Genomic DNA, 54345 nt, shown 5'->3' on the forward strand with positions numbered 1-54345 from the left:
GCATCAGACAGGATGTCTGACTAAGGGACGGGGCACTCCCCGCCCCTGCGGACGACGCCGCTCCGAAGGCGGAAGCCCGAGGAGGCCACAGCAACGTCAAGATGGATCCCGGCGTGCGCCGGGATGACGTGATGGAGCGGGTGCGGGCCTGGATCCCGGCGTTCGCCGGGATGACGGTGACAGAGCGGACGGCGTGTCGGCCTGGGTCCCGGCGTTCGCCGGGATGACGGTGACAGGGCATTCGCCGTGATGGCGGAAACTTCAGCGCGGATAGAAATCCCGCGTGAACTGCATCGTCGACGTCGCTCCGTTCTCGCGCACGACCGTGACGTCGAAACGCAGCGTGTCCGGCGGCGTTGCCTCGGCCGTGCCGATGTAATCGAGCAGGTCGCCGCTACGCAGTTCGCGCATCTCGATGGTCTGGCGACGGCCGCGCAGGTCGGTGGCGGTGGCGGTGATGCGCGCCGGCAACGCGACTTCCTGCGCCTCCGGGCCCTGGCGCACCGCGACCAGCAGCATCACCGTGTTGTCCGCGCGGCTGATGCCGTACTGGCTGGCCACCGCCGGCGACAGCGCCGAGGTCTGCATGGCGTTGGCGCGGATGCTGACGTCGCCGACACGGCTGACCGCTTCACCCTGGCCGGCATGAGCAGCAGGCGTGGCCGCCGGCGGTGTGCTGTTGCCGCCACAACCGGTCAGGCCGACAGCCAGCAACACGAAGAGGGGGGCGATGCGCATGCGAGGTCTCCTCGGCAAATGTCTTTTAGTGGTTGGCCGCCGACAACTGCCGGCCGCGCTCGGTGGCAGCGGCAATCGCGCGAGCGACCAGCTCGCGGAAGCCACCGGCCTCGAAGGTTTCGATCGCGGCCTGGGTGGTGCCGCCGGGCGATGTCACCCGGGCGCGCAACACATCGGCCGGCTCGTCGAGCCGCGTCAGCATCGTCGCCGCGCCGAGCAGTGTCTGCTGGACCAATGCCCGCGCCGCTTCCGGCGCCAGCCCCTGCTCGACACCGGCTGCCTGCATCGCTTCGGCAAGCAGGAACACGTAAGCCGGGCCACTGCCGGACACGGCAGTGACCGCATCCATCCGGGTCTCATCGTCGATCCAGACCGTCGGCCCGACCGCGTCGAGCAGGCCCGCGGCGTGATCGCGCTGGTGGCCATCGGTGGCGTCGTTCGCGAACAGGCCCGTAATGCCGACGCCAAGCAGGGCGGGCGTGTTGGGCATGGCCCGGACCACCGCCAGGCCGCCACCGAGCCAGCCGTCGAGCTGGTCGGCGGTGATGCCGGCCGCGATCGAGATCACCAGCGGCCGTTGCGCCTGTGCGATTCCGGCAAGTTCGGTGCAGACGCTGGCCATCACCTGCGGCTTGACCGCCAGCAGCCAAACGTCGGCGCCCGCCGCGGCTTCGGCGGCGTTGTCGAACCCCTGGACATGGAAGTCGCGTTCGAGTGCCTGGCGCAAGGCATCGGCGGGCTCGGCGACGTGGATGCCGTCGGCCGGCTGGCCTCGTGCGATCAGGCCGCCGATCAGGCTGCGCGCCATGTTGCCGCCGCCAATGAAGGCAATGGCGCCGGTGAAGGACGAGGGGTAAGGGGTCTGGGACATGTAAGGGGAGGTGGTCGACTGACGGGCAGGGCCGGTCATCGAGGATAGCAAGGCCTCAGGCCGGCCTCGGCCGTGCGCCGAACAGCGCGGTGCCGATGCGCACCATCGTCGCCCCCTCGGCAATGGCGATGGCATGGTCGTCGCTCATGCCCATCGACAGCGTGTCGACCCGTGGATGGGTCGCGCGCAGGGCGTCGAACAACTCGCGGCTGCGCCGGAACGCGCCGCGCCGCTGCCCGGGGTCCGGGTGGGGCGTGGGGATCACCATCAATCCGCGCAGACACAGGCGCGGCTGGGCGGCAATGGCGTCGGCCAGGGCGGGCACGTCGCCGGGCTCGCAGCCATGCTTGCTGGCTTCGTCATCGATATTGACCTGGATCAGCACGTTCAATGGCGGCCGATCCGCTGCCCTGTGCTGGGCCAGGGCGGTCACCAGCTTGATCCGGTCGACGGTCTGGACCCAGTCGAACAGGGTCGCCGCCTCCCTGGCCTTGTTGGACTGCAAATGGCCAATCAAGTGCCATTCCAGGCCCAGTCCGGCCAGCGCCGGTTGCTTGGCAGCGGTCTCCTGCACATAGTTCTCGCCGAAGGCGCGCTGGCCGGCGGCCGCCAATTCCGCGACGGCCGTCGCATCCTGGGTCTTGCTGACGGCAAGCAGCCGCGGCACTGGCCGTCCAGCCGCCGCCGCCGCGTTCTCAAGCTTGAGTTGCATGTCCTGCAGGGCGCTGGCGCGCACGTCTCAATTCCTGTCTAAAGTGCTGGAAAGATGGCGAGGTTAGGGGGCTATACTGCGGCGCAGGGGTAGTTTGGATCCACTTCGGGGCACTTCAAGGCCCCGTGTTCAAAGTACTGATCTTCAAGTCTGTTTTTCCAGTGGCAGTGCAGGGGAGCACGCATGGATATCGCCGAACTTCTGGCGTTTTCGGTAAAGAACAAAGCATCCGACCTGCACCTGTCGGCGGGCTTGCCGCCGATGATCCGGGTCGACGGCGACGTCCGCCGCATCAACATCCCGGCCCTGGACCACAAGCAGGTGCACGCGCTCGTCTACGACATCATGTCGGACAAGCAGCGTCGCGACTTCGAAGAGTTCCTCGAGGTCGACTTCTCCTTCGAGATCCCCGGCCTGGCGCGTTTCCGCGTCAACGCCTTCAACCAGAACCGCGGTGCCGGTGCGGTGTTCCGTACCATTCCCTCGGAAGTACTGACCCTGGACGACCTGGGTTGCCCGCCGATCTTCCGTGAGCTCATCGACCAGCCGCAGGGCCTGATCCTGGTGACCGGCCCGACCGGTTCGGGCAAGTCGACCACGCTGGCGGCGATGATCGACCACATCAACAAGAACGAATACGGCCACATCCTCTCCGTCGAGGACCCGATCGAATTCGTCCACACCTCGCAGAAGTGCCTGATCAACCAGCGCGAGGTGCACCGCGACACGCACGGCTTCAACGAGGCGCTGCGTTCGGCCCTTCGTGAAGACCCCGACTACATCCTCGTCGGCGAGTTGCGCGACCTGGAAACCATCCGCCTGGCGCTGACCGCAGCGGAAACCGGCCACCTTGTGTTCGGCACCCTGCACACCTCCTCGGCGGCCAAGACGGTCGACCGAATCATCGACGTGTTCCCCGCCGGCGAAAAGCCGATGGTGCGCTCGATGTTGTCGGAGTCGCTGCGCGCGGTGATCTCGCAGGCGCTGCTGAAGAAGGTCGGCGGCGGTCGTACCGCGGCCTGGGAAATCATGGTCGGCATCCCGGCGATCCGTAACCTGATCCGCGAGGACAAGGTCGCGCAGATGTACTCCTCGATCCAGACCGGTCAGCAGTACGGAATGATGACGCTCGACCAGCACCTCCAGGACCTGGTCAAGCGCGGCCTGATCCTGCGTCCGCAGGCGCGCGAGTACGCCAAGGACAAGCGTCTTTTCGAATGACCGGACACCGGCCTCTCCCGGCAGCGGGAGAGGGAGGTGAAGGCAGTTTCGTCAGTCACACGCCGCACCGGCTGGGGAGCCTGGCGGCACTGGAGTAAGCATGAGCAGCACTACCGGCGGCAGCATCGATTTCACCTCGTTCCTCAAACTGATGGCGCACCAGAAGGCGTCGGACCTGTTCATCACCGCCGGCATGCCGCCGTCGATGAAGGTCCACGGCAAGATCTCGCCGATCACCCAGAACCCGCTGACGCCCCAGCAAAGCCGCGACCTCGTCCTCAACGTGATGACGCCGCAGCAGCGCGAGGAGTTCGAAAAGACCCACGAGTGCAACTTCGCCATCGGCGTGGCCGGCGTCGGCCGCTTCCGCGTCAGCTGCTTCTACCAGCGCAACCAGGTCGGCATGGTGCTGCGCCGCATCGAGACCAAGATCCCGACGGTCGAGGAGCTCAACCTGCCGCCGGTGATCAAGACGCTGGCGATGACCAAGCGCGGCATCATCATCTTCGTCGGTGCGACCGGTACCGGTAAGTCGACCTCGCTGGCGGCCATGATCGGCTACCGCAACCTCAACTCGACCGGTCACATCATCACCATCGAGGACCCCATCGAGTTCGTGCACAAGCACGAGGGCTGCATCATCACCCAGCGCGAAGTCGGCATCGACACCGACAGCTGGGACGCGGCGCTGAAGAACACGCTGCGCCAGGCGCCGGACGTGATCATGATCGGCGAGGTGCGTACCCGCGAGGGCATGGACCACGCGATCGCCTTCGCCGAAACCGGTCACCTGGTGCTGTGCACGCTGCACGCCAACAACGCCAACCAGGCGATGGACCGCATCATCAACTTCTTCCCGGAAGACCGCCGCCAGCAGTTGCTGATGGACCTGTCGCTGAACCTCAAGGGCGTGGTCGCGCAGCAGCTGATCCCGACCCCGGACGGCAAGGGTCGGCGCGTGGCGATGGAGATCATGCTGGGCACGCCGCTGGTGCAGGACTACATCCGCGACGGCGAGATCCACAAGCTCAAGGAAGTTATGAAGGAGTCCGTGCAGCTGGGCATGAAGACCTTCGACCAGAGCCTGTTCGAGCTGTACCAGGCCGGCGAGATCAGCTACGAGGACGCGCTGCGTTACGCCGACTCGCAGAATGAAGTGCGCCTGCGCATCAAGCTGGCCCAGGGCGGCGACGCCAAGACGCTGGCGGCTGGCATGGACGGCATCGAGGTCGCGGAAATCCGCTGATTTCCGTCCTTGGTGCTCCACGGAAAAGCCGGGCAATACCCGGCTTTTTTGTGCGCGTCGTTATTGGTTGGTGGTTGGTGGTTGGGTGGGTGGAGGAGGTGGGGTGTATTCCGCGAACCTCCGCTTCGCTCCGTTTACTGTTCGCGAAATACGCGCAAGGAAGTGGTTGTTCCAGGAACCAAGCCAGAATCTTGACCCCGTCATCCCCGCGAAGGCGGGGACCCAGCGTCGTTGCCCTTGGCCTGTCATTCCCGCGAAGGCGGGAATCCAAGGACGTTGCGACGAAGACGGGGAAATGAATTGCCGAAGCGTCGTTCGCCGGGCCGGGGATTGCGGAGCAGTGGGCCATGGATGGCCCACGCCCCGCCTCCGGACAGGACGTCCGGCGAAGGGGCGGAGCAATCCCCGGCCCGGCGGACGACGCCGTGCCGCAGACGCAAGCCAAGCACTACAAGCCGACGCTCAGAGCTTCCGCCGCCACGGCGGATCCAGCGGCGGCTTCAACTTGAGGATCCGCGCCTGCACCGGGCAACTGTCGCGGTGCGCACCCGGCAGATAGCCCAGGCTCATCAGGAACTCGCCGGTGATCTCGCCGCCGGTGAAGCGGAACGTCTTCTTGAACAGCTTCACCCAGTCGGCCTTGTCGCGACGCTTGCCGTCCACCTGCATGTTCGCGTCGAGCCACTGCGCGAAGCTGCCGTGCGATGCGCGCAGGCCCTGGATGACCTGGGCGTTGTGGATCGCCGCGTCCACCTTGAGGCGGTTGCGGATGATGCCGGCGTCCTCGAGCAGCCGCGCGCGATCGGCCTGACCGTAGGCGGCGACCTTGTCGATGTCGAAGCCGTCATAGGCGCGGTGGAATCCCTCGCGCTTGCGCAGCATCGTTTCCCAGCTCAGCCCGGCCTGGTTGATCTCCAGCACCAGCCGCTCGAACAGCACCGCGTCGTCGCGTTGCGGGAAGCCGTACTCGCGGTCGTGGTACGGGCCGTGCAGCGGGTGGCCGGGGGCGTAGTCGCAGTAACCGGACATCGCTTACGGCTTGCCCGCTGCGTACTGCTCCAGGCCCAGCACGCCCAGGCCCTGCTCGAAGCGGATGTCGACCGGGATCTTCGCGTCCTTCAGTCGCCCCAGGTCGGCCGCGAGCTCCGGCTTGATCATGCCCAGCGTCTCGGTCATGCGCTTGGCCTCGGCGTAATCACCGTCGCCCTGCACCTTGAGCAGCTTGGCGCTGAGGGCGTTCATCGCCGCGCGCATCTTCTCGAAGTCGACGCGATAACGGCCGTCCGGGTCGCGGCTGAAAGCGCCCTGCTCAGCGAAGAAGTTGAAGCGAACCATGTTCGCCTTGCCATGCGCATCGCTGGCGCCGAAGCGCACCGAGCGCAGGATGCCGGCGAGGAAGGTCACGTAGCCATCCATCAGCTTGCTCTCTTCCAGCTCGCCCTTGCGGCTGAGCGCGTCGATCATGTACAGGCCCAGGATGTCGGCCTTGCCTTCCTCGAAGCTGGACGAGTATTCCTTCAGCGCCTCGTCGACCGTGCCCTTGCCGTCGAGCGTCTTCTTGATGCCCAGGCCGTGCGCGACCTCATGGAACATCACGTCCTCGAAGAACGCGTCGAAGGTCACGTGCTTGAGCTGGTCGGACGCAATCAGTTGCTGCGCGATCGGCGTGAGGATGGTGTCGAACTTCGCCTTCATCACGTTCTCAAGCTGCAGCCGGCGCGTGCCCTTGGCCAGCTGCACTTCCTCGTCGTTGGGCAGGTTGATGGCGATGGTCTTGGCGCCGACGTTGGCGTTGCCGCCGTAATAGACGACCTGGTACGCGTTGAGGTCGGCCGCCGAGCCGGGCACTTCGGCCTTGTACTTGTCGTCGACCGGCAGGCCCTTCTGCAGCGCCGGCAGGAAGCTGGCGAAGCGGGCGAGCTTCTTGCTCCACTCCACGTCCTTGACCAGCACCAGCCCCTCGTACGCGGCCTTGTAGCCGAACAGCTGATCCTCGTAGGTCTCGATCGGGCCGATGACGATGTCGACCGGATTGGTCTTCATGTCCATCCAGGCCATGTCGCTGCGCCTGAAGTCGTCGTCGAGCAGGGCCTTGGCGCGCATGGTCAGGTAGTTGGCGAAGGACTTGTCCGCGCTCAGCGCGGCGGCTTCGCGCAGCAGCGCGGCGGCGCGTTCCAGGTCGGCCTTGTAGGCCTCGTGGTACGGCACGGTCACCAGCTTGCCGCTGTCGCGGCGCAGCAGGGTGTAGTTGGAGGTCTTGTCGGGCAGCGCGGCCCCTTCGAATTCGGCCTTGCTCATGTCGGCCGGATAGAACGGCCCGCCTGGCGGACGCGCTCCGACGCCGTCGATGATCGGCGTGTCCTCGTTGAGGCGGTCCCACGGGCCGAAGTTGACCTCGACCAGTTCACGCGTGGCCGCATCGGGCGCACGCGCGAGCAGGGCGGCGCGATCGCCGTCCCAGGACTGCTTCCAGTAGATGTCGTTCATGACCTCGCTGGCCTGAACGAGCTTGGCGATCATGCGCTTGCCGGCATCGTCGAAACCCGACAGGTCGGCCTTGAGCGGCACCACGGCGTAGTCGCCGGCATGGGCGGTGGCGTAGCTGGCTGCGGCGGTGGTTGCCTGCGCCGCCGGCTTGGCCGGCTCCTGCGGGGTTTGCGGCTTGCATGCGCTCAGGGCCAGGCCGGCGAGGCAGGCCACGGCAAGGGCACGAAATCGGCGAGAGTTCAGGCGAGAGTTCAGGAGCGAGGCGGTCAGGATCGGAGCTGTCATGGCGGCGGCACGGCGTGGACAGGGAAAGTCGTCATCCTACGCCCGCACCGGTGCGGCACGCATCGCAAAACGCGGGCTAGAATGTTGGCCATGTCAGTGACTCCCACGCCACTTGCCAACCAGCTGCTGATCGCGTTGCCGGCCCTGGCCGATTCCAACTTCGCCCGCAGCGTCGCCCTGATCTGCCAGCACGACGCCGATGGCGCGATGGGCCTGGTCGTCAATCGCCCGTCCGAGTACACGCTGGGCGAGGTCTTCGGCCAGATGGGCCTGGAAGGCGGCGACCCGTCGCTGCTGTCGCAGATCGTCCTTGCCGGCGGCCCGGTCCATCCCGAGCGCGGTTTCGTCCTGCACGACGGCGGCTCGCAGTGGGATTCGACGCTGGCCATCACCGAACGGCTGTTCCTGACCACCTCGCGCGACATCCTCGAAGCGATGGCGCGGGGCGATGGCCCCGACAACGCGATCGTCGCGCTCGGGTGCGCCGGCTGGGGCTCCGGGCAGCTCGAGCAGGAACTGACCGAGAACGACTGGCTGACCGCGCCGGCCGATGCCGAACTGCTGTTCGAACTGCCGCTGGACGCGCGCTGGCAGGCGGCGGCCGGACGCATCGGCGTCGATTTCGCGTACCTGGCCGACTACTCCGGGCACGCCTGATGGCGGGCACCGCGGACAAGGCGTCATCGATCCGGCGCGACGGCACCGTGCTCGGCTTCGACGTCGGCGCACGCCGGATAGGCGTAGCCGTCGCCAGCGCCTTCGGCCATGGCGCGCGCGCACTGGCGGTGATCGACGTCCACGGCCACGGCCCGGACTGGGCCGCGATCGACCGGCTGCGCAGCGAGTGGCGCCCCGACGGCCTGATCGTCGGCGATCCGATGAGCCTTGACGGCGGCGACCAGCCGATCCGCGTACGCGCCCATGCATTCGCACGTGAACTGCACGCACGCTACGGGCTGCCGGTGGTGCTGGTCGACGAGCGCATGAGTTCGATCGAGGCCGCGCAGCGCTTCGCCTCCGATCGCGCCGAGGGCCGCAAGCGCCGCCGCGATGCCGAGGCGCTGGACGCGGTGGCGGCAGCGGTGATCATCGAACGCTGGCTGGCCGCGCCGGATGATGCCCTGGACCTTTCCGAACTTCCTCATCCCACTCCATGAACGCACCGCACACGCACCTGCCGCGCCACCTGCTGACCCTGCAAGACCTCGAACGCGGCACGCTCGATGCGTTGCTGGTGCGTGCGCAGGCGTTCGCCGAAGGGCACTACGACCGCCGCGCGCTCGACGGCATCGCCGTGTGCACGCTGTTCTTCGAACCGTCCACGCGCACGCGCATGAGTTTCACCCTCGCGGCGCAGCGGCTGGGCGCGGACGTGATCAACTTCGACGCCTCGACGTCGTCGACGCGCAAGGGCGAGACCGCGCTGGACACGCTCAAGAACCTCGAGGCGATGGGCGTGCGCGGGTTCGTCGTGCGCCACCACGAGGATGGTGCCGTGGCGGCGCTGTCACGCCATGCCGAAGACGGCACGGTGCTGGTGAACGCCGGCGACGGACGCAGCGCGCACCCGACCCAGGGCCTGCTCGACATGCTGACCCTGCGCCAGGCCAAGGGCGCCGACTTCTCGAAGCTGAAGGTGCTGGTCGTCGGCGACGTCAAGCATTCGCGCGTCGCACGCTCCGATCTGCAGGCGCTGCGCACGCTCGGCACCGGCGACATCCGCGTCTGCGGCCCGGCCTCGCTGCTGCCGGACGACGGCACGCTGCAGGGCTGCAACGTCTCGCACGACCTGGATGCCGCGCTCGAAGGCGTCGACGCGGTGATGATGCTGCGCCTGCAGCGCGAGCGCATGGAAGAAGGCCTGATCGCATCGCTCGACGATTACCACCGCGATTTCGGCCTGACCAGCACGCGCGTCAAGCGCGCCGCGGCCGATGCCGTGGTGATGCACCCGGGCCCGATCAACCGCGGCGTGGAGATCACCGACGAAGTCGCCGACGGTCCGCAGTCGCTGATCCTGCGCCAGGTCAGCAACGGCGTGGCGGTGCGGATGGCGGTGCTGGAAGCGCTGCTGCGCGGCTAGGCATCCTTCGACTTCGCTGCGCTACGCCCAGGACGAACGGTGCCAGGAAGAAGTTGACCGTTCGTCCTGAGCGTAGGCGCAAAGCGCCGAAGTCGAAGGACTCAGCGCCTCTGCGCCCACACCCACTCCCACAACTCCGGCATCGCATACGCCGGGTCCCAGACGTCGTGCCCCACGCCAGCCAGTTCGCTGTAGCGCACATCGGCGCCGACCTTGCGCAGCGCCTCGTCCATATGCCGTGACTGGTCCGGCGTGACCGCCTCGTCGTTGGCGCCATGGAACAGCCACATCGGGATGTGCTGCAGCCTTTGTGCCGCGGCCGCGAAAGGGTCCGGTGCCTGCGCCACGCCCTCGACCTGCAGGCGCTCGGGTACTCCCGGCGGCTGCGTGAGGCCGCCGCAGACCGGCACCAGCGCGGCAAAACGCAGCGGCTCCATCAACGCCAGTTCGTACGCGCCGTAGCCGCCACGCGACAACCCGGTCAGGACGATGCGGTGCTGGTCGCCGTCGAATTCGCGCACGCTCGCCTCGAGTGCGGCCAATGCCATGCGTGCGGTGACGCCGTCCCAAGAACGGCCTTCGGGCGACTGCGGCATCACCACGATCGCCGGGAAGTCGGGCAGGTGCTTGCGCAGGTAGGGACCCAGGCCGACCTCGGTCTGCTTGCGGTTGTCGCTGCCGCGCTCACCTGAGCCGTGCAGGAACAGGATCACCGGCGGATGGCGACCGGCGGCCCGTGCCGATGGCACGAACACCTGGTAGCGATACGTGGCGCCTTCCACCTGCAGCTGGCGCTCGACGAAACGGCCGCTGGCTTCGCGTGCCGGCCGATGCGCGCAGGCGGCAGTCAATGCAACGAGCATCAGGACGAGCAGGCGGGAAACGTTCGACATCGACAAGCCTCCGGAATGCGGAGCGAGGAATGCCGCGGACGCTATCGCAGCAGGATCAGCGTCGCCAGGCCGAGGAAGGTGAAGAAGCCCATGACGTCGGTGACGGTGGTCAGGAAAATGCCGCTGGCCAATGCCGGATCGAAACCCGCGCGCCGCAACGTCACCGGCACCAGCACCCCCGCCACGGCCGCGAACAGCAGGTTCAGGGTCAGGGCGATGCCGATCACGATCGAAAGCCCGACGCTGTGGAACCACAGCAGCACGATCAGCGCCAGCAGCGTGCCCAGCACCAGGCCGTTGAGCAGCGCCACGCGCGCTTCCTTCCACAGCAGCGTGCGCACGTTGGCCGCGCCGACCTGGCCCAAGGCCAGGCCGCGCACCATCAGCGCCAGCACCTGCGTGCCGGCGTTGCCGCCCATGCCGGCGACGATCGGCATCAGCACCGCCAGCGCCACCAGCTTGTCGATGGTGTCGGCGAATTCGCCGACCACGCTGGCCGCAAGGAACGCCGTGCCCAGGTTGATCGACAGCCAGATCAGGCGCCGCCGCATCGCGCGCCAGACCGGGCTGAAGAGGTCTTCGTCCTCGTCCAGGCCGGCCGCGCTCAGGGCCTGGTGTTCGGCCTGGTTGCGGATGATGTCGACGACGTCGTCGATGGTGATGCGGCCGAGCAGGATGTTGTTCTCGTCGACCACCGGCGCGCTGAGCCAGTCATGGTCGGAGAACTTGCGTGCGACCTCGTTCGCCGATTCCTCGACGTCGATGGCGGCCTGCTCGTCGTCGATCAGCTTGTTGATCGGCGTGCCCGGGTCGTGCGTCAACAGCGCGGCCAGCGCGAGGCGACCCAGGTACTGGTGGCGGCGGCTGACCACGTACAGGTGATCGGTGTGCTCGGGCAGTTCGCCGCGCAGGCGCAGGTAGCGCAGCACGACGTCGACGGTGGTGTCGGTTCGCACCGTCACCACGTCGGGGTTCATCAGGCGGCCGGCGGTGTCCTCCGGGTACGACAGCACCTGCTCGAGGCGCTCGCGGTTCTCGCGGTCCATCGACTTGAGGACTTCGTCGATGACCGTGTCGGGCAGGTCTTCGACCAGGTCGGCAAGGTCATCGATTTCCAGTTCGGAGGCCGCGGCGATGATCTCGTCCGGGTCCATCTCCGCCAGCAGGCTCTCGCGCACTTCGTCGCCGACGTGGACCAGCACCTCGCCGTCGTCCTCGGCATCGACCAGGCCCCACACGATCGTGCGCTTGGCCGGCGGCAGCGATTCGAGCAGGTTGCCGATCTCGGCAGGGGAGAGGGTGTTGACCAGCCGGCGCACCGGACCCAGACGACCGCTGTCGAGCGCATCGGAAAGCAGGCGCAGCTGTCGTGCGGTCTTGTCGTGGCGGACGGCTTCGGCCATGCGGGGCTTCCGGTGGCGCATCGCACCACGATGGCGCGACAGGGCTAGGTGTTCATGGCGCGCATTATCGCCCCTGGGGCCGATAAAGCCCAGCCCGGAGAGGCTGCGTCATCCGTGGTGCACCTGTGGTCAGGTGCGATGCGCCGGCGCGTTGCCGTGGATCCACTCTTCGATCGCCATCCGATCACGAGCGCGCAGCAGTGCCGGTGCGTTGGCCTTCAACTGCGCCAGGTTGCAATGACGGATGGTCCGGCGCAGTTCCAGCAGCGTCGCCGGGTGCAGGCTGAACTCCGTCAGGCCCAGGGCCAGCAGCATCGGCGCGAAATGCGGATCGCCGGCCATCTCGCCGCAGACCGCAACCGGCTTGCCGCGCTTCTCGCCCAGGCGGATCACGTCGCGGACCAGGCGGATCACCGCCGGATGGAGCGGCGTGTAGAGGTTGGTCAGCGCTTCGTTGTTGCGGTCGGCGGCGAGCAGGTACTGGACCAGGTCGTTGGTGCCGATCGACAGGAAGTCGACCGAGCCGATGAAGGTCGGCAGTGCAATCGCGGCGGCCGGCACTTCGATCATCGCGCCCAGCGGCACCTGCTCGGCCACTTCGTGGCCTTCCTCGCGCAGCTGCGTGGTGACGCGCTTGAGCATGCTGCGCACCGCGCGCACTTCCTCGCGGCTGCTGACCATCGGCAGCAGGATGCGCAACGGGCCATAGCCGGAGGCGCGCACGAGCGCACGCAGCTGCGACTCGAGCAGCCCGGATCGCGCCAGCGACAGGCGCACGCCGCGCAGTCCGAGCGCCGGATTGGGCTCGTCGCGCAGGGCCAGTCCGGTGCGGTCGGCCTTGTCGGCGCCCAGGTCGAGCGTGCGGATGGTGACCGTGCGCCCGGTCATGCCAAGCACGACGTCGCGGTAGACGCGGAACTGCTCATCCTCGTCGGGCAGTTCGTTGCGCTGCAGGAACAGGAACTCGGTGCGATACAGGCCGACGCCGGCCGCGCCCAGCGCATGCGCCTCGGCGACGTCGTCGCGCGATTCGGCGTTGGCAAACAGTTTGACGTCGACGCCGTCGATGGTTCGGGTCGGCTCGCGGCGCAGGCGGTGCAGTTGCTTGCGCTCGCGGGCCAGTTCGCGCACGCGACCGCGATGCCCGCGCAGGTCGTTGGCGTCAGGCTCAAGCACCACCCGGCCGGTGGCGCCGTCGACGGCGAGCACGTCGCCATCGTTGATCTTCTGCATCGCCTGCGCCGCGCCGACGACGTAGGGCAGGTGCAGGCTGCGCGCAAGGATCGCGCTGTGCGACAGGATGCTGCCGCTGGTGGTGACGATCGCCATCACCCCCTGCGCCTGCAGTTGCGCAAGTTCGGCGGGGGCGACGTTGTCGGTGACCAGGATCTCGCCGGCGACACCGGAGATGCCGTTGTCGTGGCGGTGCAGGGCGGCGTGGACGCGACCGATGACCTGGTCGATGTCGTCGACGCGGCTGCGGAAGTAGGCATCGTCCATGGCCTGGAAGACCGAGGCGATGCGGTCGCGCTGCAGGCGCAGTGCATAGTCGGCGGAATAGCGGCCGGTGCGGATCAGTTCGTCCAGGCCGCTGAGCAGTTCAGGGTCGTCGAGCAGCAGGCTGTGCAGGTCGAGGAACTCGCCGACTTCATGCACCAGTGCGCCGTGCAGTCGCTCGCGCAGCGCGAACATCTCGTTGCGGACGGTGGCGATGGCGGCGTGCAGTCGCGCGACTTCGGCTTCGACCGCCTTGGCCGGGATGTGCTCCTCCAGCACTTCGAGCACGTGCGGCAGGCGGACACGGGCGCGGCCAAGGGCGCTTCCGCGCGATGCACCGTGTCCGTTGAACTCCTGCCTCATTCCTTTCCCCGGTGTGTGGTGGAGCGTCAGCTATCTTCGTCGAAGCGACGCTCGAACAGCGATATCACTGCCTGCGCCGCATTGGCCTCGTCTTCACCCTCGACCCGCAGCTTGACCTGCGTGCCCTGTCCGGCGGCCAGCAACATCACGCCCATGATGCTCTTGGCATTGACCTCGCGGCCCTTGGCCGTAAGCGTGGCGCTGCTGCGGAAACCCGACAGCGCCTGCACCAGCTTTGCGGTTGCGCGCGCGTGCAGGCCGAGGCGATTGGTGACGGTCAGTTCGTGTTCGATCATCGCCGATTCCTCGCTCCCGCTACGCGCCCGTTGCCGCACCGGCAGTCCAGGTCACGCTTGCATTGCCAACGGCATTCCATTTCGTCGTGCTCCAGAGGTTCTCTCACGCTTGATCCACTCACGCTTCATCCACGATCACGCCATTGCGCGCACCGGCGGCGGCCACGGCGGGCAGCTCGTCCAGGGTCAGGTCGGCGTAATTCATTACCCGCAGCAGCATCGGCAGGCTCAGCGCCGACACGCGCCGTACCGGCGTGCCCAGGCGGGCAACCTTGGCCGCGAGGTTGCTGGGCGTGGCGCCATACAGATCGGTCAGCACCAGTACGCCATCGCCGCCGTCGACCCGGCGCAGGGCGGCGCTAGCCAGCGGCAGCAGGGCATCGGGGTCGCCGTCGAACGGCACCTCCAGTGCTTCGATGCGCAGCGGCAGCGGACGCAACAGGCGCCCGGCCACCGCGATCAACGCGCTGCCAATGCCTTCATGGGTGATCAGGAGGATGCCGACGGCCATGCCGCCAAATTAGCAGAGCCGGGTGACGAGCCGGAAGCGCCGTGACGTCGATGGCGCGATCGAGGGCCAAAACCGGGGTCAGAGTACCTTTTGCTTAAAAGGTACTCTGACCCCGGTTTTGGGGTGTCGTCGCTCCATGCGAAAGAAGCGGCCCGCATCGCTGCGGGCCGCGGTTGGCGATCGCCGGAGCGACCGCGTGGGTCGCCGCCGATGACAGGGGCATTACTTCGACGGCGGGGTGGTGTCGTCCTGCGGTGGCGTCTGCTCGCCTTCCACCGGTGGCGGTGTCGGTGCGCCTGACTCCGGTGCCGTCGCTGGCGGCGTGGTGGTGTCGGCCGGCGGCGCGGTCGTGTCAGGCGGTGGGGTCTCGGCCGGCGGCGGCGTCGTCTCCACGGGGACAGGTGTCGTGGTCTCGGTCTTCTGGCAGCCGCCCAAGGCCAGCGCCGCGGAAGTGACCACCAGGGCGAGGGCACCGATCATCGGATGGGACTGGGTCGCTCTCATGGCTTGCCTCCTCACTAGTACTGGCTCGTGCCACCCTGGCTGGCGGCGTATTCGGTTTCGGAAAGCTGGCCGTCGCCGTCGCGATCGGCCTTGGCGAACTGGCTGGTCAGCCTGGCGTCGGCGGCTGCTTCGTCCTTGCTGACCTTGCCGTCGGCATTCACGTCCATGTCGCTGAAGCTCATCGTCTTCGGCGTCGTGTCCATGGTCTTGTCGGGCGGCGGGGGCGTCGTCGGTGGTTCGGTGCGCTGGGCCAATGCCGGCGGTGCGGCAAGCGCGGCGAACAAGACGAGCGACGTCATCGATGGAAGCGTCGTTGATGGAAACGTGCGGATTCGCATGGGCATCTCCGTGGTGGAGTCGCGCTGCCTTGCAACGCAACCCGACCCTATCCGCTTCCACGCAAGGCAAACGCAAGCAAGCCGCAAAAATTTCGTGATATCGCCGAATGCGGCGCCGCGAAGTCAGGAAGGATTCACTGCATCGGCCCGCGATGCCGCGCTCGCGGAGACGCGCAAGTGGTGTGTCAGTCCAGCTCGCGGTGATGCACCGCGACTTCTTCCCAACCCTTCTCACGCGCGTGCGCGGCAAGGCGTTCGGCGAGGTAGACCGAGCGATGGCGGCCGCCGGTGCAGCCGAATGCGATCGTGGCATAGCTGCGGGTACTGTCGACATGCAGGCGCGGCAACCACGTGTCGAGGAACTGGCTGATCTGGTCGGCGAACAGGTTCACGTCCGGCTGCGCTTCCAGGTATTGGCGGATCGCGGCATCGCGACCCGACAGCGGGCGCAGCACCGGGTCCCAATGCGGATTGGGCAGGGCGCGCGCATCGAACACGAAGTCGGCATCGGCCGGCACGCCGCGTCGATAGGCGAAGGACTCGAACAGTAGCGACATACCGGTATCGCCACCGATGCCGAACTCGGTGATGACCTGTCGACGCAACTGGTGGACGTTGAGGTCACTGGTGTCGACAACCGCATCGGCGATCGTGCGCAGCGGCTTGAGTACCTGGCGCTCCAGCGAGATCGCATCGGCCAGCGAAAGGCCAAGATGGCTCAGGGGATGGCGACGGCGGGTGTCGGCATAGCGCTTGAGCACGGTGGCGTCGCTGGCATCGAAGAACACCAGCTTCGGATCCAGGCCCAGTGCGCCCACCGCCGACAACCAGTCGGGGATGTTGCTCAGGTCGCTGTGGCGGTTGCGCACGTCGATGCTGACGGCGAGCTTCGCCGGCGCGCCGTCATCGGCGCGCTGCACGCTGGCGACGAACTGCGGCAGCAGGTCGGCCGGCAGGTTGTCGACGCAGAAGTAACCCAGGTCCTCGAACGTCTTCAGCGCCACCGACTTGCCCGAACCGGACATGCCGCTGACGATCACGAGGGAGGAGGTCGGGGTTTCGCTCATGGGACGGGGTCTTTGCGCTGGCGTGGAGCGGCGTCAGGAATCGCCGCGTTCAAGGAAATTGCTGTGGCGGGCGATGAATGCCGCCGCCGGGTCGAGACCCTTCATGCGCAGACTGTGCAGCCGCGTCGCCGCCTCGGTCAGCACGGCCAGGTTGCGGCCGGGCATGACGGGCAGGGTGATCATCGGCACGTCGAGGTCGAGCACGCGGCGCACGCCACTGTCGCCGGTAAGCCGTTCCATTCCCATCGGCTTGGGCTCGGTCATCGGCTTTGCCAGGTGCACGATCAGGCGCAGGTACTTGTTGTTCTTGACCGCGGTGTCGCCGAACATCTGGCGGATGTTGAGCACGCCCAGGCCGCGCACTTCCAGCAGGTCCTGCAGCATTTCAGGGCAGGTGCCGTCGAGTACGTCGGGTGCTATCTGGGTGAATTCCGGTGCGTCGTCGGCGACCAGGCGATGGCCGCGCGTCACCAGCTCAAGCGCCAGCTCGCTCTTGCCCGAGCCTGATTCACCGGTGATCAGCACGCCGATGGAATAGATCTCCATGAACACACCGTGCAGCGTCACCCTCGGCGCCAGCGTGCGCGCCAGGTGGTACTGCAGGTGGTTGAGCAGTTCATGCCCGCGCCGCGGCGAGATCCACAGCGGCGTCTGGCTTTCCTGCGCGGCGATGCGCAGGTCTTCGGGGCAGGGCTGGTCCTTGCTGATCACCAGCGCCAGCGGTCGGAACTGGATGATCTTCTCGATCGTCTCCCAGCGCAGCCGCGAGTCGAGTGCGTCGAGCCAGGCCAGCTCCTCGGTGCCAAGGATCTGCACCTTGTTGGGATAGATGGCGTTGAGGTAGCCGGCCAGCGATGGCCGCCGCGCCACGGTGTTGACCGCTTCGAGCACGCGCCGGCCGCCCTGTTCGCCGGCAAGCCAGCGCAGGCTGAGGCGATCGCGTTGTTGTTCGAACAGTTCCCCCGCACTGATGCTCGTGCTCATTCGGGCCTCAGGCGCGATTGCCCGGCGGGCGACGGGCGCCCGCGCGGACAGGTGTTCTGGACAAGATGCGCGACCGCAGCCGCGCTCAACGATTCATCCAGGGGCATGGAGTTCGGAGGGGGTCAGCCGAAGCTGTCGCTGCGTGCGGCGCTTTCGCCGCGGTGGTGGTCGACGACCTTGCTGCGGTGTTCCTTGAGCAGTCGGTCGAGCTTGTCGGAAAGCAGGTCGATCGCGGCGTACATGTCGATTGCAGCGGCGTCGGCGTGGAGCGTGCGGCCGGCGATGTTGACGGTGGCCTTGGCGCGGTGGTTGGGCTTGTCGAGGCTGAGCTGTGTGCGGACGTCGAAAGCCTGTTCGCAATGCCGTTCCAGTCGGGCCAGCTTGCTTTCGACGTAGTCACGCAGTGCCGGTGTGACTTCGATTTGCTGGCCGTAGGTTTCGATACGCATCGGAGACCTCCTTTACGTCGCAACGGGAAGACAGGATGGCACGACCGGTGCGATGTGCAAGTGGCCACCGTTCGCAGTTTGGCCAAAGAGGCGTGGAAAGCCTTGATCCGTAGATGATTTTGGCCAGTTTCATCAACTCCTTAACGCGTATGTGACACGTTCAGCTGATGCGGACGCGATCCTGCGACGAGGGGATGCTCATGGCCTCGCGGTACTTGGCCACGGTGCGCCGCGCCACTGGCACGCCTGTTGCCTTGAGGGTCTCGGCCAGGCGCGCGTCGGACAGCGGCTTGCGCGGGTTCTCGGCTTCGATCAGGCGGCGGATCATCGACTGGATCGCGGTGCTGGAGGCTTCGCCGCCGGCGCCGGTGTCGATGCCCGAGGCGAAGAATGCGCGTAGCGGTATGGTCCCGCGCGGCGTGCGCGCGTACTTGCGCGCGATCGCGCGCGACACGGTGGATTCGTGCAGGCCGACCTCGGCCGCGACTTCGCGCAGCGTCAGCGGCCGCAGCGCGCTGTCGCCGAACTCGAGGAAGGCCGCCTGTTGCTTGAGCAGGCAGCGGGCGACCTTGATCAGGGTCTCGCCGCGGGCCTCCAGGCTCTTGAGCAGCCAGCGCGCTTCCTGCAGGTGGCCGCGCAGGTAACTGGCATCGGTGCCGCTGGCGTGGCGCACCATGCTCTCGTAGCCGCGATGGATCGCGATGCGCGGGCGCATTCCGTCGGCCAGCGCGACCCGCCACAGGCCGTGCTGGCGCCAGATGACCAGGTCCGGGGCGATGTAGGTGTCGCTGGCGATCGCGCCGATCTGCGCGCCGGGCCGAGGATCGAGTGAGCGCAGCAGGTGGACCGCGGTCTCGACTTCGCCCAGGTCGAGCCGCATCTCGCTGGCCAGGCCGGCGACGCCGATCTTGGGAAGGCGCTCGAGCGGGCCATTGGCCAACTGGTGGGCCAATGCCTTGCCAGGCGTCTCGTTGGCGAACTGCGCCAGCTGCAGGCGCAGGCATTCGCCCAGATTGCGCGCGCCGACGCCGACCGGATCGAACTGCTGCACCTGGTGCAGCACGGTGGTGATCTCTTCTTCGCCGGCCTCCACCGCCGGTGCCAGCGAGGCGGCGATCGACTCCAGCGGCTCTCGCAGGTAGCCGTCATCGTCGATGGCTTCGATCAGGGCGACACCGATCAGGCGGTCACGCGGCGACAGCGGGCTCAGGTGCAGCTGCCACAGCAGATGGTCGTGCAGCGTGTCCGACTCTGCGACCTGCTCGGCGACCGGCGAATCGTCGTCGTTGTCGGCCGGGCCGATGCGCTCGTACCACGGCTCGCCGTCGTTGCTGCCCCATTCGGCTTCGGGCGGCAGGTGCTCGCTGCTGTCTTCATGCGACGACGAATCGCTTGCGCCGTTGCCATTGGTGACGCTGATCGCGACTTCGGTCCAGTCCAGCAGCGGATTGCTTTCCACTGCGGCCGCCAGTTCAGCTTCAAGCTCGACTGCCGACAACTGCAGCAGGCGGATCGCCTGACGCAGCTGCGGTGTCATCACCAGCTGTTGTCCTAGTGCGGCTTGGAGGCGGGGCTTCATTGTCTGAGACTAACGCGACCGGGGGAGGTCGACGGCCGTGCCGCGTTCGTCGCGATGCGCACTCCGCGCACCGCATCCTTCATTGACTGCACATCACTGGAAAGGATGTCACAGTCTGAAGGTTTCACCCAGATAAACGCGTCGGACGTCGGGATTTGCAAGCAGCGCATCGGGTGCTCCCTGCGCGAGCACGCCACCTTCGTTGAGAATATACGCCCGATCGCAAATACCCAAGGTTTCGCGCACGTTGTGGTCGGTGATCAGCACGCCGATGCCCCGATTCTTGAGGTGGCGCACGATTCTCTGGATCTCGCCGACCGAGATCGGGTCGACACCGGCGAAGGGCTCGTCGAGCAGCATCAGCCTGGGCTTGGCCGCGAGCGCGCGGGCGATCTCGACGCGTCGTCGCTCGCCGCCGGAGAGGCTGGCGCCGATCTGGTCGGCGACGTGGTTGACCTGCAGCTCGTCCAGCAGGCTGGCCAGCTCGCGCTCGCGCCCGGCCTTGTCGAGGTCCTCGCGCAGCTCCAGCACGAGGCGGATGTTGTCGGCCACGCTGAGCTTGCGGAACACCGACGGCTCCTGCGGCAGGTAGCCGACGCCGTACTTGGCGCGGGCATACATGGGCTCGGAGGTGATGTCCTTGCCGTCGAGGACGATCTGGCCGGCATCGGCCGGGACCAGGCCGACGATCATGTAGAAGCAGGTGGTCTTGCCGGCGCCGTTGGGCCCGAGCAGGCCGACGACCTCGCCTGCATCCAGGGTCAGGGCGAAATCCTTGACGACTTCACGGGAACGATAGGCCTTGCGCAACCCCTGGGCGACCAGCATCAGCCGCCTCCCTGCGCGTTCTTGGGCAGGATCCGGATCTTGACCCGTCCGGCATCCTGGCCGCCGCCCTGAACCTGGCCGGTCTTCATGTTGTAGATCACGCGTTCGCCGGCGATCGAGCCGCTGGGCTGGCGGATGTTGACGCCGCCGGTGAAGACCACGATTTCGGACTTCAGGTCGTAATCGACCTTGCGGGCGACCGCGTCCATGGCCTTGCCGTCGTCGAGCTCCTGCTTGAGCGTGACCGGCGAGCCGGTCAGCACCGCGCGCACGGGTTCGCCGCCGCTGGAGGAGATCACGGCCTGGGTGGAGCGGATGTCGAGCGTGCCCTGGGTGATGATGACGCCGCCACTGAGCGTGGTCGGGCGGCTGTCGTCCATCGAGTAGTCGCTGCTGCCAGCGTCGATGTCCATCGGCTTGTTGCGGTCGCTGGTGCGGGCCAGCGCGGCGGCCGGGGCCAGCGCCATCACTGTCGCCAGGCAGAGCGTCGACAGGCTAGCGAACAGATCGGTCATAGCGGGCCTTGACGTCGGATTTGAGAATGATGCGCTTGGCATCGAGGTCGGCTTCCAGCCCTTGGCCGTTCAGTATAAAGCCCGGCTGGGTGACCGTTACCTTCGCGGTCGAGGTGGCGCGCTTGTCGTCCGGGAAAACGTTCAGGTGGTCGGCCGTGATCTTGACCGGCTTGCCGTCGGCGTTGGTGCTGTGCGCGTCGACGCCGCCGCGCAGGCGCACTTCCTCGCCCTTTTCGCTGACCCAGCCGGTCTTCGAGCGCACTTCCCACGGGGTCGCCTTGCTGCCGGCCTTGGGCGGGATCACGAACAGCGGCGTGGCGATGTCGAGCGTCTTCACCTTCGGATCGCGCTCCATCTTGGGCGCGATCAGGGTAAACGCTTCCGCGCCCTGCTCGTCGAGCACGGTCAGTTCGAAGTCGTGCAGGGTGTAGTCGGGTCGATTGGCGTCGCCGCCAGCGAGGGAGTCGCGGTCGCGCTGGGACCACAGGGCCCAGGTGCTGAGCACCGCGCCGACGAGCAGCAACAGGAAGATCACGACGCCGCGTCGGGTCATGCGTTGCCCTCGATGCGGGTGCCCTGAAGCTGGCTGACTTCGGCCAGCAGCGTCTCGGCGTGGCCCTGCGCGGCCAGCAGCAGGTCGCACAGTTCGCGCGCCGCGCCATGGCCGGCGCGCAGGCTGGTGCGCCAGTGGACGCGGCCGGCGACCCAGGGATGGGCGTTGGCGGGGGCGACGGCGAGTCCGGTCTGCAGCATCACCCGCAGGTCGGGCAGGTCGTCGCCCATGAATGAGACCTGGTCCATGGCGATGCCCATGCGCGAGGCGATGTCGCGCACGCAGGCGAGTTTGTCGGCCACCGCCGTGTGCGCCTCGGTGATGCCCAGGTCGGCGGCGCGGCGCAGCGCCACTTCGCTGGCACGGGCGGTGACGAAGGCGACCGTGATACCGGACTTGCGCAGCAGCACCAGGCCCTGGCCGTCGTGGACGTGGAAGGCCTTGAGCTCGCGACCCTCGCTGTCGAAGAACAGGCGCCCATCGGTCAGCGTGCCGTCGACATCGAAGCAGGCCAGGCGGATGCGCGCCGCGCGTTCGCGGATGTCGGCCGGATAGTCGTTGAGGTGGCTGTAGGTCATGGGGCTCGAAGGCATGCGTCTTTAGACCACCCGTGCGCGCAACAGGTCATGAATATTGAGCGCACCGACCACGCGCCGCGCCTCGTCGACCACCAGCAGGCCGCTGATCTTGTGCGCCTCCATCAGCTGCGCGGCCTCGACCGCGAGCGAGTCGGAACCGATCGTCTTGGGCGAGCGCGTCATCACCTCGGCGATGCGGGTATGGCGCAGGTCGACACCGGCATCGTCGAGCGTGCGGCGCAGGTCGCCGTCGGTGTAGAGGCCGAGCAGGCGGCCGTCGTCATCGACCACCGCGGTCATGCCCAGGCGCTTGCGGCTCATCTCGATCAGCGCCTCGCTGATGCTGGCATCGGCACTGATCCGCGGCACGTCGTCGCCGGCATGCATGATGTCGGAGATGTGCAGCAGCAGACGACGGCCAAGCGCACCGGCGGGGTGCGAGCGGGCGAAGTCGTCGGCGGTGAAGCCGCGCGCGTCCAGCAGGGCCACGGCGAGTGCATCGCCCAGCGCCAGCGAGGCGGTGGTGCTGGAGGTCGGCGCCAGCGCCAGCGGGCAGGCTTCGGCCGGGACGCTGACGTCCAGGTGCACGTCGGCCTCGCGTGCCAGCGAGGAGTTCGGGCGGCCGGTCATGCTGATCAGCTTGTTGCCCTGGCGCTTGAGCACCGGCAGCAGCATCAGCACTTCGTCGCTCTCGCCCGAGTAGGACAGCGCCAGCACCACGTCGACGTCGGTGATCATGCCCAGGTCGCCGTGACCGGCCTCACCGGGGTGGACGTAGAACGCCGGGGTGCCGGTCGAGGCCAGGGTCGCGGCGATCTTGCGGGCGATATGGCCGGACTTGCCCATGCCGGTGCAGACCACGCGGCCGCTGGAGGCCAGGATCAGCTTGCAGGCGTCGCTGAAGTCGCCGTCGATGCGCTCGGCCACGGCGGCCAGCGCCTGCCCCTCGATCTCGAACACGCGGCGGCCGCTGGCGGCGAGCTGCGCCGGGTCGTCGGCGTAAGGCTGGATGGGGTGGGGCTGGGCAGGGGTTGGGACGCTTGCCATTTCGGACCGGGGGCCTTTCCGCTAGGCTAATCCATCAATTCTATGCGGTTCATCCGCCAAAAGCCCGTCAAGCCCGGGCTCCCGCCCACCGCGAGACCGTGCGCAGCCCCGCTGCCGCAGGCCGCATTGCACTCCGAGGCCCCGTCCAGTGAATCCCGAGACCATCCGCCAGCTGATCGAACAGGGCCTGCCCGGCTCGCGCGCCGACGTGCGCGGCGACGACGGCGTCCATTTCGAGGCCACCGTGGTGGCCGAGGCATTCCGCGGCAAGCTGCCGCTGGCCCGTCATCGCCTGGTCTACGCGACCCTGGGCGAGCGCATGGGCGGCGAGATCCACGCCCTGGCGCTGAAGACGATCACGCCTGAAGAAGCAACAGCGGGAATGGGGAATCGGGAATAGGGAACACGATGCGCCGCTGCGGTGTACCGCGCCGTAAGTTGCCGTCCACACCGTTCCCGCTCTTCATTCCCCATTCCCCATACCCGCTCCTCACCACTCCCGCACTCACCCAAGACCAGCCATGCAAAAGATCGTAGTAGAAGGCGGCGCCGCGCTGAACGGCGAGGTGCAGATCTCCGGTGCCAAGAACGCAGTGCTGCCGATCCTGTGCGCGACGCTGCTGGCCGACGGCCCGGTCTCGATCAGCAACGTGCCGCACCTGCACGACGTGGTCACCACGGCCAAGCTGCTGGCTGAACTCGGCGCCGGCATCACCGTCGACGAAGGCACCATCAGCGTCAACGGCAAGCCCGGCCGCGGCCGCGGCATCGTCGTCGACCCGACCACCGTGCACAGCCACGTCGCTCCCTACGAGCTGGTCAAGACCATGCGAGCTTCGGTGCTGGTGCTCGGCCCGCTGCTGGCCAAGTTCGGCGCCGCCGAAGTCTCGCTGCCCGGTGGCTGCGCGATCGGTTCGCGTCCGGTCGACCAGCACATCAAGGGCCTGCAGGCGCTGGGTGCCGAGATCACGGTCGAGAACGGCTACATCAAGGCGCACCGCAACGGCCGCCTGAAGGGTGCGCGCTTCGTCTTCGACGTGGTCACCGTCACCGGCACCGAGAACGTGCTCATGGCCGCCGTCCTCGCCGAAGGCACCAGCGTGCTCGAGAACGCGGCGATGGAACCGGAGATCGTCGACCTGGCCGACTGCCTCAATGCACTGGGCGCGAACATCGAGCACGCCGGCAGCGGCCGCATCGTCGTCCATGGCGTCGAGCGCCTGCACGGCGGCAGCCACGACGTGCTGCCCGATCGCATCGAGACCGGCACGTTCCTGGTTGCCGCAGCGATGACCGGCGGCCGCGTCACCGTGCGACGCGCGCGTCCGGACACGCTCGATGCCGTCATCGACAAGCTCAAGCAGGCCGGCGCGCAGATCGAGATCGAAGGCGACCGCATCACCCTGGACATGCAGGGCAAGCGTCCGCGCGCGGTCGACCTGACCACCGCGCCGCACCCGGCGTTCCCGACCGACATGCAGGCGCAGTTCATGGCTATGAACTGCATCGCCGACGGCGTCGGCGTGATCAACGAGACGATCTTCGAGAACCGCTTCATGCACGTCTCGGAACTGCAGCGCCTGGGCGCCGACATCCGCGTCGAAGGCCACACCGCGATCATCCGCGGCGTCGAGCGGCTCACTGCAGCGCCGGTGATGGCGACCGACCTGCGCGCATCGGCGTCGCTGGTGCTGGCCGGCCTGGTTGCCGAGGGCGCCACCACCATCGACCGCATCTACCATCTCGACCGCGGCTACGAGAACCTCGAAGAGAAGTTCTCGGGCCTGGGCGCGAGCGTGCGCCGCATCGCCGGTTGAGGGGCGCCGTGATCCTCGCGCGCGGCAAGTTCACGATCCGACGCAAGGCCCTGCTGGGCCTGGTGCTGGTGCTGCTGGCCATCGTGGCCTGGTTGCACTTCACCGGCTCGGCGGCCACGCGCGGGCTCGAGCGCAAGCAGATGGACTGGGACAACAACGGCCAGGTCACGATGAGCGAGATGCTGCAATCGCTCTATGCGGTGAAGGTGGAGATCACCCACGAAGGCGCGCGCGAGTGCCGTGCCTACTCGTGGCGCGGTTCGACGGAAACCCTGCGGGTGGATTGCCGCACTACGATGCAGCCGGCGGCGCCGAAACCCTGACAAGGACCCGTGCCGCATTGCACATGCATTCGGTTCGCGGTGTGGTAAGAATCGCGCCGACCCGCCAGGAATCCTTGCATGACCACCACCCGTCGTGACCTGCTCAAGTTCGGCGCACTCGCCGCTGCCTCCGCCGCTCTTCCGAACTGGGCCTGGGCGAAATCGTCGAAACCGGTTGAGCGCGCGGCCAAGCCGCTGAACATCCTCATCCTCGGCGGCACCGGTTTCACCGGTCCGTTCCAGGTGAACTACGCGCTGGCACGCGGGCACAAGGTGACCCTGTTCAATCGAGGCAAGCGTCCGTCGCCGGAATGGCCGGGCGAAGTCGAGCAGCTCTTCGGCGACCGCAACACCGGCGACCTCAAGTCGCTGCAGGGGCGCAAGTGGGATGTGTGCATCGACAACCCCACCAGCCTGCCGTTCTGGGTGCGCGATGCCGGCAACGTGCTCAAGGGCAACGTCGGCCATTACCTCTTCATTTCCACCATCTCGGTCTACGCCGATGGCAGCAAGCCGGGCATCACCGAGGACGCGCCGCTGGCGGTGTACGAAGGCAAGGATGCGATGGCCGAAACGCAGGAGTCGCTGCGTGCCGACATCGAGCATCTGTACGGCCCGCTGAAGGCGTTGAGCGAGGCCGAGGCGCACAAGCAGTTCGGTGAGCGGGTGACAATCGTGCGTCCCGGCTACATCGTCGGTCCGCGCGATGAAACCGATCGCTTCACCTATTGGCCGCATCGCGTAGCCCAGGGTGGCGAGATGCTGGTGCCTGGGGACGGTTCCGATCCGGTGCAGATCATCGATGGTCGCGATCTTGGCGAGTGGATGATCCGCCTCGCCGAGGCGGGCACGCTGGGCACGTTCAATGCGGTTGGCCCGGCCAAGCCGCTCAGCACGACCGCCATGCTCAAGGGTTGCGAGCGCGTCACCGGCAAGGAGCCGACCTACACGCATGTGTCGCCGGAATTCCTCGAGGAGCAGAAGGTCGAGCTGCCGATCTGGGTTTCGTCGAAGAGCGGTCCGTACGCGGGCTATGGCGCTGTCAGCAATGCGCGCGCGATCGGTGCCGGTCTCACCTACCGCCCGTTCGATACCACCGTGACCGATCTGCTTGCCTGGTTCCGCAGCCAGCCGGCCGAGCGTCAGGCGACCCTGCGTGCGGGCATCACGCGCGAGCAGGAAACGACGCTGCTGAAGGCGTGGCACGCCAAGGGCGCAAAGGCGTGAGGTAGCAGACGTCGGTCTGGCGTCATCCCCGCGAAGGCGGGGACCCGGTGACGTTGCCCGCGGTGCGGTGATTCGTTATCAGCGCACCGACTGCACGCGCAGGTCGATCGCGTCCTGGCCCTTGTCGCGCTGCAGGATCCGCGCCGGCACCGGCATGTTGTCGACGATCCAGGCGATGGTCTGCTTCTCGCCATGGCTGGCCATGACCTTGGTCGCCTGCACCGGCTTGCCGTCGACGGTGATCTGTTCCTTGCCGGCGACGGTGTAGTTGAGCTGCTTGACGCGCCCGTCCTCGACCATGCGGTAGCTCATCGGCTTGCCGGCGGCCAGGTCGCGCACGACCGCCAGGTTGATCAGCAGCGCATCGAGGTCGCCGCTCTGCAGCTTGATCGGGCCGGCGCGTTCGGGCTTGACGTCGCCGGTCCAGCTGGCGACTCCGCGACCCCAGTCGTAGGTGGCGTTCTTGGTCTTGCCCTTGCCCAGTACCTTGGTGCTGTCGGTGCCCGACAGCGGTCGCCATTGCCCGCCGTTCTCCTCGAACACGGTGGTCTGGCGCACATCGGCGAGCGGCGCGGTGACCGCCAGGCTGTACTTCCAGCGGTTGGCGCCGTCGGCGGCGAGGGTCATGCGGCCGGTGCCGACCACGCCCATGTAGCTGGCCTGGTAGTCGGCGGTGAAGGGCTTGATCGCCAGCGCGGGCATGCTCGCGGTCGCCAGGAGCGCGGCGACGAACATGCCCTGCAAACGCGGACGGGTAAAAGTGGTGGTCTGCTTGGCGGCCATCACTGGGCTCCTCTGTAGTCGACCAGGCGCAGGTCGAAGGTGTCTTCGCCGTTCTCACGCTGCAGGATGCGCACCGGCGTGGGGACGCCATCGACGACCCACACCACGGTTTCCTCGTTGCCCTGCACGCGCGCGACGCGCATCGCATTGAAACTCATGCCATCGACGGAGACGCTCTCCAGATCGTTGGCGACTGCATAGCGGTGGTCGCGGGCGCGGCCGTTGTCGACGAAGCGGTAGTCGAGCGTGCGTCCGGGCTGCGCATCGCGAATGATGGCCAGGTTGATCAGCAGGCCACTCATGTCGCCATCGCGCAGCGGCACGGGCGCCTGCCGGGTTTTCTTGACGTCACCTGTCCAGCGCGCCGAGTGGTTGCCCCAGTCGTAGCTGCCGGTGATCTGCTTGCCGACGAAAAGCGCCTTGCGCACCGTGCTCTGGCTGAGCGGGCGATAGGTATCGCCGACCGTATCGAACACCGTGCTCTGCTGCGCGTTGACCCCGGCCAGGCCCATCAGGCCGCGGGTGCCGCGCATGTTCAGATCGATGCGCCAACGCCCGGCATCCGGCACGACCTGCATCGTCGCCTCTCCCAACGCCTTGCCGGCGTTGAAGACCTGATAGTCGGCAACGAACGATTCCAGTGCCAGCGCGGGTGCGGAAACCGCCATGCAGGGCAACAGGATCAGGACACGCAGGAGTGGCTTCATCAAACCTTCGATGGGGGGCGGACCGGAATTCTCAGACTGCCACGGAATCCGGGTCGTCGGGAACATGCAAAACACCGGCGGAATCTAAGCGTAGTGCCGTAAACAGCGGATGACCGTCGAGGGTAATGGTTGTCCCGTGTTCAGCCAGCCGGCCCGCCGCGGCCAGGCGCAGCACCGCCACCAGCAGCGGGTGTTCGACCGCCAGCACGCGCGTGGCCAGGGCCTCGGCATCGTCGTCGGCGCGCACCGGGACCACCGCCTGCGCGATCACCGCGCCTGCATCGAGTTCCGGGATGACGAAGTGGACGCTGGCACCGTGCTCGCGCTGGCCGTCTGCAATGGCGCGCGCATGCGTTCGCAGGCCCGGGTAGCGGGGCAGCAGCGAGGGGTGGATGTTGAGCAGGCGGCCGCGGAAGCGGCTGACGAAAGCGTCGCCGAGGATGCGCATGTAGCCCGCGCAGACCACCCAGTCCGGCTGGCACGCCGCGACGGCGTCGGCGAGGTCGGCGTCGAAGGCTTCCCGGCTGGGGAAGGTCCTGGCGTCGGCGCTCCAGCGAAGCGCAGGGGCGACGCGTTGCAGCGCCGTCGCCGAAGGTTTGTCGGAGAACACGCCGACGATCTCGGCCGGCAGTTCTCCGGCCGAGATCGCATCGATGATGGCCTGCAGGTTGCTGCCCCGGCCCGAGGCCAGCACCGCGATGCGTTGCATGGGTGGCTCAGCCGATGTGCACGCGCTCGCCGTCGCCGGCCTTGACCACTTCGCCGATCGGGCGATGGCTCAGGCCCAGACGGTCGAGGTCGGCGCTGACTGCGGCGACATCGCCCGGGGCGACCACCAGCACGAAGCCGACGCCACAGTTGAACGTGCGCCACATGTCGTCGTTGGGCACCGCGCCTTCGCGCTGCAGCCACTCGAACACCGGCGGCAGGACAATGCTGGAGGCCTCGATCTGCAGGCCCAGGCCATCGGGGATCACGCGGATGATGTTCTCGGTCAGGCCGCCACCGGTGATGTGCGCCATCGCATGCAGGTCGTGCTTGCCGAGCAGTTCCAGGATCGGCTTGACGTACAGCGCGGTCGGCGCCATCAGCGCGTCGATCAGCTTGACCCCGCCCAGGTCGAGGTCGGCCGGGCGACCGGCGCGGTCATAGATCTTGCGCACCAGCGAGTAGCCGTTGGAATGCGGGCCGCTGGAGGCGATGCCGAGCAGCACGTCGCCCTGGCGCACCTTGGCGCCATCGAGCAGCTTGGACTTCTCGACCGCGGCGACGCAGAAACCGGCCAGGTCGTATTCGCCCGGCGGGTACATGTCAGGCATCTCGGCCGTTTCACCGCCGATCAGCGCGCAACCGGACATTTCGCAGCCCTTGGCGATACCGCCGACCACGGCCACGGTGGTGTCGACGTCGAGCTTGCCGGTGGCGAAGTAATCGAGGAAGAACAGCGGTTCCGCACCTTGCACCAGCACGTCGTTGACGCACATGCCGACCAGGTCGATGCCGATGGTGTCGTGGCGGTTCAGCTGCTGGGCCAGCTTGAGCTTGGTGCCGACGCCGTCGGTGCCCGAGACCAGCACTGGCTCCTTGTACTTGCCCGACAGGTCGAACAGGGCGCCGAAGCCGCCCAGGCCACCCATCACCTCGGGACGGAAGCTGCGCTTGACCAGCGGCTTGATGCGTTCGACGACCTCGTTGCCCGCGTCGATGTCGACGCCGGCATCGCGGTAAGTGATCGTGGTGGGGCTGGGGGGAGTGCTGGACACGGGCGGCCTCGGCGGTCGCGGGATATGAAGCGGCGATTTTACCAGCCGTGACGCCTTCGAATGGACGTCAAGACGCCACTGCGGCACCATTTCCGCTCAATACGCACCACCAGGGATTGCGATGGTTCGGGTAATTGGCACGGAAACACGCTCTACAAGCGGCGCAACAGGCATGCTGGGCCGCATGACGATCCATACGAATGTCCCCTCCAGGGCCCTGGGCCTCGCATTTGCGCTGCTGCTGGCACTGCTGACCAGCTTTGGCGCCGCTGCGCAGCGCGTGGAAGGCGATCGCGCCCGCGCCGAAGGCATCTATGCCACCGAAGTGCAGGTCAATGGCCAGGGCGAGGGCGAGCGCAACTCAGCCTTTGCCCGCGGGCTGGCCTCGGTGCTGGGCAAGCTGTCCGGCGATCGCGGCGCGGCCTCGCGCCCCGGCGTGGGCCAGGAGCTGCGCCAGGCCAAGACCTACGTCGAGAGCTACGACTACCGCCAGGACGAGGGCCTGGGCCCGACCGGCGCACCGAGCTTCCGCACCACCCTGGTGATCAAGTACGACGAGGAAGCGGTCAACGAGCTGGCCGCCACGCTGGGCATCCCGGTCTGGCCGCAGCCGCGCCCCAAGCCGGTGCTGTGGCTGGCGATCGACGACGGCAGCGGCCCGCGCCTGGTCGGCCTGCCGCAGGTGAACGCGGCCCGGCCTGCCCTGAATCGCGCCACCGAGCGCGGTTACAAGCTCGGCCTGCCGACGGGCAACGCCGCCGAGCAGGCCGCCGTGGGCGCGATCTGGCGCGGTGACAGCGCCGCGGTCGCGCGCGCTTCGGCCCGCTACAGCCCGCCGATGCAGCTGATCGGCAAGCTTTACCGCGACACCACCGCCGGCTGGAAGGCCGACTGGACCTTCGTCGACGGCGGCAAGGTGCTGTCGAACTGGTCGCAGACCGGCACCGACCCGCGCCAGCTGATGGCCAACGGCGCCGACGGCGCCGCCGATGCGTTGATGAAGCGCTATGCCAAGCGCGTGACCGCCGGCCAGCCCGGCAGCTACCGCGTGACCTTCACCGGCATCGACAGCAGCGACGACTTCATCCGCCTGGCCGGTTACCTGCAGAAGCTGTCGGTCGTGCGCCGCATCACGCCGACGCGGGCGACGCCGCTGGGCCTGGAATACGACCTGGAACTGGTCAGTGGCCTGCCGGGCTTCAACCGCATGCTGGTGCGCGATGACGTGGTCGAGGTGATGGAAGGCCTCGAAGGACAGCCGCCGGTTTACCGGCTGCGTTGATTACGACAAGGGACACCATGCAAACGCAATCACTGGACGAGATCGCGCTGTTCCTGCGCCGGCTGCAATGGACCGCGCTAGGCCTGGGCGCGTGCTGGCTGGTGTGGTTGCTGGCGCCGATCCTGTCGCCATTCGCCTTTGCCCTGATCCTGGCCTGGCTGGGCGATCCGCTGGTCGACCGGATCGAGCGTTCCGGCCGCTCGCGCAACACCGCCGTCGCGCTGGTGTTCACGATGATGGCGCTGCTGGTGCTGGCCGGGCTGCTGATCCTGGTGCCATTGCTCGAGCGCCAGATCACCACCCTGGTTGCCTCGCTGCCGAAGTATCGCGACTGGCTGATGGTGACGGCGCTGCCGTGGGTCGAGCGCCGCACCGGTTTCGAGATCACCGACTCGCTCGACTTCACCCACTTCGCCCAGCTGGTCCGCGAGAACTGGGACCAGGCCGGCGGAGTCGCGACCACGATGCTGGGTTACCTGTCGCGCTCGGGTTCGGCGGTGCTGGCGATGGTCGCCAACATCGCGCTGCTGCCGGTGATCGCGTTCTTCTTCCTGCGCGACTGGGACCTGCTGGTCGACCGCGTCGCTTCGCTGGTTCCGCGCAACCACCTGCCCACGGTGGCGCGACTGGCGCGCGAGTCGAGCGACGTGCTCGGCGCATTCCTGCGCGGCCAGTTCCTGGTGATGCTGGTGCTCGGCGTGATGTATGGCCTGGGCCTGTGGGCGGTCGGACTGGACCTGGGAATCCTGATCGGCCTGATCGCCGGCCTGCTGACCTTCGTGCCTTACCTGGGCCCTGCCAGCGGCATCATCCTGGGCGTGATCGCGGCGCTGGTGCAGTACGGCGACTGGCAGCACGTGGCCGGCGTGCTGGTCGTGTTCGGCATCGGCCAGGTGATCGAGAGCTACGTGCTGACGCCCAAGCTCGTCGGCGACCGCATCGGGCTGCACCCGGTCGCGGTGATCTTCGCCGTGCTCGCCGGCGGCCAGTTGTTCGGTTTCCTCGGCATGCTGCTGGCATTGCCGGTGGCCGCGGTGGTCAACGTGCTGCTGCGCTACGCGCAGGAGCGCTATCGGCACAGCAAGCTGTATGTCGGTGAAAGCGCGCCCGACCCATTGGCCGATCCGCACCTGGCGCCGACGCTGGAAGACAGGCAAGAGTGATTGGAAATCCAGTTGTGAGAGGCCCGCAGTGAGCGTTCCGCAGTTGCCGCTGACGTTGCGTTATCCGCCCGACCAGCGACTCGACACGTTCGTGCATGCGCCCGCGGGCACCGTGGAGCAGTTGCATGCGCTGGCGACGGGCGCGGCTGCCGTGCGCACCGACAATGTCTATCTCGCCGGTCCGTCGGGCGTCGGCAAGACTCATCTGTTGCTGGCGACGTGCGCGGCGACCGAAGCAGCGGGGCGCCGTGCCGCCTACCTGCCGCTGGTTGCCGCGGCCGGCCGCCTGCGCGACGCGCTGGAGGCGCTGGAAGGCAACGACCTGATAGCGATCGACGGTCTGGAAGTCATCGCCGGCAACCGTGACGATGAAGTCGCCCTGTTCGACGCGCACAACCGTGCGCGCGCTGCCGGCGTGGCGCTGGTCTATGCCGCGCGCGACATTCCCGATGCGATCGGGCTGGGCCTGCCGGACCTGCGCTCGCGCCTGGGTCAGTGCACCCGTATCACGCTGGCACCGCTGGATGACGAAGGCCGGCGCGAAGTACTGCGCCAGCGTGCGCAGCGGCGCGGGCTGGTGCTGGAAGAGGCTGCGCTGGACTGGTTGCTCAAGCGCGTCGGTCGCGACCTGGGCGGCCTGACCGCATTGCTCGATCGCCTCGATCGCGCATCACTGGCGGCGCAGCGGCGGATCACCGTGCCGTTCCTGCGGCAGACGCTCGGAAGCTGAAACCCTCTCCCCTTGCGGGAGAGGGACAGGCCGCCATAGGCGGCCAGGGAGAGGGCGCTCCTAGCCGCCCAGCTGCGCGTCCAGCGCAGCCAACCGCTCCGGCGTACCCACATCGGTCCAGCGATCACGGTGATGTTCACCGCTGATCAGGCCGTCGGGCATCGCCTTCTTCAGGATGGGCGCAAGCCGGAAGCGAGGCGGTTGCTCACCGACGCCCGGTTCGGCTGCAACCGCATCGCGCCAGTTCGCGAGCAATGCAGGCCGATAGATTCCCAGTCCTGCATACGTAAGCAGATTCGGACCATCGGCGCGGACGTGGCCGCTGTCATCGAGCGCGAAGTCACCGTTGGTGGCATGGCGGGGACGGTCGACCATCACCAGGTGGGCGAGGCCTGCCGGTTCGCGCGGCAGGCGGGCGAAGTCGTAGTCAGTCCAGATGTCGCCGTTGACCAGCAGGAAGGGTTCGTCGCCCAGCAATGGCAGCGCATGCAGCATGCCGCCGCCAGTCTCCAGCGGCGTGGTGCCTTCGTAGGAATAGTGCAGGCGCAAACCCCAGCGGCTTCCGTCGCCCAGCGCCTGCGGGAACTGGTCCGCCAGCCAGCTGGTATTGATCACCACGTCGCGCACACCCATCGCGGCGAGCTTCTCGAGATGCCAGACGATCAGCGGCTTGCCACCGGCGACCAGCAACGGCTTGGGCGTGTGATTGGTCAACGGACGCATGCGTTCGCCAAGACCGGCGGCGAATATCAATGCCTTCATGCGCCCACTCCCGCCATGGCCGGACGGATGCGCGAATCGAGCAGGTCACGCAAGGGCGACAACTCCGGATAACGCGGCAGCACTTCGTCGAGATAGGCGATGAAGCGCGGCGCGTCGTCGATGTAGTGCGACTTGCCATCGCGATGGTGCAGGCGGGCGAAGATGCCGAGGATCTTGAGATGGCGCTGGATGCCGAGCCAGTCGGCGTCGCGGCGGAACTGCTCCAGCGGCGGCACCGGTACCCCGGCCGCGAGCGCACGCGCGTGGTACTGCGCCAGCCATTCGTCGACGCGCGCCAGCGGCCAGCTCAGGAAGGCATCCTTGAACAGACTGACGGCGTCGTACGCGACCGGGCCGCTGACGCAATCCTGGAAGTCGAGCACCGCGGGGCCATCCGGTACCGGCATCAGGTTGCGCGGCATGTAGTCGCGATGCGTCAGCACGCGCGCCTGCGACAGTGCGTTGTCCATCAGCCGGCGCTGCACCAGTTGCAGGCGCTCGGCGTCGCCGCAGTCGAGCTCGATGCCCAGGTGCCGGCGCAGGAACCATTCCTCGAACAAGCCGGCATCGCGCTGCAGCAGTGCCTCGCCGAATTCGCCCATGCCCGGCGGCGGCGCGATCGCCTGCAGCTTCAGCAGCTGCGAGATGGCCGCCGCGAAGTGCGCATCGGCGCTGTCGTCGTCGATGACCTTGGCGAGCGTCGGGCCGCCGAGGTCTTCCATCAGCAGGAAGCCGGCCTCGACGTCTTCGACCAGCACCTTCGGTACGCGCACGCCGCCGCCTTCGAGCAGGGTGCGCATGCGCAGCCACGGACGGACGTCTTCGAGGTCCGGCGGAGAATCCATGACGATGCGCGTGCCGGCGGCGGTGCTGGCGCGCCAATAACTGCGGAAGCCGGCATCGACCGAGGCGCGTTGCAGCAACAGATTGGGGTCGCCACTCGCGGCGCGCGCCCAGGCCAGGCGCGCGGATTCGCGATCGGATGAATCGGGTACTACGGCCATGCATTCTCCGGGCGGCGAAAGCCGCATGCGCACAGCGTAACGGGCCGCTGCGCGCGGGGGAATGCAGCTTCAAATCCCTCCCCCCTCGCGGGGGAGGGACAGGCCGCCAAAGGCGGCCAGGGAGAGGGGGGCCTCAGGCCGCGACAGCCTCCTTGCCTTCCAGCTCGTCCAGCCACTCGTCATCCGAGCCTTCGGCCACGCCCTCGAACAGGAACGTCGAGAGGTAGCGCTCACCGGTGTCGGGCAACACCGCCAGCAGGACCGAGCCTTCAGGCGCGCGCTCGGCGACCTTCAATGCCGCCGCGACCGTGGCACCGGCGGAGATGCCGACGAACACGCCTTCCTCGGCGGCCAGGCGCCTGGCGGTGTCGCGCGCCAGCACGTCGTCGACCGGGAGCACCTCGTCGGCGATCGTGCGACTGAGCACCTGCGGCAGGAAGTCCGGCGTCCAGCCCTGGATCTTGTGCGGCTGCCAGGTGTCGCCCGACAGCAATGCCGCGCCCGCCGGTTCGCTGGCGATGACCTTCAGGTCCGGGCGCGCGAGCTTGAGGACTTCGCCGGCGCCGGTGATCGTGCCACCGGTGCCCCAGCCACTGACGAAGTAGTCCAGGCGCTTGCCGGCGAAGTCGCGAAGGATCTCCGGGCCGGTCGTGCTGCGGTGGTAGGCCGGGTTGGCTTCGTTCTCGAACTGGCGGGCGAGGAACCAGCCATGCTTCTGCGCCAGTTCGGCCGCTCGGCGCACCATGCCGCTGCCGCGCTCGGCGGCGGGAGTGAGGATGACCTTGGCGCCATACGCGCGCATCAGCTTGCGCCGTTCCACCGAGAACGTTTCGGTCATCACCGCCACGAACGGATAACCGCGCGCCGCCGCCACCAGCGCCAGGGCGATGCCGGTGTTGCCTGAGGTCGCTTCGACTATCGTCTGCCCGGGCTTGAGCAGGCCCTTGCGCTCTGCGTCGAGCACGATCGCCAGCGCGAGACGGTCCTTCACCGATCCGCCGGGATTGAACGACTCGACCTTGGCGTAGAGCGTGACGTGCGCCGGTGCGATGCGGTGCAGGCGGACGATCGGCGTGCTGCCGATGGTGTCGAGGATGCTGTCGTAGAGGGCCATGGGGTTGCTCCTGTGAAACCAGTCCAGTGAAATCGGAGGGGGTGGCGGCGCGCAGGAATCAGGCCGCCAATGCCAGCGCTGTGTCGCCGAGGGGCGCTTGCCCGAACCAGTGCAGCTTTCCGGCCAGCGCGGCGACTTCGCCGATGATCAGCAGAGCCGGCGACTGCACTTCGTAATGTCGTGCCCGCTCGGCCAGGTCGGCCAGCGTGCCTGTCACCACGCGCTGCTCCGGCCGGGATCCGTTCTCGATCAGCGCGAACGGCGTGGACGCCGCGCGACCGTGCGCAATCAGGCGGTCACGCAAGCCATCCAGACCTGCCACGCCCATGTAGACCGCAAGCGTCTGGCGTTCCAGCGCGAGCGATTGCCAGTCGAGCGTATCGAGCGATTCCTTGCAGTGCGCGGTGACCAGTCGCACCGACTGCGCGTGCTCGCGGTGGGTGAGCGGCACACCGGCATAGGCCGCGCACGCGAGCGCCGCGGTGATGCCGGGCACGACTTCGAAATCGATGCCGTCGGCCTGCAGCACTTCGAGTTCTTCGCCGCCGCGTCCGAACACAAAAGGATCACCGCCCTTGAGCCGCACCACGCGCTTGCCGGCGCGCGCGTGCTCCAGCATCAGCGCGTGGATCTGCTGCTGGGTAGTGTGGTGATTGCCGGCCTGCTTGCCCACTTCGATCCGCTGCGCGTCGCGACGCACCAGTTGCAGGACTTCCTTGCTGACCAGGCGGTCGTGCAGGATCACGTCGGCCTCGTTGAGCACGCGCAGGGCGCGCAGCGTCAGCAGGCCGGGGTCGCCGGGGCCTGCGCCGACCAGTGCGACCGATCCGCGTGAACCGGCCTCATTGCTTTCGCTCAACGCCGCGCTGAACTCGCGTTCGGCGGCCAACTTGCGCCGTTGTCGCAGCAGGCCTGGCAGCGGGCCGGACAGCAGGCGGTCGAAGAATCGTCGGCGCTGCCCCAGTTGCGGGAACCGGGCGCGGATGCGTGAGCGCTCGCGACCAAGTAGCTCGGCCAACGCACCTACGGATTCATCGAGTTCCGATTCCAGTTTCTCGCGCAGATGGCGGGCGAGCATCGGCGCGCCACCGCCGCTGGAAATGGCGACCTGCAGCGGGCCGCGTTCGATGCGTGCCGGGATCTGCACGCTGGACGCATCGGCATCGTCGACCACGTTCACCCAGATGCGCCTGGCATTGCCGGCCTCGGCGACGGCGCGGTTGACCGCGTCGTCGTCGGTCGCCGCGATGGCCAGCCAGGCGCCATCGAGCCAGTGCGCCTGGAAGGATCCGGCAAGGTGCTCGATCCGGCCCTCGGCGACATGGCGGGCGAGGGCGTCGTTCAGTGTCGGAGCGCCGAGACGGACCCGGCCACCGGCCTCGAGCAGGGCCTCGGCCTTGCGCTGGGCCACGGTTCCGCCGCCGACCACCAGCACGTCACGGCCGCGCAGGTCGGCAAATACGGGAAACAGTGGACTGGCCATGGGGTCGAATGCGGGATGGAGCGGCGATACCGTGAACCTACCCACGCCCCCGCGGTGGCGGAAATGACGGCGCCGTCTGGCGGTATGCCGTTTCGGAATGATGGCCCCGGTGCTGGACAGCGGGTCCGCGCCGGGGTAGTTTCTTTCCATCCCTCCATTCGCATCGAGCGATATATAGCCGCTCCGCCATGACCCTCACCCAGCTGCGCTACCTCGTTGCCATCGCCGACTCCGGGCTCAACATCACCCTGGCGGCCGAGCGCGTGCATGCGACCCAGCCGGGCCTGTCCAAGCAGCTCAAGCAGCTTGAGGACGAGCTCGGCTTCCAGCTGTTCACGCGCAAGGGCCGAAGCCTGGAAGCGATTGCTCCGGCCGGCGAGCGCGTGCTGATGCACGCCCGCCGCATCCTCGAGGAAGCCAGCAACATCCGCGCCTACGCCGCCAACGAACGCGGGCAGCACAGCGGACGGCTGGTCCTGGCGACCACGCACACGCAGGCCCGCTTCGTGCTGCCGGAAGTGATCGCGGCCGTGAAGCGCGAATTCCCCCAGGTCAGCGTTCACCTGCAGGCGGCCGCCGATGGCGAAGTGCTCGAGCAGCTTGCGCGTGGTGAAGCCGACCTGGCGGTCATCAGCACCGCAGGCAGTGAACCCGAAGGCGGAGTCGCGGTGCCGCTGTTCCGCTGGCGCCGCGTCGTGCTGGTGCCACTGACGCATCCGCTGGCCAAACTCGAACGCGCGCCGACTCTGGCCGAACTGGCCGCGCATCCGCTGATCAGCTACGAATCATCGACCAAGCCCGAGTCTTCACTGCATCGCACCTTCGCTGCCGCGGGACTTGAGCCGCAACTGGCCATGACCGCGCGCGACGCCGACCTGATCAAGACCTACGTGCGTGCCGGCCTCGGCGTCGGCGTGCTGGCGGAGATGGCGGTGGGCGTGCGCGACACCGACCTGAAGGCGCTGCCGGCGCCGGATGCTTTGCCCGAGTGCATCACCTGGGCGGTGATTCCACGTGCCCGCGTGCTGCGTGAGTACGCGCTGGCGCTGATGCACGGCGTCGCACCGCAACTGGACCGCCGCGACCTGCGGCGCGTGCTGGAAGGCAACCTGGAACCGAGCTGGCCACAGGCGCCGGCATGGCGCGAGCTCAGCCAGCCGATCACGACCTGATCGTCGTTCACCGTCGTCCCGGCGAACGCCGGGACCCAGGCCCTCAACCCATCAGCCCCATCACCGTCATCCCGGCGAACGCCGGGATCCATTTTGATCTTGCAGCTGCTGCCAGGCGGTCAGGAGCCAACATCCCTGGGTTCCCGCCTTCGCGGGAATGACGTGACGCAGCGGTATTGCCTCGCGCGAATGCCCAGCTCAAGCCGCATTCGACTCACTGTCGAAATGCAGCCCGCACTCACGCTTCAGGCCGAAAAAACGCGTGTCCTCCTCGTTCATTCCGGCCTCCAGCGGTCGCGTGGTGTGGATGTCGCCGATCGACACGTAACCCTGGTGCCAGAGCGGGTGGTAGGGCAGGTCGTGGTGCTGCAGGTACTGCCAGACTTCGCGATCGCCCCAGTCGGCAATCGGATGCAGCTTCCAGCGGCCGTCGCGCAGTTCGAGGAAATCGATGTTGGCGCGCGTACGCGTCTGGCTGCGACGCAGTCCGGCGATCCAGGTCCGCACGCCCAGCTCATTTAGCGCGCGCTGCATGGGTTCGACCTTGCGCATGCGGTTGTAGCGTTCGATGCCGTCCAGTCCGCCTTCCCACAGCTTGCCCAGGCGCGCCTCCATCCAGGCGATGCCGATCTGCGGGCGATAGACCTTGAGGTTCAGGCCAAGGCGTTCGCTGAGCTGGTCGACGAAGCGGTAGGTTTCCGGGAACAGGTAGCCGGTATCGATCAGGATCACCGGCATGTCCGGTTGCTGCTGCGTGGCAAGGTGCAGCGAGACGGCCGCCTGCGCGCCGAAGCTCGACGACAGCGCGTGCGTCCCGGCCGTGTTCTCAAGCGCCCACGCAACGCGATCGGGCGCGCTGAGTTGGCCCAGCCAGTGGTTGAGTTCCGCCAGCGCCTGCGGCGACTCGGCGGCGGTAATCGGATCGGGAGGCGTGCTCATGCAGCGTTCTCACTACGCAGATGCAACGAAATCGGGGGCCTGGGTGGTGCAATCACGGCCGCGCGGACGAGGAAATCACCGAAGCCTTCGTCGGTGAGTCGCTCGCCGGCGTAGCGCGCAAACAGGGGATCGAGCTCGGCGAGGATCTGTGCCTCGGCGATGTTCTCGCGGTACAGGGTGTTCAGACGCTGGCCGCGATGATCGGCGCCAAGCATCAGGTTGTAACGGCCCGGTGCCTTGCCGACCAGGGCGATCTCGCCCAGGTATGGACGCGAGCAACCGTTCGGGCAGCCGCTGATGCGCAAGTGGATCGATGCGTCGTGCAGGCCGTGGCCGTCCAGCAATGCCTGCACCTTCCCGGTCAGTTCCGGCAGATAGCGCTCGGCTTCGGCCATTGCCAGGCCGCAGGTCGGCAGCGCGACGCAGGCCAGCGCATTTCGCTGCAACGGACTCGCGGTGCGGTAACCGTCCAGTCCGTACTGCGTTGCCAGCGCGTCGATGCGCGTACGCAGGTCGGCCGGAACGCCGGCGATCACCAGGTTCTGGTTCGGCGTGAGGCGGAACTCCGCGGCATTGGCTGCCTCATCCAGCACGCGCGCGATCTCGCGCAGGCCGCTGAGGTGGAGGATGCCTTCGTGGTCCCAGATGCGCCCGGCCACAGTCCGCAGCGTCAGATGAGCAAGGCCCTCGTCGCCTTCGATCCAGCCGAAACGATCGCCGTTGTGGGCGAACGAGAACGCGCGCGCCGGCAGCAGGCCGAAGCCGGCGCGTCGTTCGACCTCGGCCTTGAACCAGTCCAGGCCATGGTCATCGATGGTGTACTTCAGGCGCGCGCGCTTGCGCACGTTGCGATTACCAAAGTCGCGCTGCGCGGTGACCACGGCCTCGCCCACGGCGATCACCTGGTCAGGCGTGACGAAGCCGATCACATCGCCCAGGCGGGGATAGGTTTCCGGATCGCCGTGCGTGGCACCCATGCCGCCGCCGACGCTGACGTTGTAGCCGGCGAGGGCGCCGTCATCGTCGAGGATGGCGATGAAGCCCAGGTCCTGCGCGAACACGTCGACATCGTTGTAGGGCGGGATCGCGAATCCGATCTTGAACTTGCGCGGCAGGTAGGTCGGGCCATACACCGGCTCGTCCTCGCTGCCGCTGCCGGCCACGCGTTCCTCGTCCAGCCAGATCTCGTAGTAGGCACGGGTGTTCGGCAGCAGGTGTTCGGACAATGCCGCCGCCTGGGCATGCACCGCCGCGTGCGCCTGCGACAGCAGGGGATTGGCGGCAACGGCAACGTTGCGGTTGACGTCGCCGCAGGCGGCGAGGGTGTCGATCAGCGCGGCGTTGATCGCCTGCATGGTCGGCTTCAGCTCGGTCTTGATCACGCCGTGGAACTGGAACGCCTGGCGCGTGGTGATGCGAAGGCCGCGCTCGGCGAAGCGCGTGGCGACCGTGTCCAGCCTGAGCCACTGCGCCGGCGTGACCACGCCACCGGGCGTGCGCGTGCGGATCATGAAGCTGTAGGCCGGCTCGAGCTTGGCGACGCGACGCTCCTCGCGGATGTCGCGGTCGTCCTGCTGGTAGCTGCCGTGGTACTTGATCAGGGTCTGGTCGTCGTCGGCGAGCGCGCCGGTGACCGGATTGGCGAGCGACGCCAGCAGCGTCCCGCGCAGGCGGGCGCTTTCGTGCTTGATGTCCTCGACCGAGTGGTTGCTCATCAGTTCATGCCTTTCAGTACACGTCTCGCGCGTAGCGGCCCTGCTGCTGCAGGTCATTGAGGTAGTCGTTGGCGTCGTCGGCTGACTTGCCGCCGTGCCCGGCGATGGCTTCGAGCAGCGCGGCGTGTACATCACGGGCCATGCGCGTGGCATCGCCGCAGACGTACAGGTGCGCTCCGGCCTCGAGCCAGGCGAACAGTTCGCGGCCTTGCTCGCGCAGGCGATGCTGGACGTAGACCTTGCGTTCCTGGTCGCGGGAGAAGGCCAGGTCGAGGCGGTGCAGGCGACCGTCCTTGAGTGCCTGCTGCCACTCGACCTGGTAGAGGAAGTCGGTGCGGAAGTGCGGGTTGCCGAACAGCAACCAGTTGCGTCCAGGCGCGTCGATCGCCGCGCGTTCCTGCAGGAAGCCGCGGAACGGCGCGACGCCGGTGCCGGGTCCGATCATGATCACATCGCGCGATGCGTCGGCTGGAAGGCGGAAGCGCTCGTTGTGTTCGATGAACACCGGCAGCCGCGCGCCCTCGGCGCTGGCGGCAAGCTGGTGCGATGCCGCGCCCCAGCGCGTGCCTTGGCCGTTGTCGTATTCGACATGGGCGACGGTGAGGTGGACCTCGTCGCCGACCTGCTTCTGGCTGGACGCAATCGAGTACAGGCGCGGCGTCAGCGGCCGCAACGCCGCAATCAGTTCCTCGCCAGTCCAGTCGGCGCGGTACTGCGTCAGCAGGTCGATCACCTGCTGCTCGGCAAGCAGACGGCTCAACTGCACCTGCTGGCCCGGCGCCAGCAGGCCATTGAGCTCGTCGCTGCGCGCCTGCGCGGCGAGGGTGGCAACAAACGGACGCGCCAGCTGGGTCAGCTCGCGCTTGTCGGTCAGCCAGGTCCGCAGCGGCAGCTGCTGGCCGCCGGCGCTGATTTCATCGTTGCCGTCGAGCTGCAACGTCGACAGCACCGCATCGACCAGCGCAGGCGGGTTCGATGGCCACAGTCCGAGCGCGTCGCCGGGCTCGTAGTGCAGGCCCGAACCTTCCAGGGACAACTCGATGTGGCGAACGTCCTTGTCGGGGCCGGGACGACCGACGCTGCTGGCGCGCGTGACCAGGCGCTGGTTGAGCAGCAGCTCGGCCGCGAACGGCGCGTCGCGGCCATGCGCCGGTGCAGCCGGCAGCGGTCGCAGCGGCGTCACCGTGGCCAGCGGCGCGGTCGGCTTCAGGGCTTCCCTGGCCTTCGCCAGCGCCTGCGCCAGCCACGGGGTGGCGATCGTCTCGATGTCGAGGTCGGCGTCGCCGCGGGCCAGCAGGCGGGTCGCGCCGAGTTCGGCCAGGCGCTCGTCGAGCTTCTGCCCGATGGCGCAGAACTGCGGGTAGCTGGAGTCGCCGAGGGCGAGCACGGCATAGCGCAGCTGCTTGAGCTGGGGCGCGCGCTTGCCGGCGATGAACTCGACCAGCGCACGGGCATCGTCCGGCGGATCGCCGTCGCCCTGGGTGCTGATGACCAGGTAGAGGTTGCGTTCGTCCTTCAGTTCGCGGGTCGGGTAGGCGTCGGCGCGCAGCAGGCGCACGGCCAGGCCGGCGGCCTCGGACTGGCGGGTGAGCTGCTCGGCCAGGCGCTTGGCGTTGCCGGTCTGGCTGCCGTAGACGATGGTCAGGCGCCCCGCCGCCTGGGCTTCGGCCACCGGCAAGGAAATCGCGGCCGCCGTCCCGGCGGAGCGACTGGCCAGACCGGCGGCGTAGCCCGACAGCCACCACAGGCCGTTCGCATCGAGACCGTCGGTGACGTGCGCGAGCGCTGCCAGCCGATCCTCGGGAAGGGGAGAACCGAGGGAGCTGCTGGCAATCGGGCTTGAAGGTGAAGCCGACATCGGCACGTGACTGGGCGGTGGGGACCATTGCAGGCTAGGCCCCACCGTCGTCCATATGAAAGGACGTTGGGTAATGCGCTCATGCCCGGGCCTTATTTCCGGGGCAGGCGTCCGCCGCTCCTACAATGTGGTCAGATAGCCGCGACCGTCGAATGCCGGTAGCTCCCGGCCCTGACGCCCGCCACCAACTTCCTGACGATGACCCTGCCTGTCGACCTGAGCCACCTCGATCGCCTCGAAGCCGAGAGCATCCACATCCTGCGCGAGGTGGCGGCCGAGTTCCGCAACCCGGTGCTGCTGTACTCGATCGGCAAGGACAGTTCGGTGCTGCTGCACCTGCTGCTGAAGGCGTTCGCGCCGGCGCGCAAGCCGCCGATCCCGCTGCTTCACGTCGACACCGGCTGGAAGTTCCGCGAGATGATCGCCTTCCGCGACCAGCGCGCCAGTGAAACCGGCGTCGAGCTGCGGGTGCACACCAATCCCGACGGCGTGGCGCAGGGCATCGGCCCGATCAGCCACGGCGCCACCGTGCACACCGACGTGATGAAGACCCAGGCGCTGAAGCAGGCGCTGGACCTGCACGGCTTCGACGCGGCAATCGGTGGCGCCCGTCGCGACGAAGAAAAATCGCGCGCGAAGGAACGCATCTTCTCCTTCCGCAACGACCAGCACCGCTGGGACCCGAAGAGCCAGCGCCCGGAGCTGTGGAGCCTGTACAACACCCGCATCCACAAGGGCGAGTCGGTGCGCGTGTTCCCGCTGTCGAACTGGACCGAGCTCGACATCTGGCTGTACATCTATCGCGAGCGAATTCCCGTGCCGTCGCTGTACTTCGCCGCGCAGCGGCCAGTGGTCGAGCGCGACGGCGCCTGGATCCTCGTCGATGACGAGCGCCTGCCATTGCGCGAGGGCGAGTCGGCGCAGCTGCGCCAGGTTCGCTTCCGCACCCTGGGCTGCTATCCGCTGACCGGTGCGATCGAATCGCAGGCCGACACGCTGGAGAAAATCATTGCCGAGATGCTGGTGGCCACGACCTCCGAGCGCCAGGGACGGGTGATCGATCACGATCCGACCGCGTCGATGGAGAAGAAGAAGCAGGAGGGGTATTTCTGATGGGCACTGTTTCTGAAGCCGCCTCCGAGGTCGCCGCCTACCTGCAGCGCCACGAAACCAAGGGTCTGCTGCGCTTCATCACCTGCGGCAGCGTCGACGACGGCAAGAGCACGCTGATCGGGCGCCTGCTGTTCGAAACCCGCGCGCTGTTCGACGACCAGCTGTCGGCACTGGAATCCGACAGCCGTCGCCACGGCACCCGCAACGGCGAGGTCGACTACGCGCTGCTGCTCGACGGCCTGTCGGCCGAGCGCGAGCAGGGCATCACGATCGATGTTGCCTACCGCTTCTTCAGCACCGACAAGCGCAAGTTCATCGTCGCCGACTGCCCGGGCCACGAGCAGTACACGCGCAACATGGCCACCGGCGCGTCCACGGCGGATGTCGCCGTGGTGCTGGTGGATGCGCGCAAGGGACTGCTCGCGCAGACCCGCCGGCACAGCTATATCGCCTCGCTGCTGGGCATCCGCCACGTGCTGCTGGCGGTGAACAAGATGGACCTGGTCGGCTTCGACTTCGCCGTGTTCGACGCGATCGTCGCCGGCTATCGCGAGCTCGCCGTCCAGCTCGGCATCGCCCACGTGCAGGCCGTGCCGCTGTCGGCGCTGCAGGGCGACAACCTGATGCAGCGCTCGGTAAATACGCCCTGGTACGACGGTCCGAGCGTGCTCGAGTACCTGGAGAACGTCGACGTAACCCGCGGCGCTTCCGACATCGGCTTCCGCTTGCCGGTGCAGTGGGTCAACCGTCCCGACCAGGATTTCCGCGGATTTGCCGGCACCGTCGCCGCAGGTTCGGTGAAGCCGGGCGACGACATCGTGGTGCTGCCTTCGGGCCGGCGTTCGAAGGTCGCGCGGATCGTCACCGCCGGCGGCGACCTCGACCTGGCCGGCGAAGGCCAGGCCGTGACGCTGACGCTGCAGGGCGAACTGGACATCAGCCGCGGCGACGTCATCGCCGATGCGCACAAGCCGCCGCAGGTGTCGGACCAGTTCGCCGCGCACATGCTGTGGATGGGCGACCAGGCATTGCTGCCGGGCCGGCCGTACTGGTTGAAGATCGGCACGCGCACGGTCAGCGCCAGCGTCACCGAGATCAAGCACAAGATCGACGTGAATACCCAGGAGCCGCTTGCCGCCAAGCACCTGGAGCTCAACGAGGTCGGCTACTGCAATCTCTATCTCGACCAGCCGGTGCCGTTCGAGGCGTATGCCGACAGCCGCACGCTGGGCGGTTTCATCCTGATCGACCGCCAGAGCAACGCCACCGTTGCCGCCGGTACCCTCGAGTTCGCGCTGCGCCGTGCCGGCAACATCCACTGGCAGCACCTGGACGTCGACAAGACCGCCCGTGCCCGCATCAAGGGACAGAAGCCGCGCGTGCTGTGGTTCACCGGTCTGTCGGGTTCGGGCAAGTCGACCATCGCCAACCTGGTCGACAAGCGCCTGCACGCGTTGGGCTACCACACCTTCATCCTGGACGGCGACAACGTCCGCCACGGTCTCAACAAGGACCTGGGCTTCACCGACGAGGACCGCGTCGAGAACATCCGCCGCGTCGCGGAGGTGGCCAAGCTGATGGCCGACGCCGGCCTGATCGTGCTGGTCAGCTTCATCTCGCCGTTCCGCGCGGAACGGCGCATGGCGCGCGAGCTGTTCGCCCCCGGCGAGTTCGTCGAGGTCTTCATCGACACGCCGCTGGCGGTGGCCGAGGAGCGCGACGTCAAGGGTCTGTATGCCAAGGCGCGCGCCGGCCAGCTGCGCAACTTCACCGGCATCGACTCGCCTTACGAAGTCCCGGAGGCGGCCGAGCTTCAGCTCGATACCGTCAGCGACTCGGCCGAACACCTGGCGCAGCGCGTCATCGATTTCCTGCTGGACTGAGGGTTCGTCGCAGGCAAACAAAAACCCCGGCCTTGGCCGGGGTTTCTGTATCTGGAATAACGTCTGGCTTTGGCAATCACGCCGCCGGTTTGGCGGTCTTGCTGCGGATGAACTCGTAGATGAAGAGCAGGACTACCGCGCAGATGATCGAGATCAGGAAGCCGATGAATCCGCCGCCGGCATAGAGCAGGCTGCCGATATAGGCGCCGGCGATGCCGAGCAGGATGGTGAGGATCCAACCCATCGGGTCGGCACCGGGTTTGAAGAAACGCGCCAGGATTCCTATAACCGCACCAATGATGATCGTATAGACGATGCTGCCCATATCGCTCCCTCCTGAAGTGGTTGGGTGACGCGAGCGCATCCTAGCACCGCACCCCTCTCCCGCCGCGCGTTGCGCGGCGACCTCTCCCCCAAGGGGAGAAGTAAGCAAAGCCCTCCCCCCTTGCGGGGGAGGGACAGGCCGCCGAAGGCGGCCAGGGAGAGGGGGAGAGAGGGCGAGGCCCTCAGCAGCAACCGTGGTCGCCGCGCTCCTGCCCACCTGCCACCGCTGCCACGCCGGTGGTCTCGCCGCGCTGGCTGGCCAGGTGATGCTCGGCGATCACGCGCGACACGCAGGCGGTGACGCGCTTGCCCATCGGAATGTGCAGGAATTCGTTGGGACCGTGCGCGTTGCTGTGCGGGCCGAGCACGCCGGTGATCATGAACTGCGCGCCCGGGAACTTCTCGCCGAGCATGCCCATGAACGGGATCGATCCGCCTTCGCCCATGTACATCGCCGGCTGGCCGAAGAACTCACGGCTGGAGGCGTCGATCGCCTTGGTCAGCCACGGCGACTGCGCCGGTGCATTCCAGCCGCTCGACGACTTCTCCAGGTCGAGGGTGACCTGGGCGCCGTTGGGCGGGTTGCTCAGCAGGACTTCCTTGAGCAACTCGCCGGCGCGCTTGCCATCCAGGGTCGGCGGCAGGCGCAGCGACAGCTTCACCGAGGTGTGCGGGCGCAGCACGTTGCCGGCCGACGCCAGCGGCGGCATGCCGTCGACACCGGTCACCGACAGCGCCGGGCGCCAGGTGCGGTTGAGCACCAGCTCGGTCAGATCGCTGGCCATCGGCGTCATGCCCGGCAGCAGCGGGAACTTGTCGAAGATCGCCGTATCGAGCACCTTCGCCGCTTCGCGCGCCTGCGCCATGCGTTCGGCCGGCACTTCGGCGAACAGGTCCTCGATGCGGATCTTGCCGGTGTTCTCGTCTTCCAGGCGCGAGAGCAGCTGGCGCAGCAGGCGGAAGCTCGACGGCACGATGCCGGAGGCGTCACCGGAGTGGACGCCTTCGCTGAGCACCTTGACGGTGAAGTTGCCGCCGGCCAGGCCGCGCAGCGAGGTCGTGCACCACAGCTGGTCGTAATTGCCGCAGCCCGAGTCAAGGCACACCACCAGCGACGGCATGCCGATGCGACCGGCAAGGTGGTCGACGTAGGCGGGCAGGTCGTAGCTGCCCGATTCCTCGCAGGCTTCGATCAGGATCACGCAGCGCGAGTGCGGCAGCTGCTGTTCCTGCAGGGCCAGCACGGCGGTCAGCGAGCCGAAGATCGCGTAGCCGTCGTCGGCGCCGCCGCGGCCGTAGAGCCGGTCGCCCTTGATGACCGGGGTCCACGGGCCGAACTCGGGATCCCAGCCGGTCATCTCCGGCTGCTTGTCCAGGTGGCCATAGAGCAGCACGCAATCGTCGTTGCTGCCGCCGTTGCTTGCCGGGATCTCGATGAAGATCAGCGGCGTGCGGCCTTCCAGGCGCACCACCTCGACCTTCATGCCGGGGATCGGCTGCGCCTTGGCCCAGCGCTCCATCAGCGTGACCGCATCCTCCATGTAGCCATGCTTGACCCAGTCGGCGTCGAACATCGGCGACTTGTTCGGGATGCGGATGTACTCGATGAGCTGGGGAACGATCTCGTCATCCCATTTATCGGCGACGAAACGGTCGACCTTGCTGGTGTCCATGAAAGAAGCCTCGGAGCAGGGGAGGGTCGCGGGAAAGGCCGCGGGAAAGACGCCAGTTTACGCCTCCCGTGCGGCCGATCCGATGCGCATTGGGGCCGCTTGGCCGCGATCTGGCCGGTCTGGCCGCCGATTTGACGCGGCCGGTAGGCCTTTCCCCACCGCCGGCAGCGGGGTGCGCCGGGCTGGTCGCGAAGGCCGTGGCGATAGGCCGGGCCGGTGCCCGCGCAGAGACTTGGTGCCCGCGTTGTCCCCACTCGGGGGCCGGCGCGGCAGGAACGGAATCCAGAACCAACCCAAGGAGCCACACCGTGAAATCAACTGGATGGAGGGGCTTACCGCTGCTGCTGACGTTGTTGTTGGCAGCCGCAGTCAACGCCGCCGAGAAGGTCAACATCAACACCGCCGATGCTGCGACCATCGATCGCGTCATGGTCAACATCGGGCCGGGCAAGGCGGAGGCGATCGTGGCCTACCGCAAGGCGAACGGTCCATTCCGCAGCGCCGAGCAGCTGGCGCTGGTCAAGGGCGTCGGCCTGAAGACGGTCGAGAAGAACCTCGACCGCATTGTCTTCACCGGTGCCGCCGCTCCCGCGAAGGTCGCGGCAGCGAAGCCGGCTGCGACCGGAAAGCCTGTGGCCAAACCCGTCGCCAAACCCGTCGCCAGGCCTGCCGCGCCTGCAAGGACAGCCAGCCGCTGAAGTCTCCTGCCGCCACCGACTGCGCGGTGGCGGCAGGCGAACTGGCACGGATGCCCGAAGGGAGTCAGGGGACTATCCCGGGACAAGGAAGTACTGCCACTCCGCCGCAACGGACTGCGACGGAGTGGCGCCTTGCCAGGTGCCTGCCGCAGCTAGACTATCGGCCAAGAGACTCCGCACAGGCGACCTCACTGGTGATGGCACCCGAACGCAGCAGCCGGTCCTGGGTAATCCCGGCCAACGAGTACCGCCGCGAGCGCTGGCGGAACCAGATGGGCTGGACGCGCGAGATCCTCGCCCACGTTCCTCTCGCCGGCGAGCCCTGGGATTGGCGCCTTTCGATCGCCGAGATCGAGAGTGACGCGCCGTTCTCGGCGTTTCCCGGAATCGACCGCGAACTGGTCCTGCTGGCCGGCAACGGCCTGCGCCTGTGCTTCGACGATGGCGAAGTGAAGGAACTGCTGCCACCGCACGATCGGATGCGGTTTGCCGGCGAGCGCGGCGTGACCGGTGAGCTTGTCGACGGACTCACCCACGACTTCAACCTGATGTGGCGCCGCGACCGCGTGCGCGCGGATTTGTGGCACCGTCCGCTGGTCGGACCGATGGTGTTGTTCGCCGACCCGGAAAGCACCTGGGTCGTGCACCTGATCGCGGGGCAGGCACGGTTCGCCGATGACTCCGGCCTGCCGCCAATGGCGGCACAGGACACCGCGATCATCGCCGCCGGGTCGCAGCGCGTGCGGCACGTCCTCGATGGCGGCGGCGAAGTCCTGCTGATCCGGATCGAACCGCTGCCCGAATAGCTTTAGTAAACGTCGCGGCAATAACGACCCGAAGCGGCCATGGTTTCCAGCGCATCGAGACCGACCGCCTCGCGCAGCACCGCATCGACGTCCGGCGCCATGCCTTCGAGGCTGCCGCAGACGTAGACCGATGCTCCCTGCGCAACCCACGTGCGCAACTCCTCGATCCGCTCGCGCAGCAGATGCTGCACATACGTTCGTCGGGACGGGTCATCACGCGAGAACGCCAGATCAAGTTCCTGCAGGCGCCCTTCGCGCAGCCAGCCTTCGATCTCGTCGCGATAGTGGAAATCGTGTCCGGCCTGGCGCTCGCCGAACAGCAGCCAGTTGCGATGGTGGCCTGCGGCGATGCGTGCCTTGAGCAGTGCACGCAGCCCTGCCAGGCCCGTGCCGTTGCCGATCAACACCACCGGGCGATCGTCGGCCGGCGGATGGAAGGAGGTGTTGCGGCGGATGCGCACGTCGATGCGCGTACCCGGCTGGGCGTGGGCGGTCAGCCAGCCGCTGCCGCTGCCAAGGCGACCGTCCGGGTGGCGCATCTGGCGCACCAGCAATTGCAGGCTGCCGTCGCCGGGCAATGAGGCGATCGAATACTCGCGGTGCGGCAATGGCTGCAGCATATCCGCCACTGCCTGCGCACCCTTGCCCAGCACATCGCGCGGAGATGGAAGCCGTGACCGCGCCAGCAGCGTAGACAGCGGCTCGACGACATCGCCTGCCTTGACCTCGACGTCGCCATCGAGCCCGCAAGTGACGAGCCAGTCGGCGACTGCCTCGCCAGGATGACGCGGACCGATCTCGGCGATGTCGCCGGCGCTCCAGGCCAAATGGGCAGCGTCCTGCGGCGCCAGTGCGACGTGGTAGGCGGGGCCGCCGACACTGCCCTCGTTCAACCAGCGTCGTTCGACCAGGCGCCACGACTGGTAGGCCGGTGCACTCCAGTCGGCGAAGTCCGCACGGCCACTGATCTGCCCGAGTCGATGCTGCCAATGACGCAAGGCCCCGGCGTCGCCGGCATCGACATCGATGCGGTCGAACAAAGGCCTGGCGCCGTGGTGGTGCAACCACTGGTCGAGGCGACGGCCGAATCCGCAGAACTGGTCGTAGGCACGGTCGCCCAACGCCAGCACCGCATATTCCAGCCCTTCCAGCGTGATCGACTGGTCGAGCACATGGCGGGTGAATCCGAGCACGTGGTCCGGCGGATCGCCTTCGCCGGTGGTGCTGGCGATGAACAGTGCGCGCCGATGGCTGCGCAGCACGTTGGCATCGACGCGATGCAGCGGCAGCGCACGCACTGCCATGCCTGCAGCACGCAGGGCGTCAGCGGTGTGCTCGGCCAACTGCTGGGCAAATCCCGTCTGGCTGGCCCACGACAGCAGGACCGCATCGGCGCCGTCGTCGTCGTCGCCACGGGAAACGGATCGCGCCTTCGATCTCGCGCCGGAAACGATCGCCGCGCACAGCCCCAGGTACGCCAGCACCACGAGTGCTGCAAGCAGCCAGCTGCCAAGGCGTGGAGATGCCATCCACCATGCATCGGTCTGCCAATGGCCGAATGCGAGCGCCAGTACCAGCAGGCCCGACAGCACCAGTGCGTTGCCAAGCCATGCCCGGCGGTTGGTCGTACCGGTGCTCACGCCTGCAACAACTCCGCGAATGCAGGCGTCATGCGCTCGTCCTGGTCACCGTTGCCGGAGACGACGAATCGCGCCGCCAGCCCGTGCCTGCACGCGAATGCGTGGCCGTCCTGCGCGCCCATCACCGTCAGTGCGGTGGCCCAGCCATCGGCGAGCATGGCGCTGGCGGCGGCCACGGTGACCGCGGCCGGAGCGCCCAACGCCGGGCGACCGCTGCGCGGGTCGATGGTGTGGCTATAGCGCTGCCCGTCGCGCTCGACGCGATGCCAGCGATCGCCCGAGGTCGCCACGGCCAGCCCGTCCAGATCGAGCACGCGCGCCGGGTTGTCGTCATCCTCGTCGCCGGCACAAGCCTCGACGATCACGCGCCACGGCGCCCCATCTGGCTTGCGGCCGCGTCCGTACAACTCGCCACCGACTTCGACGAGTGCACTGTCGATGCCGTCGGAATGCAACTGCGCGGCGACCGCATCGACGGCAAAGCCCTTGGCGATCGCGCACAGATCCAGCTGCGTTCCGCCCGGCTGCAACACGCGTCGCGTCTGCGCGTCGAGGACCAGGCGCTGCCAGCCGACCGAGTCGAGCACGTCCGCCGGCACGTCCTGCGGCATGTCACGGCGGCCGGAGGGGCCGAAGCCCCAGGCATCGGCGATGGCGCCAATGGTGGGGTCGTACGCGCCATCGCTGGCGCGTGCGATATCGAGCGCACACGTCAGCACCGTCCAGAACTCGTCCCGCAGCGGGTGCCAGCTTCCGGCCGCAGCGGCATTGAAGCGGCTCAGGTCGGAGTGGATGGTCCAGTTGCTCATCTGTGCGATCACGTCATCCAGTCGTGACTGGATGCGTGAGTGCAACGCGTGCAGGTCGGTGTGCGGGCGCGCGACCAGCTTCACCGACCAGGTGGTTCCCATGGTGGCGCCGCCGAGGATATCGACGGTGCCACGGTTGTCGCCTGCAGCCTGCATTGCGCTCGCTTCTTGCGTCGTCGTCTTACTGCGGCAGCACTTCCAGCGTGGCGACGTAACCGATGCGACGCTGCTTGGCCTGCGGAACGGTCGTCTTCTTGTCTTCGCTGGTGGCTTCCAGCCAGTACATGCCGGCTTCCGGCCAGGTCACGGTGAACTCGCCCTTGGCGTCGGTCTTGACCTTGATCTCGTCCTGCGCGTTGCGGTAGCGCGTATTGCCGCGGACGATCTCGACATCGAGGCCGGCCGCCGGCTTGCCGTCGACCTGCATGCGGAACTTCGCTTCGTCGCCGGCGAACAGATCGTTGGGATGCGTCACCGGCACCAGCTCCAGGCCCTTGCCGCTGGGCTTGAGCGCGGTGTCGTTGGGCGAGCCGTTGGTGACGAAGGTCTCGACGCGGCTGATCGACTGCGACACCTGCAGGTTCTTGGCGCCCTTGGGCACTTCGGTGGCGAACGCCGCGGCAGTGCCGCGCCAGCGCTTTGGCTTGCCGTCTTCGTCCCACTGGCCGATCACGTAGTCATTGACCACGCCGATCTTGTAGGTACCGGCTTGCTTGAGCTCGATGTCGAACACCGTGCGGTACTTGCCGGTGGCGCTGTTCTGCGCGGCGACCTGGCTGCCGTCGGGCGCGGTGATGGCGAGGTTGTCGGTCTTCAGCGGCACATGGTTGAAGTAGAACAGGTCGTTGGACACCGCTGCATCGACGGTCACCCACGGGTTGTTGCCGGCGAGCACGGTCTGCGACGGCTGCAGCCATGCCTTGTGTGCCTGCGCGGCCAGCGGCAGCGAAAGCGCGAGGGCGAGTGCGGCGAACTTGAGGGTCTGCTTCATGGGGAACACTCCAGCGGAACGAAAGGGGGAGGGCGAGTCAGGATCGAATCAGGGCTTGCTGGCCAGCGTGACCAGGCCGAGCTCGCTGCTGCCCTGCGCGCTGCCATTGCCGGCACCGCGCCACTTGAACGGAATCTTGAGCAGTTCGCGCCCACCGACTTCGCGCGCGGCTTCCACCACCAGCGTGTAGTCACCGGCCGGCAGCGCGGCCAGCTCGGGATTGCTGTCGGTGAACTGCAGTGCGTGCTTGCCGACCGGACGGGTCGGGCCGGTGACGCCATCGACCGGCACCTTGAGCGTGCGTCCGCTGCGCCGCCACCACTGACGCAGGTCCGGCAACCACTTGGTACCGGCGCCCTCGTTGGTCGCCTTCTGCTGGTACCAGACGGCGAGATTGGCGGCCGCCTTCTGGTCCGGGCCTTCGACCCAGATCGCAACGTACGGCCGGTGATACTCGGCGACGTTGAGCTGCGGGATCTGCAGGTTGAGGTTGATCTCGGCCGAATAGGCCGGCAGGGCGAGCAGGCCGCTCAGCGCAATGGTCAGTTGGACACGCATGGGATCTCCGGGGGAGGCGGTGTGACGGTCGAATCAGTGGATGAAGAGCAGTGCCAACAGCAGCGGCAACACCAGTCCCAGCACCACGTAAGGCCAGGTCGTCGGCCGCTGGCGCGCGTGCATCTGCAACAGGAACAGGCCGGTGATGCAGAACACCAGGCAGGCGATGGCGAAGATGTCGATGAACCAGCGCCACGCGGCGCCGGTGTTGCGTCCCTTGTGCAGGTCGTTGAGGTAGGCGATCCAGCCGCGCGACGTGCGCTCGTATTCGACTGCACCGGTGGCGCGATCGATGCTCAGCCAGGCATCGCCGCCGGGACGCGGCAGCGAGAGGTAGACCTCCTGCTCCGACCATTCCGCGGCTTGCTCGCCGATGGCAACCGGCAGCACGTCGTTGAGCCAGTCGCTGACGCTGCCCGGCAATGGCGCGCTGCCATCCTCGCGCTTGCCCAGTGCCTTCAGCAGCGACGGCGGCATGTCGACCGTGCGGTTGAGCGTCTGCGGCTTGGCCTCGATGACGCTGGAGTGGTTGAGGGTGACGCCGGTGACGGAGAACAGCAGCATCGCCACCAGGCAGATCGCCGAGCTGATCCAGTGCCACTGGTGCAGCGTGCGCAGCCAGAAGCCGCGGCGCTGCTGGCGTGCGGCGATGTCGGGCGCGGCGGAAGAGGCGCTCATGGTCTCAGGTCTCTGCCCAGCGCCGCAGCAGGTTGTGGTACACGCCGGTCAGCTGCACGAGGGCAGGGTGATCGGGAACGTCCTGGGTCAGGCGCCGGATCGACACGTCGAGGTCGAACATCAGCCGGCGCTGCGCATCCTCACGCAGCAGGCTCTGGATCCAGAAGAACGAGGCGATGCGCTCGCCACGCGTCACGGGCGTGACACGGTGCAGGCTCGTGCCCGGGTAAAGCACCATGTCGCCGGCGCGCAGCTTCACCTGCTGCACGCCATAGGTGTCCT

General features: G+C 67.6%; 57 protein-coding genes (1 of these 57 only partly in view). 17 read left to right on the top strand and 40 right to left on the bottom strand.

Annotation, left to right across the window (positions count from 1 at the left end):
* Positions 1-261: 261 nt before the first annotated feature.
* The 3 genes from AC3A3Q_RS11240 to AC3A3Q_RS11250 are packed head-to-tail and all read right to left on the bottom strand — an operon-like array spanning position 262 to position 2321.
* Positions 262-738 carry a DUF4426 domain-containing protein gene (locus AC3A3Q_RS11240; protein ID WP_487586345.1) on the bottom strand — a complete coding sequence of 159 codons (477 nt, stop codon included), beginning with the start codon at positions 736-738 and terminating at the stop codon, positions 262-264.
* A 25-nt stretch (positions 739-763) separates the two neighbouring features.
* Entirely contained in the window at positions 764-1609 is an 846-nt protein-coding gene (gene proC, locus AC3A3Q_RS11245; RefSeq protein WP_487586346.1) for a pyrroline-5-carboxylate reductase, read from the bottom strand.
* A 55-nt stretch (positions 1610-1664) separates the two neighbouring features.
* Complete coding sequence (locus AC3A3Q_RS11250) at positions 1665-2321, bottom strand: YggS family pyridoxal phosphate-dependent enzyme (protein WP_487586568.1); 657 nt, start codon at positions 2319-2321, stop codon at positions 1665-1667.
* A 183-nt stretch (positions 2322-2504) separates the two neighbouring features.
* Here AC3A3Q_RS11250 and AC3A3Q_RS11255 point away from each other — a divergent pair, with 183 nt between their 5' ends.
* Both AC3A3Q_RS11255 and AC3A3Q_RS11260 read left to right on the top strand, forming a co-directional pair.
* Positions 2505-3542, top strand: coding sequence for a type IV pilus twitching motility protein PilT (locus AC3A3Q_RS11255; RefSeq protein WP_386705023.1), 1038 nt, complete (start codon positions 2505-2507; stop codon positions 3540-3542).
* 100 nt (positions 3543-3642) lie between these two features.
* Entirely contained in the window at positions 3643-4788 is a 1146-nt protein-coding gene (locus AC3A3Q_RS11260; RefSeq protein ID WP_487586347.1) for a PilT/PilU family type 4a pilus ATPase, read from the top strand.
* A 462-nt stretch (positions 4789-5250) separates the two neighbouring features.
* Here AC3A3Q_RS11260 and AC3A3Q_RS11265 read toward each other — a convergent pair whose 3' ends face one another.
* Both AC3A3Q_RS11265 and AC3A3Q_RS11270 read right to left on the bottom strand, forming a co-directional pair.
* Complete coding sequence (locus AC3A3Q_RS11265) at positions 5251-5817, bottom strand: DNA-3-methyladenine glycosylase I (RefSeq protein WP_487586348.1); 567 nt, start codon at positions 5815-5817, stop codon at positions 5251-5253.
* A gap of 3 nt (positions 5818-5820) precedes the next feature.
* The gene (locus AC3A3Q_RS11270) at positions 5821-7560 is read right to left on the bottom strand and encodes a dipeptidyl-peptidase 3 family protein (RefSeq protein ID WP_487586349.1); all 1740 of its coding nucleotides are present in this window, start codon (positions 7558-7560) and stop codon (positions 5821-5823) included.
* 90 nt (positions 7561-7650) lie between these two features.
* Here AC3A3Q_RS11270 and AC3A3Q_RS11275 point away from each other — a divergent pair, with 90 nt between their 5' ends.
* The 3 genes from AC3A3Q_RS11275 to AC3A3Q_RS11285 are packed head-to-tail and all read left to right on the top strand — an operon-like array spanning position 7651 to position 9643.
* On the top strand, positions 7651-8217 hold the full coding sequence (locus tag AC3A3Q_RS11275) for a YqgE/AlgH family protein (RefSeq protein ID WP_487586350.1): 567 nt from the start codon (positions 7651-7653) through the stop codon (positions 8215-8217).
* On the top strand, positions 8217-8717 hold the full coding sequence (ruvX, locus tag AC3A3Q_RS11280; RefSeq protein ID WP_487586351.1) for a Holliday junction resolvase RuvX: 501 nt from the start codon (positions 8217-8219) through the stop codon (positions 8715-8717). The genes AC3A3Q_RS11275 and ruvX overlap by 1 nt, the downstream gene beginning before the upstream one ends.
* Complete coding sequence (locus AC3A3Q_RS11285) at positions 8714-9643, top strand: aspartate carbamoyltransferase catalytic subunit (RefSeq protein ID WP_487586352.1); 930 nt, start codon at positions 8714-8716, stop codon at positions 9641-9643. The genes ruvX and AC3A3Q_RS11285 overlap by 4 nt, the downstream gene beginning before the upstream one ends.
* Positions 9644-9744: 101 nt before the next feature.
* Here the strand turns inward: AC3A3Q_RS11285 and AC3A3Q_RS11290 are convergent, their stop codons facing one another.
* From AC3A3Q_RS11290 to AC3A3Q_RS11365, 16 genes are all read right to left on the bottom strand, one after another.
* A complete protein-coding gene (locus AC3A3Q_RS11290) occupies positions 9745-10536 on the bottom strand; it encodes a carboxylesterase family protein (RefSeq protein ID WP_487586353.1) in 792 nt (263 codons plus the stop codon).
* Between the two features lie 41 nt (positions 10537-10577).
* Positions 10578-11939 (bottom strand): magnesium transporter, encoded by a 1362-nt coding sequence (mgtE, locus tag AC3A3Q_RS11295; RefSeq protein ID WP_200604281.1) that lies wholly within the window; start codon positions 11937-11939, stop codon positions 10578-10580.
* Positions 11940-12068: 129 nt separating this feature from the next.
* Positions 12069-13799 carry a phosphoenolpyruvate--protein phosphotransferase gene (ptsP, locus tag AC3A3Q_RS11300; protein ID WP_487586354.1) on the bottom strand — a complete coding sequence of 577 codons (1731 nt, stop codon included), beginning with the start codon at positions 13797-13799 and terminating at the stop codon, positions 12069-12071.
* Positions 13800-13825: 26 nt separating this feature from the next.
* Entirely contained in the window at positions 13826-14095 is a 270-nt protein-coding gene (locus AC3A3Q_RS11305) for an HPr family phosphocarrier protein (RefSeq protein WP_200604283.1), read from the bottom strand.
* A gap of 118 nt (positions 14096-14213) precedes the next feature.
* Positions 14214-14606, bottom strand: coding sequence for a PTS sugar transporter subunit IIA (locus tag AC3A3Q_RS11310; protein WP_487586355.1), 393 nt, complete (start codon positions 14604-14606; stop codon positions 14214-14216).
* Positions 14607-14828: 222 nt separating this feature from the next.
* Positions 14829-15110 carry a hypothetical protein gene (locus AC3A3Q_RS11315; RefSeq protein ID WP_487586356.1) on the bottom strand — a complete coding sequence of 94 codons (282 nt, stop codon included), beginning with the start codon at positions 15108-15110 and terminating at the stop codon, positions 14829-14831.
* A 14-nt stretch (positions 15111-15124) separates the two neighbouring features.
* Entirely contained in the window at positions 15125-15409 is a 285-nt protein-coding gene (locus AC3A3Q_RS11320; protein WP_487586357.1) for a hypothetical protein, read from the bottom strand.
* A 224-nt stretch (positions 15410-15633) separates the two neighbouring features.
* A complete protein-coding gene (gene rapZ / locus AC3A3Q_RS11325) occupies positions 15634-16515 on the bottom strand; it encodes an RNase adapter RapZ (RefSeq protein WP_200604287.1) in 882 nt (293 codons plus the stop codon).
* Positions 16516-16548: 33 nt separating this feature from the next.
* Positions 16549-17499, bottom strand: a complete 951-nt coding sequence (hprK, locus tag AC3A3Q_RS11330; RefSeq protein ID WP_200604288.1) for an HPr(Ser) kinase/phosphatase — start codon at positions 17497-17499, stop codon at positions 16549-16551.
* Positions 17500-17621: 122 nt separating this feature from the next.
* Positions 17622-17948: a ribosome hibernation-promoting factor, HPF/YfiA family gene (gene hpf / locus AC3A3Q_RS11335; RefSeq protein WP_158734200.1), complete on the bottom strand. Its 327-nt coding sequence runs from the start codon at positions 17946-17948 to the stop codon at positions 17622-17624.
* Between the two features lie 160 nt (positions 17949-18108).
* Positions 18109-19527: an RNA polymerase factor sigma-54 gene (locus AC3A3Q_RS11340; RefSeq protein ID WP_487586358.1), complete on the bottom strand. Its 1419-nt coding sequence runs from the start codon at positions 19525-19527 to the stop codon at positions 18109-18111.
* 108 nt (positions 19528-19635) lie between these two features.
* Entirely contained in the window at positions 19636-20355 is a 720-nt protein-coding gene (lptB, locus tag AC3A3Q_RS11345) for an LPS export ABC transporter ATP-binding protein (RefSeq protein WP_386705041.1), read from the bottom strand.
* Positions 20355-20870, bottom strand: coding sequence for a lipopolysaccharide transport periplasmic protein LptA (gene lptA, locus AC3A3Q_RS11350; RefSeq protein ID WP_487586359.1), 516 nt, complete (start codon positions 20868-20870; stop codon positions 20355-20357). Before lptA ends, lptB begins: the two co-directional genes overlap by 1 nt.
* Complete coding sequence (lptC, locus tag AC3A3Q_RS11355) at positions 20851-21423, bottom strand: LPS export ABC transporter periplasmic protein LptC (RefSeq protein WP_487586360.1); 573 nt, start codon at positions 21421-21423, stop codon at positions 20851-20853. The genes lptA and lptC overlap by 20 nt, the downstream gene beginning before the upstream one ends.
* Positions 21420-22001 (bottom strand): KdsC family phosphatase, encoded by a 582-nt coding sequence (locus AC3A3Q_RS11360; RefSeq protein WP_487586569.1) that lies wholly within the window; start codon positions 21999-22001, stop codon positions 21420-21422. Before AC3A3Q_RS11360 ends, lptC begins: the two co-directional genes overlap by 4 nt.
* A 21-nt stretch (positions 22002-22022) precedes the next feature.
* Entirely contained in the window at positions 22023-23048 is a 1026-nt protein-coding gene (locus AC3A3Q_RS11365) for a KpsF/GutQ family sugar-phosphate isomerase (protein WP_487586361.1), read from the bottom strand.
* A gap of 148 nt (positions 23049-23196) precedes the next feature.
* On the opposite strand from AC3A3Q_RS11365, the gene AC3A3Q_RS11370 reads away from it, so the two are divergent.
* The 4 genes from AC3A3Q_RS11370 to AC3A3Q_RS11385 all read left to right on the top strand — a co-directional run bounded on the left by AC3A3Q_RS11370 (position 23197) and on the right by AC3A3Q_RS11385 (position 26415).
* The gene (locus tag AC3A3Q_RS11370; protein ID WP_487586362.1) at positions 23197-23448 is read left to right on the top strand and encodes a BolA family protein; all 252 of its coding nucleotides are present in this window, start codon (positions 23197-23199) and stop codon (positions 23446-23448) included.
* Positions 23449-23569: 121 nt separating this feature from the next.
* The gene (gene murA, locus AC3A3Q_RS11375; protein WP_487586363.1) at positions 23570-24865 is read left to right on the top strand and encodes a UDP-N-acetylglucosamine 1-carboxyvinyltransferase; all 1296 of its coding nucleotides are present in this window, start codon (positions 23570-23572) and stop codon (positions 24863-24865) included.
* 8 nt (positions 24866-24873) lie between these two features.
* Positions 24874-25188 carry an EF-hand domain-containing protein gene (locus AC3A3Q_RS11380; protein WP_487586364.1) on the top strand — a complete coding sequence of 105 codons (315 nt, stop codon included), beginning with the start codon at positions 24874-24876 and terminating at the stop codon, positions 25186-25188.
* A 78-nt stretch (positions 25189-25266) separates the two neighbouring features.
* Positions 25267-26415, top strand: coding sequence for an SDR family oxidoreductase (locus AC3A3Q_RS11385; RefSeq protein ID WP_487586365.1), 1149 nt, complete (start codon positions 25267-25269; stop codon positions 26413-26415).
* Between the two features lie 78 nt (positions 26416-26493).
* On the opposite strand, the gene AC3A3Q_RS11390 is transcribed toward AC3A3Q_RS11385, so the two are convergent.
* From AC3A3Q_RS11390 to purM, 4 genes are read right to left on the bottom strand one after another with little or no spacing between them, the layout of a single operon-like run.
* Positions 26494-27198 (bottom strand): DUF3108 domain-containing protein, encoded by a 705-nt coding sequence (locus AC3A3Q_RS11390; protein WP_487586366.1) that lies wholly within the window; start codon positions 27196-27198, stop codon positions 26494-26496.
* A complete protein-coding gene (locus tag AC3A3Q_RS11395) occupies positions 27198-27905 on the bottom strand; it encodes a DUF3108 domain-containing protein (RefSeq protein WP_487586367.1) in 708 nt (235 codons plus the stop codon). The genes AC3A3Q_RS11390 and AC3A3Q_RS11395 overlap by 1 nt, the downstream gene beginning before the upstream one ends.
* Positions 27906-27936: 31 nt before the next feature.
* Entirely contained in the window at positions 27937-28614 is a 678-nt protein-coding gene (gene purN, locus AC3A3Q_RS11400; RefSeq protein ID WP_487586368.1) for a phosphoribosylglycinamide formyltransferase, read from the bottom strand.
* A gap of 7 nt (positions 28615-28621) precedes the next feature.
* Positions 28622-29668 carry a phosphoribosylformylglycinamidine cyclo-ligase gene (gene purM / locus AC3A3Q_RS11405; protein ID WP_487586369.1) on the bottom strand — a complete coding sequence of 349 codons (1047 nt, stop codon included), beginning with the start codon at positions 29666-29668 and terminating at the stop codon, positions 28622-28624.
* A 184-nt stretch (positions 29669-29852) separates the two neighbouring features.
* On the opposite strand from purM, the gene AC3A3Q_RS11410 reads away from it, so the two are divergent.
* Genes AC3A3Q_RS11410 through hda form a run of 3 tightly spaced genes read left to right on the top strand, consistent with a single transcriptional unit; the run spans position 29853 to position 32843 of the window.
* The gene (locus tag AC3A3Q_RS11410; RefSeq protein ID WP_487586370.1) at positions 29853-30950 is read left to right on the top strand and encodes a DUF2066 domain-containing protein; all 1098 of its coding nucleotides are present in this window, start codon (positions 29853-29855) and stop codon (positions 30948-30950) included.
* Positions 30951-30967: 17 nt separating this feature from the next.
* Positions 30968-32113, top strand: a complete 1146-nt coding sequence (locus AC3A3Q_RS11415; RefSeq protein WP_487586371.1) for an AI-2E family transporter — start codon at positions 30968-30970, stop codon at positions 32111-32113.
* Positions 32114-32141: 28 nt separating this feature from the next.
* On the top strand, positions 32142-32843 hold the full coding sequence (hda, locus tag AC3A3Q_RS11420; protein WP_487586372.1) for a DnaA regulatory inactivator Hda: 702 nt from the start codon (positions 32142-32144) through the stop codon (positions 32841-32843).
* A 60-nt stretch (positions 32844-32903) separates the two neighbouring features.
* On the opposite strand, the gene murU is transcribed toward hda, so the two are convergent.
* The 4 genes from murU to cysG all read right to left on the bottom strand — a co-directional run bounded on the left by murU (position 32904) and on the right by cysG (position 37206).
* On the bottom strand, positions 32904-33605 hold the full coding sequence (gene murU / locus AC3A3Q_RS11425) for an N-acetylmuramate alpha-1-phosphate uridylyltransferase MurU (RefSeq protein ID WP_487586373.1): 702 nt from the start codon (positions 33603-33605) through the stop codon (positions 32904-32906).
* Entirely contained in the window at positions 33602-34609 is a 1008-nt protein-coding gene (locus AC3A3Q_RS11430) for an aminoglycoside phosphotransferase family protein (RefSeq protein WP_487586374.1), read from the bottom strand. The genes murU and AC3A3Q_RS11430 overlap by 4 nt, the downstream gene beginning before the upstream one ends.
* Before the next feature lie 133 nt (positions 34610-34742).
* Positions 34743-35723, bottom strand: coding sequence for a cysteine synthase A (gene cysK / locus AC3A3Q_RS11435; RefSeq protein WP_487586375.1), 981 nt, complete (start codon positions 35721-35723; stop codon positions 34743-34745).
* Positions 35724-35781: 58 nt separating this feature from the next.
* Positions 35782-37206 (bottom strand): siroheme synthase CysG, encoded by a 1425-nt coding sequence (gene cysG, locus AC3A3Q_RS11440; RefSeq protein WP_487586376.1) that lies wholly within the window; start codon positions 37204-37206, stop codon positions 35782-35784.
* 188 nt (positions 37207-37394) lie between these two features.
* Between cysG and AC3A3Q_RS11445 the strand changes: the two genes are divergently transcribed.
* The gene (locus AC3A3Q_RS11445; protein WP_487586377.1) at positions 37395-38378 is read left to right on the top strand and encodes a LysR family transcriptional regulator; all 984 of its coding nucleotides are present in this window, start codon (positions 37395-37397) and stop codon (positions 38376-38378) included.
* Between the two features lie 198 nt (positions 38379-38576).
* Here the strand turns inward: AC3A3Q_RS11445 and AC3A3Q_RS11450 are convergent, their stop codons facing one another.
* The 3 genes from AC3A3Q_RS11450 to AC3A3Q_RS11460 are packed head-to-tail and all read right to left on the bottom strand — an operon-like array spanning position 38577 to position 42890.
* Positions 38577-39317, bottom strand: a complete 741-nt coding sequence (locus AC3A3Q_RS11450) for a phosphoadenylyl-sulfate reductase (RefSeq protein WP_487586378.1) — start codon at positions 39315-39317, stop codon at positions 38577-38579.
* A complete protein-coding gene (cysI, locus tag AC3A3Q_RS11455; protein ID WP_487586379.1) occupies positions 39314-41032 on the bottom strand; it encodes an assimilatory sulfite reductase (NADPH) hemoprotein subunit in 1719 nt (572 codons plus the stop codon). The genes AC3A3Q_RS11450 and cysI overlap by 4 nt, the downstream gene beginning before the upstream one ends.
* A gap of 13 nt (positions 41033-41045) precedes the next feature.
* The gene (locus tag AC3A3Q_RS11460; RefSeq protein WP_487586380.1) at positions 41046-42890 is read right to left on the bottom strand and encodes an assimilatory sulfite reductase (NADPH) flavoprotein subunit; all 1845 of its coding nucleotides are present in this window, start codon (positions 42888-42890) and stop codon (positions 41046-41048) included.
* A gap of 198 nt (positions 42891-43088) precedes the next feature.
* On the opposite strand from AC3A3Q_RS11460, the gene cysD reads away from it, so the two are divergent.
* Positions 43089-44003, top strand: a complete 915-nt coding sequence (gene cysD, locus AC3A3Q_RS11465) for a sulfate adenylyltransferase subunit CysD (protein ID WP_487586381.1) — start codon at positions 43089-43091, stop codon at positions 44001-44003.
* Entirely contained in the window at positions 44003-45886 is a 1884-nt protein-coding gene (gene cysN / locus AC3A3Q_RS11470; protein WP_487586382.1) for a sulfate adenylyltransferase subunit CysN, read from the top strand. Before cysD ends, cysN begins: the two co-directional genes overlap by 1 nt.
* A gap of 76 nt (positions 45887-45962) precedes the next feature.
* On the opposite strand, the gene AC3A3Q_RS11475 is transcribed toward cysN, so the two are convergent.
* Entirely contained in the window at positions 45963-46211 is a 249-nt protein-coding gene (locus tag AC3A3Q_RS11475; protein WP_386705067.1) for a GlsB/YeaQ/YmgE family stress response membrane protein, read from the bottom strand.
* 181 nt (positions 46212-46392) lie between these two features.
* Positions 46393-47883, bottom strand: a complete 1491-nt coding sequence (locus AC3A3Q_RS11480; protein ID WP_487586383.1) for a M20 family metallopeptidase — start codon at positions 47881-47883, stop codon at positions 46393-46395.
* 308 nt (positions 47884-48191) lie between these two features.
* Between AC3A3Q_RS11480 and AC3A3Q_RS11485 the strand changes: the two genes are divergently transcribed.
* Both AC3A3Q_RS11485 and AC3A3Q_RS11490 read left to right on the top strand, forming a co-directional pair.
* Positions 48192-48581 (top strand): ComEA family DNA-binding protein, encoded by a 390-nt coding sequence (locus AC3A3Q_RS11485; RefSeq protein WP_487586384.1) that lies wholly within the window; start codon positions 48192-48194, stop codon positions 48579-48581.
* 197 nt (positions 48582-48778) lie between these two features.
* Complete coding sequence (locus tag AC3A3Q_RS11490; protein WP_487586385.1) at positions 48779-49387, top strand: HutD/Ves family protein; 609 nt, start codon at positions 48779-48781, stop codon at positions 49385-49387.
* Between the two features lie 2 nt (positions 49388-49389).
* Here AC3A3Q_RS11490 and AC3A3Q_RS11495 read toward each other — a convergent pair whose 3' ends face one another.
* The 6 genes in view from AC3A3Q_RS11495 to AC3A3Q_RS11520 are tightly spaced (at most 48 nt apart) and all read right to left on the bottom strand, a layout consistent with a single transcriptional unit that may run on beyond the window.
* Positions 49390-51027, bottom strand: a complete 1638-nt coding sequence (locus tag AC3A3Q_RS11495) for a sulfite reductase subunit alpha (protein ID WP_487586386.1) — start codon at positions 51025-51027, stop codon at positions 49390-49392.
* Positions 51024-51992 (bottom strand): FAD:protein FMN transferase, encoded by a 969-nt coding sequence (locus AC3A3Q_RS11500; RefSeq protein ID WP_487586387.1) that lies wholly within the window; start codon positions 51990-51992, stop codon positions 51024-51026. The genes AC3A3Q_RS11495 and AC3A3Q_RS11500 overlap by 4 nt, the downstream gene beginning before the upstream one ends.
* A 25-nt stretch (positions 51993-52017) precedes the next feature.
* Entirely contained in the window at positions 52018-52827 is an 810-nt protein-coding gene (locus tag AC3A3Q_RS11505) for a DUF4198 domain-containing protein (RefSeq protein ID WP_487586388.1), read from the bottom strand.
* A gap of 48 nt (positions 52828-52875) precedes the next feature.
* Positions 52876-53385 (bottom strand): DUF2271 domain-containing protein, encoded by a 510-nt coding sequence (locus tag AC3A3Q_RS11510; RefSeq protein WP_487586389.1) that lies wholly within the window; start codon positions 53383-53385, stop codon positions 52876-52878.
* A 33-nt stretch (positions 53386-53418) separates the two neighbouring features.
* Positions 53419-54063: a PepSY-associated TM helix domain-containing protein gene (locus AC3A3Q_RS11515; protein WP_487586390.1), complete on the bottom strand. Its 645-nt coding sequence runs from the start codon at positions 54061-54063 to the stop codon at positions 53419-53421.
* Positions 54064-54067: 4 nt separating this feature from the next.
* Positions 54068-54345 carry the end of a Fe2+-dependent dioxygenase gene (locus AC3A3Q_RS11520; RefSeq protein WP_487586391.1) on the bottom strand. The gene runs 409 nt beyond the window's last position, so 278 of the gene's 687 nt are visible here — the last part of the coding sequence; the start codon falls outside the window, past its right edge — the gene reads right to left on this strand; it ends in the stop codon at positions 54068-54070.

This window comes from Lysobacter sp. Soil_C_59 (assembly GCF_057656415.1).

Bases quoted from the DNA above. Each gene is read 5' to 3' on its own strand.
- AC3A3Q_RS11240 (WP_487586345.1), bottom strand. From the start codon at position 738: ATGCGCATCGCCCCCCTCTTCGTGTTGCTGGCTGTCGGCCTGACCGGT.
- proC (WP_487586346.1), bottom strand. From the start codon at position 1,609: ATGTCCCAGACCCCTTACCCCTCGTCCTTCACCGGCGCCATTGCCTTC.
- AC3A3Q_RS11250 (WP_487586568.1), bottom strand. From the start codon at position 2,321: ATGCAACTCAAGCTTGAGAACGCGGCGGCGGCGGCTGGACGGCCAGTG.
- AC3A3Q_RS11255 (WP_386705023.1), top strand. From the start codon at position 2,505: ATGGATATCGCCGAACTTCTGGCGTTTTCGGTAAAGAACAAAGCATCC.
- AC3A3Q_RS11260 (WP_487586347.1), top strand. From the start codon at position 3,643: ATGAGCAGCACTACCGGCGGCAGCATCGATTTCACCTCGTTCCTCAAA.
- AC3A3Q_RS11265 (WP_487586348.1), bottom strand. From the start codon at position 5,817: ATGTCCGGTTACTGCGACTACGCCCCCGGCCACCCGCTGCACGGCCCG.
- AC3A3Q_RS11270 (WP_487586349.1), bottom strand. From the start codon at position 7,560: ATGACAGCTCCGATCCTGACCGCCTCGCTCCTGAACTCTCGCCTGAAC.
- AC3A3Q_RS11275 (WP_487586350.1), top strand. From the start codon at position 7,651: ATGTCAGTGACTCCCACGCCACTTGCCAACCAGCTGCTGATCGCGTTG.
- ruvX (WP_487586351.1), top strand. From the start codon at position 8,217: ATGGCGGGCACCGCGGACAAGGCGTCATCGATCCGGCGCGACGGCACC.
- AC3A3Q_RS11285 (WP_487586352.1), top strand. From the start codon at position 8,714: ATGAACGCACCGCACACGCACCTGCCGCGCCACCTGCTGACCCTGCAA.
- AC3A3Q_RS11290 (WP_487586353.1), bottom strand. From the start codon at position 10,536: ATGTCGAACGTTTCCCGCCTGCTCGTCCTGATGCTCGTTGCATTGACT.
- mgtE (WP_200604281.1), bottom strand. From the start codon at position 11,939: ATGGCCGAAGCCGTCCGCCACGACAAGACCGCACGACAGCTGCGCCTG.
- ptsP (WP_487586354.1), bottom strand. From the start codon at position 13,799: ATGAGGCAGGAGTTCAACGGACACGGTGCATCGCGCGGAAGCGCCCTT.
- AC3A3Q_RS11305 (WP_200604283.1), bottom strand. From the start codon at position 14,095: ATGATCGAACACGAACTGACCGTCACCAATCGCCTCGGCCTGCACGCG.
- AC3A3Q_RS11310 (WP_487586355.1), bottom strand. From the start codon at position 14,606: ATGGCCGTCGGCATCCTCCTGATCACCCATGAAGGCATTGGCAGCGCG.
- AC3A3Q_RS11315 (WP_487586356.1), bottom strand. From the start codon at position 15,110: ATGAGAGCGACCCAGTCCCATCCGATGATCGGTGCCCTCGCCCTGGTG.
- AC3A3Q_RS11320 (WP_487586357.1), bottom strand. From the start codon at position 15,409: ATGACGTCGCTCGTCTTGTTCGCCGCGCTTGCCGCACCGCCGGCATTG.
- rapZ (WP_200604287.1), bottom strand. From the start codon at position 16,515: ATGAGCGAAACCCCGACCTCCTCCCTCGTGATCGTCAGCGGCATGTCC.
- hprK (WP_200604288.1), bottom strand. From the start codon at position 17,499: ATGAGCACGAGCATCAGTGCGGGGGAACTGTTCGAACAACAACGCGAT.
- hpf (WP_158734200.1), bottom strand. From the start codon at position 17,948: ATGCGTATCGAAACCTACGGCCAGCAAATCGAAGTCACACCGGCACTG.
- AC3A3Q_RS11340 (WP_487586358.1), bottom strand. From the start codon at position 19,527: ATGAAGCCCCGCCTCCAAGCCGCACTAGGACAACAGCTGGTGATGACA.
- lptB (WP_386705041.1), bottom strand. From the start codon at position 20,355: ATGCTGGTCGCCCAGGGGTTGCGCAAGGCCTATCGTTCCCGTGAAGTC.
- lptA (WP_487586359.1), bottom strand. From the start codon at position 20,870: ATGACCGATCTGTTCGCTAGCCTGTCGACGCTCTGCCTGGCGACAGTG.
- lptC (WP_487586360.1), bottom strand. From the start codon at position 21,423: ATGACCCGACGCGGCGTCGTGATCTTCCTGTTGCTGCTCGTCGGCGCG.
- AC3A3Q_RS11360 (WP_487586569.1), bottom strand. From the start codon at position 22,001: ATGACCTACAGCCACCTCAACGACTATCCGGCCGACATCCGCGAACGC.
- AC3A3Q_RS11365 (WP_487586361.1), bottom strand. From the start codon at position 23,048: ATGGCAAGCGTCCCAACCCCTGCCCAGCCCCACCCCATCCAGCCTTAC.
- murA (WP_487586363.1), top strand. From the start codon at position 23,570: ATGCAAAAGATCGTAGTAGAAGGCGGCGCCGCGCTGAACGGCGAGGTG.
- AC3A3Q_RS11385 (WP_487586365.1), top strand. From the start codon at position 25,267: ATGACCACCACCCGTCGTGACCTGCTCAAGTTCGGCGCACTCGCCGCT.
- AC3A3Q_RS11390 (WP_487586366.1), bottom strand. From the start codon at position 27,198: ATGGCCGCCAAGCAGACCACCACTTTTACCCGTCCGCGTTTGCAGGGC.
- AC3A3Q_RS11395 (WP_487586367.1), bottom strand. From the start codon at position 27,905: ATGAAGCCACTCCTGCGTGTCCTGATCCTGTTGCCCTGCATGGCGGTT.
- purN (WP_487586368.1), bottom strand. From the start codon at position 28,614: ATGCAACGCATCGCGGTGCTGGCCTCGGGCCGGGGCAGCAACCTGCAG.
- AC3A3Q_RS11410 (WP_487586370.1), top strand. From the start codon at position 29,853: ATGACGATCCATACGAATGTCCCCTCCAGGGCCCTGGGCCTCGCATTT.
- AC3A3Q_RS11415 (WP_487586371.1), top strand. From the start codon at position 30,968: ATGCAAACGCAATCACTGGACGAGATCGCGCTGTTCCTGCGCCGGCTG.
- murU (WP_487586373.1), bottom strand. From the start codon at position 33,605: ATGAAGGCATTGATATTCGCCGCCGGTCTTGGCGAACGCATGCGTCCG.
- AC3A3Q_RS11430 (WP_487586374.1), bottom strand. From the start codon at position 34,609: ATGGCCGTAGTACCCGATTCATCCGATCGCGAATCCGCGCGCCTGGCC.
- cysK (WP_487586375.1), bottom strand. From the start codon at position 35,723: ATGGCCCTCTACGACAGCATCCTCGACACCATCGGCAGCACGCCGATC.
- cysG (WP_487586376.1), bottom strand. From the start codon at position 37,206: ATGGCCAGTCCACTGTTTCCCGTATTTGCCGACCTGCGCGGCCGTGAC.
- AC3A3Q_RS11445 (WP_487586377.1), top strand. From the start codon at position 37,395: ATGACCCTCACCCAGCTGCGCTACCTCGTTGCCATCGCCGACTCCGGG.
- AC3A3Q_RS11450 (WP_487586378.1), bottom strand. From the start codon at position 39,317: ATGAGCACGCCTCCCGATCCGATTACCGCCGCCGAGTCGCCGCAGGCG.
- cysI (WP_487586379.1), bottom strand. From the start codon at position 41,032: ATGAGCAACCACTCGGTCGAGGACATCAAGCACGAAAGCGCCCGCCTG.
- AC3A3Q_RS11460 (WP_487586380.1), bottom strand. From the start codon at position 42,890: ATGTCGGCTTCACCTTCAAGCCCGATTGCCAGCAGCTCCCTCGGTTCT.
- cysD (WP_487586381.1), top strand. From the start codon at position 43,089: ATGACCCTGCCTGTCGACCTGAGCCACCTCGATCGCCTCGAAGCCGAG.
- cysN (WP_487586382.1), top strand. From the start codon at position 44,003: ATGGGCACTGTTTCTGAAGCCGCCTCCGAGGTCGCCGCCTACCTGCAG.
- AC3A3Q_RS11475 (WP_386705067.1), bottom strand. From the start codon at position 46,211: ATGGGCAGCATCGTCTATACGATCATCATTGGTGCGGTTATAGGAATC.
- AC3A3Q_RS11480 (WP_487586383.1), bottom strand. From the start codon at position 47,883: ATGGACACCAGCAAGGTCGACCGTTTCGTCGCCGATAAATGGGATGAC.
- AC3A3Q_RS11490 (WP_487586385.1), top strand. From the start codon at position 48,779: ATGGCACCCGAACGCAGCAGCCGGTCCTGGGTAATCCCGGCCAACGAG.
- AC3A3Q_RS11500 (WP_487586387.1), bottom strand. From the start codon at position 51,992: ATGCAGGCTGCAGGCGACAACCGTGGCACCGTCGATATCCTCGGCGGC.
- AC3A3Q_RS11505 (WP_487586388.1), bottom strand. From the start codon at position 52,827: ATGAAGCAGACCCTCAAGTTCGCCGCACTCGCCCTCGCGCTTTCGCTG.
- AC3A3Q_RS11510 (WP_487586389.1), bottom strand. From the start codon at position 53,385: ATGCGTGTCCAACTGACCATTGCGCTGAGCGGCCTGCTCGCCCTGCCG.
- AC3A3Q_RS11515 (WP_487586390.1), bottom strand. From the start codon at position 54,063: ATGAGCGCCTCTTCCGCCGCGCCCGACATCGCCGCACGCCAGCAGCGC.